At 35.0% G+C, this 57,671-nt stretch carries 58 protein-coding genes and 1 tRNA gene (2 of these 59 running past the window's edge); 26 read left to right on the forward strand and 33 right to left on the reverse strand.

The genetic code is table 11. The features are described from left to right. From BW932_RS04230 to BW932_RS04245, 4 genes are all read left to right on the forward strand, one after another. Nucleotides 1-1,082, forward strand: the 3' portion of a protein-coding gene (locus BW932_RS04230; protein ID WP_076385696.1) for an ATP-dependent DNA ligase. 499 nt of this gene lie to the left of the window's left edge; only the last 1,082 of its 1,581 coding nucleotides appear in the window; the start codon falls outside the window, past its left edge; the stop codon is at nucleotides 1,080-1,082. 142 nt (nucleotides 1,083-1,224) lie between these two features. Then, the gene (locus BW932_RS04235; protein WP_262493347.1) at nucleotides 1,225-3,699 is read left to right on the forward strand and encodes a ligase-associated DNA damage response DEXH box helicase; all 2,475 of its coding nucleotides are present in this window, start codon (nucleotides 1,225-1,227) and stop codon (nucleotides 3,697-3,699) included. A 37-nt stretch (nucleotides 3,700-3,736) separates the two neighbouring features. Beyond that, nucleotides 3,737-4,375, forward strand: a complete 639-nt coding sequence (gene pdeM / locus BW932_RS04240) for a ligase-associated DNA damage response endonuclease PdeM (RefSeq protein ID WP_076385698.1) — start codon at nucleotides 3,737-3,739, stop codon at nucleotides 4,373-4,375. 18 nt (nucleotides 4,376-4,393) lie between these two features. Next, complete coding sequence (locus BW932_RS04245; protein WP_076385700.1) at nucleotides 4,394-4,933, forward strand: lipocalin family protein; 540 nt, start codon at nucleotides 4,394-4,396, stop codon at nucleotides 4,931-4,933. Between the two features lie 74 nt (nucleotides 4,934-5,007). On the opposite strand, the gene BW932_RS04250 is transcribed toward BW932_RS04245, so the two are convergent. The 5 genes from BW932_RS04250 to BW932_RS04270 form a co-directional block, all read right to left on the reverse strand. Next, a complete protein-coding gene (locus BW932_RS04250) occupies nucleotides 5,008-7,395 on the reverse strand; it encodes a TonB-dependent receptor (protein ID WP_076385702.1) in 2,388 nt (795 codons plus the stop codon). A 231-nt stretch (nucleotides 7,396-7,626) separates the two neighbouring features. Beyond that, nucleotides 7,627-8,583, reverse strand: a complete 957-nt coding sequence (locus tag BW932_RS04255) for a fasciclin domain-containing protein (protein WP_076385703.1) — start codon at nucleotides 8,581-8,583, stop codon at nucleotides 7,627-7,629. 165 nt (nucleotides 8,584-8,748) lie between these two features. Further along, nucleotides 8,749-9,855, reverse strand: coding sequence for a DNA topoisomerase IB (locus BW932_RS04260; protein ID WP_076385705.1), 1,107 nt, complete (start codon nucleotides 9,853-9,855; stop codon nucleotides 8,749-8,751). Nucleotides 9,856-10,031: 176 nt separating this feature from the next. Beyond that, complete coding sequence (locus BW932_RS04265) at nucleotides 10,032-10,196, reverse strand: phosphatidate cytidylyltransferase (protein ID WP_076385707.1); 165 nt, start codon at nucleotides 10,194-10,196, stop codon at nucleotides 10,032-10,034. A gap of 46 nt (nucleotides 10,197-10,242) precedes the next feature. After that, a complete protein-coding gene (locus BW932_RS04270; RefSeq protein ID WP_076385709.1) occupies nucleotides 10,243-10,680 on the reverse strand; it encodes a DUF6526 family protein in 438 nt (145 codons plus the stop codon). Between the two features lie 363 nt (nucleotides 10,681-11,043). Here BW932_RS04270 and BW932_RS04275 point away from each other — a divergent pair, with 363 nt between their 5' ends. From BW932_RS04275 to BW932_RS04315, 9 genes are all read left to right on the forward strand, one after another. Continuing rightward, nucleotides 11,044-11,430, forward strand: a complete 387-nt coding sequence (locus BW932_RS04275) for a hypothetical protein (RefSeq protein ID WP_076385711.1) — start codon at nucleotides 11,044-11,046, stop codon at nucleotides 11,428-11,430. A 29-nt stretch (nucleotides 11,431-11,459) separates the two neighbouring features. Then, nucleotides 11,460-11,972, forward strand: a complete 513-nt coding sequence (locus BW932_RS04280; protein WP_143745499.1) for a DUF2147 domain-containing protein — start codon at nucleotides 11,460-11,462, stop codon at nucleotides 11,970-11,972. Between the two features lie 2 nt (nucleotides 11,973-11,974). Continuing rightward, complete coding sequence (locus tag BW932_RS04285) at nucleotides 11,975-12,319, forward strand: phage holin family protein (RefSeq protein ID WP_076385715.1); 345 nt, start codon at nucleotides 11,975-11,977, stop codon at nucleotides 12,317-12,319. Between the two features lie 119 nt (nucleotides 12,320-12,438). Next, nucleotides 12,439-12,918, forward strand: coding sequence for a PH domain-containing protein (locus BW932_RS04290; RefSeq protein WP_076385717.1), 480 nt, complete (start codon nucleotides 12,439-12,441; stop codon nucleotides 12,916-12,918). 62 nt (nucleotides 12,919-12,980) lie between these two features. Continuing rightward, nucleotides 12,981-14,978: a S9 family peptidase gene (locus BW932_RS04295; RefSeq protein ID WP_076385719.1), complete on the forward strand. Its 1,998-nt coding sequence runs from the start codon at nucleotides 12,981-12,983 to the stop codon at nucleotides 14,976-14,978. 10 nt (nucleotides 14,979-14,988) lie between these two features. After that, nucleotides 14,989-15,363: a hypothetical protein gene (locus BW932_RS04300; RefSeq protein WP_076385721.1), complete on the forward strand. Its 375-nt coding sequence runs from the start codon at nucleotides 14,989-14,991 to the stop codon at nucleotides 15,361-15,363. A gap of 137 nt (nucleotides 15,364-15,500) precedes the next feature. After that, the gene (locus BW932_RS04305; protein ID WP_076385723.1) at nucleotides 15,501-16,226 is read left to right on the forward strand and encodes a DUF6090 family protein; all 726 of its coding nucleotides are present in this window, start codon (nucleotides 15,501-15,503) and stop codon (nucleotides 16,224-16,226) included. A 39-nt stretch (nucleotides 16,227-16,265) separates the two neighbouring features. Then, nucleotides 16,266-16,754: a DNA-deoxyinosine glycosylase gene (locus BW932_RS04310; RefSeq protein ID WP_076385725.1), complete on the forward strand. Its 489-nt coding sequence runs from the start codon at nucleotides 16,266-16,268 to the stop codon at nucleotides 16,752-16,754. A 162-nt stretch (nucleotides 16,755-16,916) separates the two neighbouring features. Further along, on the forward strand, nucleotides 16,917-17,441 hold the full coding sequence (locus BW932_RS04315; protein WP_143745500.1) for a hypothetical protein: 525 nt from the start codon (nucleotides 16,917-16,919) through the stop codon (nucleotides 17,439-17,441). An 18-nt stretch (nucleotides 17,442-17,459) separates the two neighbouring features. Here the strand turns inward: BW932_RS04315 and BW932_RS04320 are convergent, their stop codons facing one another. After that, complete coding sequence (locus BW932_RS04320; protein WP_076385729.1) at nucleotides 17,460-18,008, reverse strand: hypothetical protein; 549 nt, start codon at nucleotides 18,006-18,008, stop codon at nucleotides 17,460-17,462. A 167-nt stretch (nucleotides 18,009-18,175) separates the two neighbouring features. Here BW932_RS04320 and queA point away from each other — a divergent pair, with 167 nt between their 5' ends. The 5 genes from queA to BW932_RS04350 all read left to right on the forward strand — a co-directional run bounded on the left by queA (nucleotide 18,176) and on the right by BW932_RS04350 (nucleotide 23,377). Beyond that, nucleotides 18,176-19,225 carry a tRNA preQ1(34) S-adenosylmethionine ribosyltransferase-isomerase QueA gene (gene queA / locus BW932_RS04325; protein ID WP_076385731.1) on the forward strand — a complete coding sequence of 350 codons (1,050 nt, stop codon included), beginning with the start codon at nucleotides 18,176-18,178 and terminating at the stop codon, nucleotides 19,223-19,225. Nucleotides 19,226-19,678: 453 nt separating this feature from the next. Beyond that, nucleotides 19,679-20,713: a 23S rRNA (adenine(2503)-C(2))-methyltransferase RlmN gene (gene rlmN / locus BW932_RS04335; RefSeq protein ID WP_076385735.1), complete on the forward strand. Its 1,035-nt coding sequence runs from the start codon at nucleotides 19,679-19,681 to the stop codon at nucleotides 20,711-20,713. Next, a complete protein-coding gene (locus BW932_RS04340) occupies nucleotides 20,713-21,429 on the forward strand; it encodes a YoaK family protein (protein WP_076385737.1) in 717 nt (238 codons plus the stop codon). Before rlmN ends, BW932_RS04340 begins: the two co-directional genes overlap by 1 nt. Next, entirely contained in the window at nucleotides 21,426-22,313 is an 888-nt protein-coding gene (locus BW932_RS04345) for a hypothetical protein (protein WP_317043734.1), read from the forward strand. The genes BW932_RS04340 and BW932_RS04345 overlap by 4 nt, the downstream gene beginning before the upstream one ends. Before the next feature lie 86 nt (nucleotides 22,314-22,399). After that, entirely contained in the window at nucleotides 22,400-23,377 is a 978-nt protein-coding gene (locus BW932_RS04350) for a polyprenyl synthetase family protein (RefSeq protein WP_076385739.1), read from the forward strand. 6 nt (nucleotides 23,378-23,383) lie between these two features. On the opposite strand, the gene BW932_RS04355 is transcribed toward BW932_RS04350, so the two are convergent. From BW932_RS04355 to BW932_RS04390, 8 genes are all read right to left on the reverse strand, one after another. Next, entirely contained in the window at nucleotides 23,384-24,109 is a 726-nt protein-coding gene (locus BW932_RS04355) for a DUF72 domain-containing protein (RefSeq protein WP_076385741.1), read from the reverse strand. Further along, complete coding sequence (locus BW932_RS04360; protein WP_076385743.1) at nucleotides 24,099-24,704, reverse strand: hypothetical protein; 606 nt, start codon at nucleotides 24,702-24,704, stop codon at nucleotides 24,099-24,101. Before BW932_RS04360 ends, BW932_RS04355 begins: the two co-directional genes overlap by 11 nt. 17 nt (nucleotides 24,705-24,721) lie before the next feature. Next, on the reverse strand, nucleotides 24,722-25,258 hold the full coding sequence (locus BW932_RS04365; RefSeq protein WP_076385745.1) for a type 1 glutamine amidotransferase domain-containing protein: 537 nt from the start codon (nucleotides 25,256-25,258) through the stop codon (nucleotides 24,722-24,724). Between the two features lie 132 nt (nucleotides 25,259-25,390). Further along, nucleotides 25,391-25,924 carry a ferritin-like domain-containing protein gene (locus BW932_RS04370; RefSeq protein WP_076386010.1) on the reverse strand — a complete coding sequence of 178 codons (534 nt, stop codon included), beginning with the start codon at nucleotides 25,922-25,924 and terminating at the stop codon, nucleotides 25,391-25,393. A gap of 91 nt (nucleotides 25,925-26,015) precedes the next feature. Further along, nucleotides 26,016-28,532, reverse strand: coding sequence for a copper-transporting P-type ATPase (locus BW932_RS04375; RefSeq protein WP_076385747.1), 2,517 nt, complete (start codon nucleotides 28,530-28,532; stop codon nucleotides 26,016-26,018). 198 nt (nucleotides 28,533-28,730) lie between these two features. Next, entirely contained in the window at nucleotides 28,731-29,138 is a 408-nt protein-coding gene (locus BW932_RS04380; protein ID WP_076385749.1) for an acyl-CoA thioesterase, read from the reverse strand. A 12-nt stretch (nucleotides 29,139-29,150) separates the two neighbouring features. Then, complete coding sequence (yaaA, locus tag BW932_RS04385; RefSeq protein ID WP_076385751.1) at nucleotides 29,151-29,909, reverse strand: peroxide stress protein YaaA; 759 nt, start codon at nucleotides 29,907-29,909, stop codon at nucleotides 29,151-29,153. A gap of 120 nt (nucleotides 29,910-30,029) precedes the next feature. Further along, the gene (locus BW932_RS04390) at nucleotides 30,030-30,641 is read right to left on the reverse strand and encodes an L-threonylcarbamoyladenylate synthase (RefSeq protein ID WP_076385753.1); all 612 of its coding nucleotides are present in this window, start codon (nucleotides 30,639-30,641) and stop codon (nucleotides 30,030-30,032) included. A gap of 88 nt (nucleotides 30,642-30,729) precedes the next feature. Here BW932_RS04390 and BW932_RS04395 point away from each other — a divergent pair. Both BW932_RS04395 and BW932_RS04400 read left to right on the forward strand, forming a co-directional pair. After that, a tRNA-Met gene (locus BW932_RS04395) sits at nucleotides 30,730-30,802 on the forward strand. A gap of 377 nt (nucleotides 30,803-31,179) precedes the next feature. After that, nucleotides 31,180-31,953 (forward strand): patatin-like phospholipase family protein, encoded by a 774-nt coding sequence (locus tag BW932_RS04400; RefSeq protein ID WP_076385755.1) that lies wholly within the window; start codon nucleotides 31,180-31,182, stop codon nucleotides 31,951-31,953. Here the strand turns inward: BW932_RS04400 and BW932_RS04405 are convergent. The 6 genes from BW932_RS04405 to BW932_RS04430 form a co-directional block, all read right to left on the reverse strand. Then, nucleotides 31,950-32,303 carry a diacylglycerol kinase gene (locus BW932_RS04405; protein WP_076385757.1) on the reverse strand — a complete coding sequence of 118 codons (354 nt, stop codon included), beginning with the start codon at nucleotides 32,301-32,303 and terminating at the stop codon, nucleotides 31,950-31,952. The two genes, BW932_RS04400 and BW932_RS04405, sit on opposite strands and share 4 nt — an antisense overlap. Continuing rightward, nucleotides 32,304-33,668, reverse strand: coding sequence for a M20/M25/M40 family metallo-hydrolase (locus BW932_RS04410; RefSeq protein WP_076385759.1), 1,365 nt, complete (start codon nucleotides 33,666-33,668; stop codon nucleotides 32,304-32,306). Between the two features lie 57 nt (nucleotides 33,669-33,725). Then, nucleotides 33,726-34,970, reverse strand: coding sequence for a DUF1015 domain-containing protein (locus BW932_RS04415; protein WP_076385761.1), 1,245 nt, complete (start codon nucleotides 34,968-34,970; stop codon nucleotides 33,726-33,728). A gap of 7 nt (nucleotides 34,971-34,977) precedes the next feature. After that, entirely contained in the window at nucleotides 34,978-35,937 is a 960-nt protein-coding gene (locus tag BW932_RS04420) for a D-2-hydroxyacid dehydrogenase (protein ID WP_076385763.1), read from the reverse strand. Nucleotides 35,938-35,979: 42 nt separating this feature from the next. After that, a complete protein-coding gene (serC, locus tag BW932_RS04425) occupies nucleotides 35,980-37,044 on the reverse strand; it encodes a 3-phosphoserine/phosphohydroxythreonine transaminase (RefSeq protein ID WP_076385765.1) in 1,065 nt (354 codons plus the stop codon). 98 nt (nucleotides 37,045-37,142) lie between these two features. After that, on the reverse strand, nucleotides 37,143-37,493 hold the full coding sequence (locus BW932_RS04430; RefSeq protein ID WP_076385767.1) for a 4Fe-4S binding protein: 351 nt from the start codon (nucleotides 37,491-37,493) through the stop codon (nucleotides 37,143-37,145). Nucleotides 37,494-37,552: 59 nt separating this feature from the next. On the opposite strand from BW932_RS04430, the gene BW932_RS04435 reads away from it, so the two are divergent. After that, nucleotides 37,553-38,587: an acyl-CoA reductase gene (locus BW932_RS04435; protein WP_076385769.1), complete on the forward strand. Its 1,035-nt coding sequence runs from the start codon at nucleotides 37,553-37,555 to the stop codon at nucleotides 38,585-38,587. Nucleotides 38,588-38,687: 100 nt separating this feature from the next. Here BW932_RS04435 and BW932_RS04440 read toward each other — a convergent pair whose 3' ends face one another. Beyond that, on the reverse strand, nucleotides 38,688-39,002 hold the full coding sequence (locus tag BW932_RS04440) for a DUF4286 family protein (RefSeq protein ID WP_076385771.1): 315 nt from the start codon (nucleotides 39,000-39,002) through the stop codon (nucleotides 38,688-38,690). A gap of 150 nt (nucleotides 39,003-39,152) precedes the next feature. Between BW932_RS04440 and gyrA the strand changes: the two genes are divergently transcribed. Continuing rightward, complete coding sequence (gene gyrA, locus BW932_RS04445; RefSeq protein ID WP_076385773.1) at nucleotides 39,153-41,750, forward strand: DNA gyrase subunit A; 2,598 nt, start codon at nucleotides 39,153-39,155, stop codon at nucleotides 41,748-41,750. A gap of 25 nt (nucleotides 41,751-41,775) precedes the next feature. Next, nucleotides 41,776-43,164, forward strand: a complete 1,389-nt coding sequence (locus BW932_RS04450; protein WP_076385775.1) for a tetratricopeptide repeat protein — start codon at nucleotides 41,776-41,778, stop codon at nucleotides 43,162-43,164. Between the two features lie 109 nt (nucleotides 43,165-43,273). On the opposite strand, the gene BW932_RS04455 is transcribed toward BW932_RS04450, so the two are convergent. Further along, nucleotides 43,274-44,473: a pyridoxal phosphate-dependent aminotransferase gene (locus BW932_RS04455; RefSeq protein WP_076385777.1), complete on the reverse strand. Its 1,200-nt coding sequence runs from the start codon at nucleotides 44,471-44,473 to the stop codon at nucleotides 43,274-43,276. A gap of 86 nt (nucleotides 44,474-44,559) precedes the next feature. On the opposite strand from BW932_RS04455, the gene rsmG reads away from it, so the two are divergent. From rsmG to BW932_RS04470, 3 genes are all read left to right on the forward strand, one after another. Beyond that, nucleotides 44,560-45,195 carry a 16S rRNA (guanine(527)-N(7))-methyltransferase RsmG gene (gene rsmG, locus BW932_RS04460; protein ID WP_076385779.1) on the forward strand — a complete coding sequence of 212 codons (636 nt, stop codon included), beginning with the start codon at nucleotides 44,560-44,562 and terminating at the stop codon, nucleotides 45,193-45,195. A gap of 53 nt (nucleotides 45,196-45,248) precedes the next feature. Next, on the forward strand, nucleotides 45,249-45,665 hold the full coding sequence (locus BW932_RS04465) for a hypothetical protein (protein WP_076385781.1): 417 nt from the start codon (nucleotides 45,249-45,251) through the stop codon (nucleotides 45,663-45,665). 94 nt (nucleotides 45,666-45,759) lie between these two features. After that, nucleotides 45,760-48,486, forward strand: a complete 2,727-nt coding sequence (locus BW932_RS04470; protein ID WP_076385783.1) for a PD-(D/E)XK nuclease family protein — start codon at nucleotides 45,760-45,762, stop codon at nucleotides 48,484-48,486. An 84-nt stretch (nucleotides 48,487-48,570) separates the two neighbouring features. Here BW932_RS04470 and BW932_RS04475 read toward each other — a convergent pair whose 3' ends face one another. The 11 genes from BW932_RS04475 to BW932_RS04525 form a co-directional block, all read right to left on the reverse strand. Continuing rightward, nucleotides 48,571-49,752: an acyl-CoA dehydrogenase family protein gene (locus BW932_RS04475; RefSeq protein ID WP_076385785.1), complete on the reverse strand. Its 1,182-nt coding sequence runs from the start codon at nucleotides 49,750-49,752 to the stop codon at nucleotides 48,571-48,573. A gap of 118 nt (nucleotides 49,753-49,870) precedes the next feature. Next, nucleotides 49,871-50,626 (reverse strand): NUDIX hydrolase, encoded by a 756-nt coding sequence (locus BW932_RS04480; RefSeq protein ID WP_076385787.1) that lies wholly within the window; start codon nucleotides 50,624-50,626, stop codon nucleotides 49,871-49,873. 134 nt (nucleotides 50,627-50,760) lie between these two features. Next, nucleotides 50,761-51,273 carry a hypothetical protein gene (locus tag BW932_RS04485; protein WP_076385789.1) on the reverse strand — a complete coding sequence of 171 codons (513 nt, stop codon included), beginning with the start codon at nucleotides 51,271-51,273 and terminating at the stop codon, nucleotides 50,761-50,763. Nucleotides 51,274-51,615: 342 nt separating this feature from the next. After that, nucleotides 51,616-52,044 carry a DoxX family protein gene (locus tag BW932_RS04490; RefSeq protein ID WP_076385791.1) on the reverse strand — a complete coding sequence of 143 codons (429 nt, stop codon included), beginning with the start codon at nucleotides 52,042-52,044 and terminating at the stop codon, nucleotides 51,616-51,618. Nucleotides 52,045-52,107: 63 nt separating this feature from the next. Further along, a complete protein-coding gene (era, locus tag BW932_RS04495) occupies nucleotides 52,108-52,983 on the reverse strand; it encodes a GTPase Era (RefSeq protein WP_076385793.1) in 876 nt (291 codons plus the stop codon). Between the two features lie 135 nt (nucleotides 52,984-53,118). Further along, complete coding sequence (locus BW932_RS04500) at nucleotides 53,119-53,892, reverse strand: SGNH/GDSL hydrolase family protein (protein ID WP_076385795.1); 774 nt, start codon at nucleotides 53,890-53,892, stop codon at nucleotides 53,119-53,121. A 5-nt stretch (nucleotides 53,893-53,897) separates the two neighbouring features. Then, nucleotides 53,898-54,665 (reverse strand): class I SAM-dependent methyltransferase, encoded by a 768-nt coding sequence (locus tag BW932_RS04505; RefSeq protein ID WP_076385797.1) that lies wholly within the window; start codon nucleotides 54,663-54,665, stop codon nucleotides 53,898-53,900. After that, nucleotides 54,665-55,474, reverse strand: coding sequence for a type I methionyl aminopeptidase (gene map / locus BW932_RS04510; protein WP_076385799.1), 810 nt, complete (start codon nucleotides 55,472-55,474; stop codon nucleotides 54,665-54,667). Before map ends, BW932_RS04505 begins: the two co-directional genes overlap by 1 nt. A 111-nt stretch (nucleotides 55,475-55,585) precedes the next feature. After that, the gene (locus BW932_RS04515; protein WP_076385801.1) at nucleotides 55,586-56,017 is read right to left on the reverse strand and encodes a BT0820 family HAD-type phosphatase; all 432 of its coding nucleotides are present in this window, start codon (nucleotides 56,015-56,017) and stop codon (nucleotides 55,586-55,588) included. A 93-nt stretch (nucleotides 56,018-56,110) separates the two neighbouring features. Next, entirely contained in the window at nucleotides 56,111-57,088 is a 978-nt protein-coding gene (locus tag BW932_RS04520) for an acyl-ACP desaturase (protein ID WP_076385803.1), read from the reverse strand. A 327-nt stretch (nucleotides 57,089-57,415) separates the two neighbouring features. Beyond that, a protein-coding gene (locus BW932_RS04525; protein ID WP_076385805.1) for a hypothetical protein crosses the window boundary here: on the reverse strand, nucleotides 57,416-57,671 show its final stretch. 1,652 nt of this gene lie beyond the right edge of the window; the window shows 256 of its 1,908 coding nt (coding positions 1,653-1,908); its start codon lies off the right edge, out of view — the gene reads right to left on this strand; its stop codon occupies nucleotides 57,416-57,418.

The raw sequence follows: 57,671 nt of genomic DNA on the forward strand, positions 1-57,671 counted from the left end.
CCAGTCAGCTTATGCATTCCATTATGGGAAAATGGAGTCTTGAAAATGCTGATTTTCAGGAATTAATTCAAGGAACAAATATCAACCCCGACAATTCAAAACCTTATCCTTTTTGCCTCGCTTATCCTTTAGAAAAAACGCCGGAAGAATTGGGCGATTTAGAAGAATGGCAAGCTGAGTATAAGTGGGATGGAATTCGCGGACAGTTTATTCGCCGGAATAATGAAGTTTTTATTTGGTCGCGTGGTGAAGAATTGGTGAATACGCAGTTTCCTGAATTGGTTTCTGCTTTAGAAAAAATGGAAGGAAATTTCGTTTTGGATGGAGAGATTTTAGCGGTAAAAGAGGAGGAAGTTTTGAATTTTAATGAATTGCAGAAACGCCTGAACCGAAAAACAATCTCTGCAAAAATGATGAAAGATATTCCCATCCAAGCTTTCTTTTATGATCTGTTAGAATTTGAAGGCGAAGATTTTCGAGGTAAACCTTTGATAGAAAGACGGTTGAAATTAGAAGAAGTTTTAGAAAATACGGAAGTTCAAAATTTCAAATTGCCAGAAATCATCATTGCAAAATCCTGGGAAGAATTAGCTGAAATCCGCTTGAAATCCCGCCATAATAACAGTGAAGGTTTAATGCTAAAACAGAAAAATTCGCTGTATCATTCCGGACGAAAAAAAGGAGATTGGTGGAAATGGAAAGTGGATGCTTTAACGATTGATGCAGTTTTAATTTATGCCCAAAAAGGAAGCGGAAGAAGAAGTGGATTCTACACCGATTACACTTTTGCCGTGAAAAAAGAAGATCAATTAGTCACTATTGCAAAGGCGTATTCTGGCTTAACAGACAAAGAAATCATGGAAGTCAGCCGTTTTGTAACGAAGAATTCTTTAGAAAAATTCGGACCAGTTCGTACCGTAAAAGCAGAACTCGTGTTTGAAATCGCTTTTGAAGGAATCGGTTTCAGCAATCGCCACAAAAGTGGAGTAGCTTTACGTTTTCCACGGATTGTAAGATGGAGACGGGATAAAACAGTAAAAGACATCGATGATATTGAAGAAGTAAAAAAATTGATTACTTAATTATCTAAATTTCAAGTATTTGTACTTATAATAATTCATTCATATAAAGCCGGTAACCATAAAAATATTTGCATCATTTGCATAAAAACTTTTCGCTATTGTCTGAAAAACACCATAAAAATCTTCAATACTTAAAATAAAATTGGATAATTTTCAAAATACAGAAGGTCTTAAAATCATCAAAAATTGGATGGCGCAGAAAGATTTCGCACCCTTCACTTTTCAGCTGGAAACTTGGGAAAAATTCTACAAAAACTACAGCGGAATGGTCGTCGCACCCACTGGTTTTGGAAAAACATATTCCGTTTTTCTCGCGGTCATCATCGATTTTCTGAACTTTCCAGAAAAATACGGAGATGGTTTAAAATTACTTTGGATCACACCGCTTCGAGCTTTAGCAAAAGATATCGCAAAAGCCATGAAAGAATCCATCGATGAAATTGGTCTCGATTGGTCGGTCGGAGTTCGAAATGGAGACACGCCGATTTCAGAAAGAACTTCTCAGACAAAAAAAATGCCCGACATTCTTTTGGTAACCCCAGAAAGTTTGCATTTGCTTTTGGCCCAAAAAAATAATCAGCGCTTTTTCAAACATTTAAAATGCATCGCTGTCGATGAATGGCATGAATTACTTGGTGGAAAACGCGGCGTCCTTACCGAATTGGCTTTGTCGCGCTTAACTTCCTATCAAAAGAAAATTCGCATTTGGGGAATCACTGCAACCATCGGGAATTTAGATGAAGCTTTGGAAGTTTTGCTTCCATACAAAACGAAGAAAATGAAGGTAGTCGCGAAGGAAAAAAAGAAGATCGATATCATCGCGGTTCTTCCGGATGAAGTGGAAATTTTACCTTGGGCAGGACATTTAGGAAATAAACTCGCAAACAAAGTCATTCCCATCATTTTGGAAAGCAAGACGACTTTGGTTTTTACCAATACCCGAAGTCAGGCGGAAATGTGGTATCAAATTTTGTTGCAGCAACATCCTGATTTTGCCGGACAAATTGCGATTCACCACAGTTCGATTGATAAAGATCTGCGAATTTGGATTGAAGAAAATCTAAGTTCGGGTTATCTGAAAGCGGTTGTTTCAACTTCTTCTCTGGATTTAGGAGTCGATTTCAAACCTGTTGATACCGTGATTCAAATTGGTTCTGCGAAAGGAGTTGCACGGTTTTTACAACGCGCCGGAAGAAGTGGTCATTCACCTTTTGAAACTTCTAAAATTTATTTTGTTCCGACTCATTCTTTAGAACTCATTGAAGTTGCAGCTTTAAAGGAAGCCGTGAAACAGAAAATTATTGAACCTCGTGTTCCGATGGTTATGACTTTCGATGTTTTGGTGCAATATCTCATTACTTTGGCGGTTGGTGAAGGTTTTAAAGCGGAAGAAACTTTCGAACAAATCAAAAACACGTATGCTTTCCAGGAAATCACGGCGGAAGAATGGACGTCGATTTTACAGTTTATCACCATTGGAGGCGGCGCTTTTAAAAACTATGAAGAGTTTCATAAAGTCGTCATTGAAGAGGGAATTTATAAAGTTACAAGTCGCAGAATTGCCATGCTTCACCGCATGAATATTGGTGTAATCGTAAGTGATGCGATGTTAAAAGTTAAAGTTTTGGGTGGAAGTTATGTCGGAATGATCGAAGAATATTTTATCACCCGCATGAAAAAAGAAGATAAGTTTATTCTCGCGGGAAGAGTTTTGGAAGTTGCCCACATCAAAGAAATGACGGTTTATGTCCGAAGCGCCAAAGGAAAAGCCATGGTTCCGAGTTATTTGGGCGGAAGATTGCCTTTGAGTTCTTACCTCGGACAATTTCTTCGAATGAAACTTTCAGAATCTTTGGATGCGAAATCTTCAGAGAAAGAGTTGAAATTTCTGCATCCACTTTTGGCAAGTCAGGAAGGGATTTCTCATATTCCCAAAGAAGATGAATTTTTGGTGGAAATCATCAAAACCCGCGATGGTTATCATCTCTTCATGTATCCGTTTGAAGGTCGCTTGATTCATGAAGTCATGTCTGCATTAATCGCGTTTCGGATTTCGAAAGTCACCCCGATTTCATTTTCGATGGCGATGAATGATTACGGTTTTGAATTGTTGAGTTCCCAGGAAATTCCGTTGACCGAAGAAAATTTAAAGCAGATTTTAAGTAAAGAAAATTTAATTAAAGATGTTTTAAGCAGCATTAATGCGACAGAAATGGCAAGAAGGAAATTTCGGGATATTGCCGTGATTTCGGGTTTGGTGATCCAAACTTATCCGGGACAGCATAAAAATAATAAAAGTTTACAATCTTCTGCAGGTTTAATTTTTAATGTTTTGGAAGATTACGATTCCCAAAATATCTTATTAAAACAAGCATATACCGAAGTTTTCAATCAGCAAATCGATGAAGCAAGATTGGTTGAAGCGTTCAACAGGATTGAAAATTCTAAAATAATTCTCAAATTTGCAAACTCATTTACGCCTTTAAGTTTCCCCATTAAAGTTGATAGTTTGCGGCAGTCTTTGAGCAGTGAAGATCTGGGTGAAAGAATCAAAAGGATGCAAGCTGAAGCGATGAAGAAAGGAAAAACAGTGATCCAAATGGCGCGAGGAAAGTAATTTCTGTCTTAGAATTCAATAAAATTTAAACCAATCAATGCTCGAAGTTTTACAGAAGAAAATTCAAAATACCCTTTTAACTTTCACCAATCAACGTGCTTTGTTTTGGGATGCAGAGAAGATTTTAATTTTAAGTGATCTGCATGTCGGGAAATCTGCTCATTTCAGAAAACATGGAATTGCAATTCCTTCCGAAGTTTTAATTGCTGATCTCAAAAGGCTAGAAGATTTAATGATCCATTTTCAGGCACAGAAAATCATCATTGTTGGCGATTTATTTCACGCCGGTTATAATTCTGATTTAGATCTTTTTAAATATTGGCGAAAACAATTCACGCAACAGTTTATTTTGATCAGGGGAAATCACGACCGTTTGAAACGTGAAATTTATGAAGATCTCGGAATTGAGTGTGAAGAGGAATTCCTGTTCATCGAACCTTTCACTTTCATTCATCATCCGGAAAAAATGGAGGATCGGTTTTATATTTCCGGACATATTCATCCAGGATTTGTTTTAAAAACAAAGAATGAAAGACTCCGATTGCCCTGTTTTGCAGTTTCCGAGCAACAAATTGTTCTTCCGGCGTTCAGCCTTTTTACAGGTTTAGACACGAAAACTTTACAAGGAAAATTTAAAAATATTATTTTCACCGAAGGCACTATTTTTGAGGTGTAAAGGTTAAATGATTATATAATGAAAAGTTTAAAAAAAATAGCAATTCCGTTGACCGTTGGAATTATTGGTGCATTATTTCTAAGTTCGTGTTCTGTCGCAATTCCCAAAGGAGCGACTGCAGTTCAGGATTTTAAAGCGGATAAATATTTAGGAAAATGGTATGAAATTGCAAGGTTTGATTTCCGTTTCGAAAAAGACATGGATCATACAACCGCAGAATATTCTAAAAACTCCAACGGAAATATTAATGTAAAGAATAGAGGTTACAATTATGTAAAAAAGGAATGGAAAGAATCCGTCGGTGAAGCAAAATTTGTAAATAGCCCAACTGAAGCGCGATTGAAAGTTTCTTTTTTTAAACCAATTTGGGCAGGTTACAATGTAATAGACCTCGATGATGATTACAAATATGCTTTGGTTGCAGGAAATAATCTGGATTACCTTTGGATTCTTTCCAGAGAAAAAACAATACCAGAAACTTTCAAACAAAGATTTCTAGAAAAGGCAAAAGCTTTAGGTTACAAAACAGAAAATTTAATCTGGGTAAAACAGGATTAATTTTAAATTTCATAAAAAAAACACCCGTTGCAAAATGCTTCGGGTGTTTTTTGATAACTGGATTTTCGGGAATATTAAAATTCAAAAATAAATCCGAAGTAGGGAATAGGCATGTTTTTATCCTGTTGACCAACTTCGAGGATGTAATTTTGATCAGAAGAAGGTGCATTTGGATTTTGAATGACTCCGTTTCCGTTGTCATCTCTTTGCAAATTCACAACCGGTAAATTGCTCGCTGTTTTTGAGCCGTAAACATTGATGATATCGAGATAGGCGGTAAATTGCCATTTCTTGAACACCCATTTTTTCTCGGTACGCAAATCGAGTTGATGCGCCACATTTCCACGCTGTGAATTTAATTTTGTAAAATCCTGGAGCGGTCCATTATTAATATTCCAAATCGGAACGGAAGAACTTCTCACCAAATCGTACGGTGTTTCCGGCAAACCAGACTGCATTCTAAATCTTGCACTTAAATTCCAGTTTCTTGGTAAAACTTTTCCGGCACTTACCGAAACAATATGTCTGGAATCCCAACTTGAAGGCAATAAATTTCCAGCACCATCACTGAATTTGGAATAGCCAAAAGTGTACGCAAGAATTCCGTAGAAGTTATTTAAGGTTCTTTTTTGTGCTAAAAATTCAATTCCGTATGTTTCGCCAAATCCGCGGGAATCTAAAGGTTCGCTTCCGACAACTCCGAAATCTGCACCGATATTGGCAAGAGAAATTTGGTTACGCAAAGAGAACGGATAATTTTTATATTTTTTGAAATATCCTTCCATCGTCAAACGAAGATTATCTTTCCCATTGTATTCTAAACCTGCGACGTAATGGATGTTTTGAATGTATTTTAATGTTTTTTGATTGACCAAATTATCATTTAACTTTAAACCCAAAGCTGTATAAGCGGGAAGTTGATGATAAATACCGGTGTTGAAATTAAAAGCCCATCGATCAGTAAATTTATAATTCAAAGAAAATCTTGGAGAAAATTGCTCGAATGGATTATTGGTCTGTTCCGAATAATTACTCGCATCGAAGCGGGTTCCCAAAGAAACTTGCAGCTTATTATCAAATAATTTTTTTGCACTTTGCACGTAAAATCCATATTGAAGAACTTTTAAATCCGAATTCACTTCATCGAAACTAATTCCGGATTGATTCACCGCTTTTATGGTAGAATTATTGGTGTATTTCGCATCATTAAAGTTGGTTCCGGCGCTGAAAACAAAATCTCCGAGCATGAAATTTCGATCAATTCTTATTTTGTTTTCACCTTCCTGAGAATTGTAATCGAAGAGCAAATTTCCGGGAGTTTCAATATTTCTATAATATTTGGTTGCTTGATTGTCTAACAAATTTCGACTTACAGTAAAAAGCCAGTTTCCGTTATCCACCAAATGTCGGTAACCTGCACCGAAAGTGTAATTCCATTGCGGCGCAACCGGCAAACGATCGATTAAAGTTAAATTGGCAAGTGTATTTTTGGCGTCGGTATTGAATTCAAATTTATCAATAGCTCCAAGTCCCACAAAATAGAGTTCATCGCCACTTTTAAATTTCTTTGAAACTTTGAAAGTGGCATCATAATAACTTGGCAAAAATGGCAAACCAATCGCCTTGAAAAGAAGTTGGAGATTGGATTTCCGTACAGAAAATAAACCGCTCCATGATTGGTCTTTTGATAGCGGACCATCGATCATCAATTGCAAATCATCTAAACCAACAATGGCTTTGTAACCTAGTTTATCTTTTCGGGCTTCCTTTAAATTAAATTCAAACAAAGAAGATAATGCACCATTTCTTTTGGCTGGAAAAGCTCCGCTGTAAAAATCAACATCTTTAATAAAATCGACGGTTATAATTCCACGCGGACCACCAGAAGCTCCCTGAGTTTGGAAGTGATTGATGATGGGAACTTCGATTCCGTCGATGTAAAATTTATTTTCGGCCGAACTTCCACCTCTGATAAAAAGGTCATTTCGGAACGTTGCAGTACTTCCAACGCCGGGAAAACTTAAAATTGCACGGGATATATCTCGATTGGAGCCTGCATTTTTTTGAATTTCTTCGCTTGTAATATTTCGCAGAGAAACCGGACTTTCAGCGGTTGTTTTATAGGCCTTTTTTTTAATTAGAACTTCCTGAATCGTTTTAATTGCAGACCTGCTTAAACCTACCGAAAACGTAAGATTTTGATTGGGAATAATATCGATATCATACAGATAAGAAATATCATAATTTTCTGCAGTAATTTCAAAAGTATAAGATCCTGATGGTAGATTACCGAGCTGAATACTGCCATTTCCGGTAATACTTTCTGCTCCGTTTTGAATTTTTACCGTAGCTTCAACAGGTTTTTTGCTGAACTCATCGACGACTGAAATGTTGATCGATCCTACTTGTGATTTTAAAAAAAACGAAGAAAGGAGAAGAAAAAATGTAAATAAATGTCTCATAATTGTTTTTTAGATGAAGAAGCAAAAATTTTAGATATAAGGAAGATATTGTTCGATTGAAGCACTCTGAAAATGGTGAAATAAACCGCTGCAAAAGTACCGTTTTATAAGCAAAATGCTCAAAACTGAAGTAAAAATCTAAGTCAGATACTCATTTTAGGAGGAGAGACTTAAAAAAGAATACACCTTTTAAAAAAAAGATGTATTCTCAACTATTAAAAACTATAAAAACTATGGTAATAAGACTTTATCGATGACGTGAATAATTCCATTGGAGCACTGAACATCAGTCGCAATAACATTCGATGTTCTCGCTTTTTGGTCGATGATTTTTACACCACCTGTAGTCGTTAATTTGAATGTTCCGCCTTGGAAAGTTGTTACGACCATATTATCTGTAATTCCAGTTGATGCGACATTTGCACCAGCAACTACGTGGTATTTAAGAACTTCTGTTAAAGTTGCTCCAGGAATTGCAGCTAAGTTGGGTAAATTTAATTCTGTTAATAAATTCGTGAATGCCGTATTTGTTGGCGCGAAAACAGTAAATGGTGAACTCGCCGTTCCGCCTAAAATAGAAACGAAATTGGGTTGATCAGCTCTGGTTAAAGCGGCAACTAAACTTGTGAAATTAGGATTTGCTGCAGCATGAGTAACAATTGTTGGCAATCCGATTACGACATCAACTTTGTGAATTACGCCGTTTGTTGCACCAATATCTGTTTTGGTAACATTTGCAACGCCATTGATTTTTACTCCAGAAGCAGTGTTGATAAACATGCTCAAATTTCTGGTTGCAGATGCACTTCCTTTCGCAAGTGTAGATACATAAGCAGTTGTAACTTGCGAAGCCATTACTTTAGAACCTAAAACATGGTTGAGCAATACTTCTTTCAATACTGCATTGGGAACGTCATTAAGACTTGCAAATCCGTTCGCAGTTAAAAATTGGGAAAATGCTGCATTAGATGGAGCAAAAACGGTGAAAGTTCCGGAACCACTCAAAGTTGCAGAAAGACCAGCTTTGTCTACTGCGGCTTTCAAACTTGATAAATCTGAATCTGCTGCTGCCAATTCGTAAATTGATTTTGGAGTTTCCATTGTGGTCTCATCTTCTTTACTCGCACAAGAATACGATAGGATACTTGCGCAGAATAGAACCGTGAAAGTTTTGATTAAATTTTTCATAATAGACCTATTTTTAATTACAAATCAAATATAGAACTATTTTGTTCTATTAGGTAATTAATAGTATAGATTTATACTATTAATGTTATTGATTGTATACCTTATTATTTTAAAAGGTAAAAATACCTACCAAAAACCAACTGTAAACATTCGTTGATTGAGGTTTTAACTCACTTTTTCATTTTCTAATATTTTCATCACGATATTTTCCTCTTTGGTGAGGCCCGATTTTCCGTCATCAATTTCAATTTCATCCAATTCATCCATGTATTTTTTGATGGAGTTATTTTCGTAAAGATTGATGACTAAAGGATGCACATAATATTTTCGACAAACATTTCCGGTATTTCCCAGATGAGATGCCACCATTTCTAAAGCTTCTTTTACTTTTGTTTTATATTCTTTGCTGCTTTCTGCCTCGCCAATTTCTTTAAAAGCAATCAGTGCATTTACAGTTCCCGACCAAGTTCTGAAATCTTTTGCCGTAAAATCTTCACCGCTGATCTCCTTAATATATTCATTCACCATTCCCGATTCGATTGCATGTCTTTTTCCCTCTTCATCATAAAACTGAAATAGTTCTTTCCCCGGAATATCTTTACAGTTCTGAACAGCTTTTGCAAGTTTGTTATTTTTCAAATCGATATCGTGATAAATGCCTTTTTTTCCCTTGAAGGAGAAATGTATTTTCTGACCTTTAATATCGACGTGTCTGTCTTTAAGCGTGGTTAAACCAAATGATCCGTATAATTTTTCATACACATTATTTCCAATTCTGATGTTGGTTCTCTCCATCAAACTCACCACTACCGCAAGAACTTTTCTTTTTTCGAGGGTCTTGAGCGATAGATCTTTTTCCAGCTGCAAACGAATTTGTGGTAAAGCATAGCCGAATTGCAGCATCCTATAAAATTTGGTGTGGTTTCGCAAAGCATTCCAAAGACTGTGATAGCGGTATTGTTTTCTATTTTTCGCATCGATACCAGTTGCCTGAAGATGACCATTTTCTAAAGAACAAATCCAGACATTTTCCCAAGCGGGCGGAATTGCCAATTTGTCAATGCGCTGAATTTCGTCTTGATCTTTAATTTTTTCATCTCCTATATAATACACATATTTTTTTCCGGATTTTTTCCGCGCAATGCCATCAAATTCTTGGTCAGAAGTATAAACCAGACGAACAGCTTTTGCAGATTTCACAGGATCCTTCATTATTTTCAAAATTTTTGAAGGAGTCAAGGAGGCGATGAGATTGGTTTCAGGATTTTTCATAGATAATTTAGGTTTGAGGGAATAAGATTGAGTCAAAAAAAATCGTAGAATATTTTTAAAATGAATTTGGATAAAAAAAAAAGAACAAGACATTTTTTGATCAACGCTGGTTCTTTCTTTATCATCTTTTCAAATACTAAAAACCTCGGTTTAAAGGAGATTTTCAAAGGATATCACTAATTTTTTCCGCGCGTAAAAAGCCATAATATTAAACCAATTACTGCTGCAATGAGGAAAAAAGCCCACCACATTCCTGCTTTAAAAATTGTTCCGATTGCTTCGCAACTTGTTAATGACATCATTGCAAATACGGCTAAACTGAGTAAGGTAAACTTTTTCATCGTGGTAAATTTTAAGGTTGATCTATATTTTTTTCTGTTTCACTTTTTAAACTCTGTTGAAATCTGGTTTCCATTTTGTAATAGATTTTTTAATTTCATCCCCAGAAATTTGATGAGAAAGCGCTTTTTCTAATAACATTTTAAATTCATCATCATACGCAAAACGCAATGCAGCAATCTGACCAAAATTTAATTGTTCTACGATTTGGTCTGAACTTTTACCGAAGAGTTCAAAATATCTTTGTTTGAATTCTAAACGGATAATTCGGTTTTGATTTCCTAAAGCATAATGTTGACGCAACATTATGGCCAAAAATAAAAGAAGTGCAATGACAACAGAAAATAAAATCCAAGTCAATTGATTGCTCTCATCTGTAAAAATTTTTCTAATTCCCAGAACTTCTAATATCATCAGAAGTGGTAAATAAATAAAATGATGCAGTGGATAAAATTTTCGGTGATTAGCGTAGTTTTGAGTTTTCATGGAGATTTTCTATCAAATATGTTACCAAATTAATTTAAGTATTTTACAAACAGAAAAAATAAAAGGATTGGGTCCTTTTTTACTTGAAGTTCGAAAAGATTGTACAAATTTTAACAGTCAGCGTTTTACCGATTAACGGCAGATTTTTTTTTCAAATAAAACACGCTATACTTTTTTTGACTATTTTTGAAAAGCGCACGAACGAAATAGACCGTTGAGAATGGATATTTTTATACTTTCGAAGGAAGTTTTGCCGTTGCTTAAAAAAAGGCTGCAGCTGATTATGAAGTTTGGGTTAGTAAAAATCGAGCGATCATTATGCGGTTTGATTGAAATTAAAAATTAAAAAAGAGAGAAAGAAAAATGAATGAAAAGAATTTACAGAAAATAATAGATACGCAACCTTCCGTTTCGGGAAGTACATTTTTGGTTTCCACCCTTTTTATAATCTCCTGGCTTTTAATGGTTGGGCTTTTTGTTTTATCGATTGGGTTGTTTCTAGAAAGTTATCTTCACTACAAAATCTTCCTAGATTGGGTTTCGCGACAGTTAAATTTTGGTCTGAATGAGGAACAACGCTGGAAAATAGCGGTTAGCTTTGGACTTTTTTCCTTATTTTTGAGCATCATTTTTTTGGGCGTTATCTTTCTTTGCAAAATGGTTTTGCGTCGAAATCATTTTATTATCCAAATCGAAGACTGGATTTTCGCAAATATGAAAGAGCTTAAAAAGCCCAAAATTACAAAGTAAAAAAGATCATTAATTTTAAAAGAAAAACATTGAAAATATCAAAACATTGGCAACAGTATTGTATTGTCAGTTCTATGTTAAGAAAAACCTTCATTCTTATTTTTTATTTTTTTATTTTTTGGTTCGATGCACAAGTGAGAGCGGACGATATTTTAGGAACGTGGATGACTGTTGAAAACACCGCATCGGTAAAGGTTTATCGTTCCAATAACGAATTTAGGGCAAAAGTGGTATGGTTTGATGAAAGACTTGGAAGCGGAAAACCAATGAATTCGCGGCTCGATACGCAAAATGTAGATCCTGAACTTCGGAAAAGAAAAGTAATCGGAATGGAAATTTTAGAAGGTCTCACCTTCAATCCTGCAACTTCATCTTGGGAAAACGGAACCATTTATGACGGTTCTTCTGGCAGATATTGGGATTCATCAGTCACTTTAAATAAAGACGGAACCTTGAAAGTTCGCGGGTATTGGAAAGTGAAATGGATCGGTAAAAGCCTGAATTTTAAAAGAGTAAATCCTGGAACATTTAAAAAATTATAATTATGAGAATTTTATTAAACCTATTAATTACTGCAATTGTTGCTTATGCCTTAACTTATATTCTGTCAGGAATTCATTTTGATGGTTTCAGTGGAGCTATTATTTTTGCCATTGTTTTGGGAGTTTTAAATCTGATTGTAACACCGATTTTGAAAATCTTGGGATTGCCACTTACGATCATTACTTTGGGACTTTTCTCTTTGGTGATCAATGCTTTGGTTATTTTACTCGCAGCAAAGTTTGTCTCTGGAATGTCGATCGACGGATTTTTAACAGCCTTTATTTTCAGTATTTTGTTGTCAATAATTACTTCTTTACTCAGCGGAATTTTTACTTCCAAAGATTAAAAAGACGAGATTTACGTAAAATAAATAAACAAAAAAATCCAATTTTAGAATTTCTGAAGTTGGATTTTTCTCGATGGTACGCCAAATGGTCATACAAATACGCTTTAAAAATTTGTAAAATGAAAGAATTTCAAACCGCAAAAATGGATTCTTCTACCAAAATTTTCACTTTTATTTTTGGGGGAATTGGTGTGGGAGCAATTTTCATGCTTCTATTTTTTCGAAAACCTGAACAGCATTTTTTATGGATCACCCTTGTAATTTTAGTTGCTGCATTGGTTTCCGCTTATTTGCTGATTCCTAAAATTTCGGTTGATGAAAAAATGATTTGCATTAAAAATATGTTTGTCAATATTAAAATCCCCGTTGAAAATATCGAAAAAATTGAACGATTCGAAAAGATCGGTTTCAACTTTAGAACTTTTGGAGTCGGCGGTTTGTTTGGGTATTTTGGATATTTTAATGGCAATGATGTTTGGTACGTTACCAACATCAAAAAGAAAGTGAAAATTACCATGAAATCTGGAAAAATTTATATGATTTCGCCCGAAAATCCTGATGATTTTTTAACACCATTTCGCAAAGAAGCAATTCTCTAGTTAAAGAAGTCTTTCTTTAAATTTCTATATTTGTATTGCACTTAATTTTAAATTAAATTTTAATGAAAATAAAACATACTTTAATCGCAGTTGCGGCTCCTTTTCTTATGAATGCACAAAATGTGATGACACCCGAAACACTTTGGACACTCAACAAAATAGGGGTTTCCGCAGTTTCACCAGATCAGAGTTCCCTTATTTACAGTTTGGGCAAAACCGATTTGAAAACCGAAAAAAACAACAAGAAAAATTATTTCTTTTCTGTTAAAAATGGGAACGCAACAAGTTTGGATCTCGGCAAGAAATCATTAATTCAATGGGATAAAAACGGGATTTACGCACAAGAAGGCGACAAAATTTACGTATCAAAAGATGCCGGAAAAACCTGGACTGATTTTTATACTTTAGGTGAAGTTGATAACGTAATCATTTCTCCGGATGGTAAAAAAATCGCTTTTAGTAAAGAAGTTTTGGTTGAAAAACTGATGGGAAAAGAGAAATATTCCGACGTTCCAAAATCTACTGCACATATTTATAACGATTTGAATCACCGTCATTGGGATCGTTTTAATGAAGGAAAATACAACCACGTTTTTGTTGTAAATGTTTCTGAAACTGCCGACAAAGCCAAAGATTTACTAGAAGGAAAACCTTGGGATTCGCCGCAAAGACCTTCTGGTGGAAGCGAAGACTTTCTTTGGAACCCAGATTCTACGCAACTTTTGTATGTTACAAAACCTTTGAGCGGAGCAGAATATGCGCAATCTACGAATACCGATATTTTTGCTTATGATTTGAAATCTGGAACGGTAAAAAATCTCACAGAAAGCAATAAAGGCTACGATGTGAATCCGAAATTTTCCCCAGATGGCAAATATTTATCCTGGCAATCGATGGAAAGAAACGGTTTCGAAGCCGATAAAAACGATGTGAAAATTTTAGATTTAAAATCGGGAATCACCACTAATTTGACCAAAGCTTGGGACGAAAGTGTGGTAGGTTCTGTTTTCTGGTCGCAAGATTCTAAAAACATTTATTTCACAACTGCGTGGAAAGGAACAATGCAACTTTTCTCTTTGAATCCTAAAACTTCAAAAATTCAACAGGTTACAAAAGGTGATTTTGATGTTTCAGATATTTATGCAGAAAATAGCAATTCCCTTTTAGTTTCCAGAACCGACATGAATCACAATGCAGATTTGTTTTCTGTTGATGTAAAAAACGGTGCAATGAAGCAGTTAACAGAAGTTAATAAAGATACTTACGCCAAAATCACCCCTTCGAAAACAGAACTGAAAATGGTGAAAACCACAGATGGAAAAGAAATGGGAGTGTGGTTCATTTATCCGCCGAATTTTGATCCAGCTAAAAAATATCCAACTTTATTGTATTGTCAAGGTGGTCCACAATCAGCATTAACACAATTTTTTAGTGTAAGATGGAACTTCGCTTTGATGGCTGCAAATGATTATATCGTTGTCGCTCCAAACCGTCGCGGAATGCCGGGATGGGGAACAAAATGGAACGAAGAAATTTCTAACGATTGGGGCGGTCAACCTATGCGTGATTATTTAGCTGCTGCAGATTTTGCAAAAACTTTGCCTTATGTTGATAGCGACCGAATGGGCGCAGTTGGCGCTAGTTACGGTGGTTATAGCGTATTTATGTTGGCAGGAATTCATGAAAACCGTTTTAAAACATTTATCGCGCATGATGGACTTTTCGATATGAAATCTTGGTTTTTGACTACTGAAGAATTATGGTTTGCGAAATGGGATTTGGGTGGTTCTCCTTATGACAATCCAACGCCGAAATCGTACACCGAATTTAATCCATCAAATTATGTGAATAAATGGAATAAACCCATGATGGTCATCCAAGGTGGAATTGATTACAGAGTTCCTTATGAGCAAGGTCAGGAAGCATTTCAGGCAGCAAAACTGCAAGGTTTGAAAACAAAATTTCTTTATTTCCCCAACGAAAATCACTGGGTTTTGCACCCACAAAACGGTTTGGTTTGGCAAAGAGAATTTTTTGAATGGTTGAAGGAAACATTATAATTACAATCTGATGTTGAAAAATTTAAAAATAATATCATTTCTTTTAATTTTGGGTTTTGTATTTTCATGCAGTTCAAGAGGAGATGAAGCTGGCGATTTTGTTCCTCCAGTTTCCGGACAATTTCATGAAATTTCACCGGTAAATGGAAGAGCAAGAGTAGATTTTATTGATGGTAATAAAGTGGTATTGTACCCTAAATCCAGCGGATTTGGAACTCAATTTGTGTTTCAAATTAATTCAAATACGAATACAATTATTTTAGATGATGATCTTTCGATTCCAAACAAGCATTTCGAATACTATTTCAAAATAATCAATAGTAATAAATTTGAAATGACAAATTTCATTAATCAAGAAGAAGCGATAATGACTTTTGAAAAATAAAGTTGAGCTAAAAGATAAATTATTGTAAAGTATTTTCAATAAAAAGAAAAAAATGATTTCCGATTAATTTTGGAAATCATTTTTTTTCGTGTCTAAATTTCTGTTAAAAAGTTTAAATTTGTTTTAAAATCATCACCATGGCCGAGTTAGAAGTAGCAAAATCAACTAAAAAAATTATTGAATCCGCAAAAAATAAAGAAATTAGTTTTTGGCATAAAGTAAAAGAAATGGCCTTGGAAATAGCTGTTATTATTTTTGCTGTTTCCCTTTCTATTGCTTTTCACAGCTGGAGCGAAACGCGGCATGAGCAACATGAGGTTGAATCTTTCTTGAAAGGAGTTCGTATCGATTTAGCAAAGGACAGAGCGGAAATGAGTGCAGATATAAAAGCATACAAAAATCAGAAAAAAGCATTTCGGTATTTGGGGAGTCTTACAAAAGGTCAGCTTGCTAGTAACGACAGCCTGCAACATTACGCGCCGTACTTCTATAATTTTACTGGTTATGGCGGAAACACCGGCCGTTATGAAGGATTTAAATCGTCCGGAAAAATAGGTTTTATCGAAAATGATGCTCTTCAAAACAGTATTTTAGATTTGTATGAAGAGAAAATCCCGAGATTAAGTATTTCTACGGATTTCTACAAAATGCAGAAACTAAAATTTGCTGATTACATTACCGACCACACTACAGATTACCCGAACGGAAATTTAACCAAGGTGATGGCTTCGGATCCTATAAAAACGCGGAGTCAAATTTATTTGTCCGCAGTAAATCAAATTATTTCCAATTATGAAGCTTGTATCGCTCAAATGGAGGAAATTATAAAAAATATCGATTCTGAATATCCGCCAAAGAAGTAGCCATTTTATAAGGTACGATTAACAAAGCGTTTTGTAAAGATGAATGTTCGAATATCTTCTTTTTCGCCTCTAATTTGGGAAGATTCCAAAGTTTTAATTCTGGGTTCAGTTCCGGGAGTTAAATCTTTAGAAAAGCAGGAGTACTATGCGAATCCACAAAATAAATTCTGGCGAATATTGTTTGATTTGTTTCAGGAGGATTTTTCAACCGATTATTCTGAAAAATTAAAATTTTTAGAGAAAAACCATCTTGCACTTTGGGACGTTATTGATAGTTGCGAAAGAAATGGGAGTTTAGATTCTAAAATTATCAATGAAGAGAGCAACGATATTCAAAAACTTTTAACCGATTTTCCAAACATTAAAACCATTTTCTGCAATGGGCAGAAATCCTTTAAAAACCTGCAGAAAATATTGAACAAAGATCACAAGATCCCAAGATTTGCATTACCTTCAACCAGTCCCGCTTATACCATTTCTTACGAAAATAAATTAATGGAATGGTCTATTTTAAAGTCTCAACTATGATTAAATTTTCTATATTTTTTTATCGCAGTTTCAGCGTTTGCAAACAGTCAGATTTATAATTTCGATTTTTTAACAAAATACAACACGCACAATTCGAAAAACGGTGCCGATTTTGACACGGTGAGCTATTTCAATTCCGATGACTTTTCTTATTATTTAAAATTGAGTAAAAGTGAGAAAAAATTTGCTGCATTTCTTACAGATGAAAAAAAGAAATTGGTTCACTGTTTTAAAGTTCTTGAATCTAATGTAAAAGGTGAAGTTCAGTTCCAATTCTCGTATGAATATTCTCGCAACTATATTCCAGAGAATTCTTCTGAAAATTATTATTTCGAGTTTTCACCCGTTTCAGAAACGGCTCCAAAAGAGGTTATTCTAAAGGTATTTAAATACAAAAAATCCAAAAAACCCATTTTTGAGCAAAATTTAACGCTTTTACCAGCCAACAAAAATCTTTTTGCAATGTATAAAAAAAGCATTCTGAGGTATCTTCATACTTCCGAAGAAAATAGTTTTCGGGGAAATTACATGGTAAAAAAGGTGGTAGAAAAACACAAAGATTTCACTTGTGAAATCAACTTGGAAGAATACAAAAACATTGATTTAGAGCTTAAACTTCCGGAAAAATTAATTATTGATAATTCCTTTAAAAATGGAGTTACCTCTTTTAAAGTGATTCAATTTTAGCGTATTTTTTCTCTTTTGTTACAATTGAACTTTAATTTTAAAGCCAGAAACTACATTCATTTTTATCTGATCTACAGTCACATTATTCGCCTGAATTTCTAAAACCAAATAGTTTTGCGTGGTGCGGAAATATTCTAAAATCTCTTCATCTGGTATTGAAAAAGTAATAGTATTTGGATTCGTATTGTTATACGCTGTCGCAATCAATCGGTCTGTTTGATTGGGTGCTTTTACGTAAATTCTTGCGTTTTTAATGATATCTAATTTGTTTCCCAACTGCGAACTTACATAGTTTAATGTCAAAGAATTGAGTTTAACCGATTTGAGATTATTAATAGAAAAATTAGGATTATTTTCTTTGATCTTCGCATCTAAGTCAATATTCATAGGCAAATCCGGAGTTTTGGTGTAACCAGTTGTACTCACACTTGCAAAAGGTACATCGAGTGTGGTATTGAAGGGCACATCAAAGGGAGGAAGCGCATCTAATACAGAATTTACTATATCGCGACAGCTTGATACAAAAAGCAGCATTAGTATTCCGGCAATTACGGGTAGCTTTTTCATATTTTACGTTTTATTTTTTTAAACAAAAGCATTTATCGTTCCACTTTGGATCGCATGTAAAATGGCTTGAAAATATTTGCTATTGACAAAGGCATTTCTATGTTGTATATTTGCACGCCGAAAATCATTCGTTTTCGGTCTTAATTTTTAAACCGTAATTTAAAAAAATGAAAACATCAGATTTTAATTTCCACTTGCCGGATGAACTTTTAGCTGAACATCCAAGTGAACACAGAGACGAAGCAAAGTTGATGGTTCTAAACCGAGCAACCCAAACAATAGAGCATAAAAAATTCAAAGATGTTGTTGATTATTTCAATGAGCATGATCTCTTTATTTTTAACGATACCAAAGTTTTCCCTGCACGATTATTTGGTAATAAAGAAAAAACAGGTGCGAAAATCGAAGTTTTTCTTTTGAGAGAATTAGATAAAGAAACCCGTGTTTGGGACGTTTTGGTAGATCCAGCAAGAAAAATAAGAATTGGAAATAAGCTATTCTTTACCGAAGATGAAGGTTTGGTTGCGGAAGTAATCGACAATACCACTTCAAGAGGAAGAACACTTCGATTTTTGTACGATGGTTCTTACGAAGAATTCCGTGCGAAACTGAAAGAACTAGGGCAAACTCCACTTCCTAAATACATCAAAAGAGAGGTTGAACCAGAAGATGCAGAACGTTATCAAACGATTTATGCAAAACATGAAGGTGCTGTTGCAGCTCCAACTGCAGGTTTACATTTCTCTAAACATTTGATGAAGAAATTAGAAATCAAAGGAATTGATTTTGCTGAAATTACCCTTCATGTTGGTTTAGGAACTTTTAATCCTATCGAAGTAGAAGATCTTTCTAAACATAAAATGGAGTCGGAAGAAGCGATTATCACGCAAAAAAACGCAGACATTATCAACAAAGCGGTAACTGAACAGCGAAGAGTTTGTGCAGTTGGAACCACGACGATGAGAGCGATTGAAACATCGGTTTCTTCCAACAAAAAAATCGGACCATACCACGGTTGGACGAATAAATTTATTTTCCCACCACATGATTTTGGTGTTGCAAACGCGATGATTACCAATTTTCATACTCCAAAATCTACATTAATGATGATGGTTGCAGCATTTGCAGGAAAAGATTTCTTAATGCAAGCGTATGAAGAAGCCGTGAAGAATGAATATAAATTCTATTCTTACGGAGACGCAATGCTTATTATTTAAGAGAATAGTAAAAAGTTAAAGTACTTCGCGAAATTCTTAGTGTAATTAACTATTAAAGTTAACTTTAGTAGATCAAAAGTTTTTAATCCTAAAAAAAAATGATCTACTAAAGCGAACTTTTTCATTTGGAGGTTTTTGTCTTGAATTTTTAAGAAATTTTTCCAATGAAACTTCATCCTGATTTTCACTTCATCCATTGGGAAATCGCCGAAAAATCTTTGTCAATTTTTTCTAATGCAGACTTTTATAATTAAGTCAAAATTTCTTTTTGAGAAACTTGCGAATCTAAATTTTGGCTAAGAATCATTAAAGCAATCAAAAAAAATAACGACGAGGAACTGGAAAATTTAGTAACAGAAAGTCCAAAACTAAAAAATATAACAGGATCGATCGTAAATAAAACTCAGGTTTCAAACTTGGTTTTTTTTACCTTTTACTTGGCTCTTTAAAAAAATGAAAGACATCCGAACTTTATCACTCGAGCAACTCACCGATTATTTTCTTTCTTTGGGCGAAAAATCTTTTCGTGCAAAACAAGTTTATGATTGGTTGTGGAGCAAAAATATGCATTCCATCGAGGACATGACGAATCTTTCGAAAGAGCTGAGAGAAAAGATTTCTGAAGAATATATCATTAATCCGATTTCAGTTGACGAACTGCAGAAATCAAAAGATGGAACCATCAAAAATGGCGTGAAACTTCATGATGGACTTTTGGTCGAATCCGTCTTGATTCCTACAGAAACGCGAACTACAGCTTGTGTTTCGTCGCAAGTGGGTTGTTCCCTCAATTGTGAGTTTTGTGCAACCGCACGCTTGAAAAGAATGCGTAATCTTGAAGTTGCAGAAATTGTAGATCAAGTTGCTCTTATCGATCGACAAAGCAGGCTCTATTTTGATCGGCCCCTTTCCAATATTGTTTTTATGGGAATGGGAGAACCGATGATGAACTATAAAAATGTAGTAGAATCGATTCGAAAAATTACCAAACCTGAAGGTTTAGGAATGTCGCCACGAAGAATCACGGTCTCCACTTCTGGGATTCCAAAGATGATTAAAATGTTGGCTGATGAAAATCTTAAAGTAAAGTTGGCGCTTTCCTTACATTCTGCGATTGAAAAAAAGCGCAACGAAATCATGCCTTTTTCGGATAAATTTCAATTGACCGATATCATGGATTCTTTGAAATATTGGTATGAAAAAACCGGAAATATCATCACTTTTGAATATTGTGTTTGGAAAGGAATTAATGATACAGATGAAGACATCAGAGCTTTGATTCAATATTGCAAGCAGATTCCAAGCAAAGTGAATTTAATTCAATACAATGCAATCGGCGACGGAAAATACGACCAATGTAATAAAGATGCCGAAGAAAATTACGTGCGACAACTAGAAAAAGCCGGAATTACGGTACTGATCAGAAGAAGTCGCGGTGGAGATATCGACGCAGCTTGTGGACAACTTGCTAACAAAAGTAGCGAGTAATGTTTTCGCACCTTGGTAAAACCAGAACTCCCAAACATAATCTCGGTATTGCGTCGCTTCTTTCCTTTGTTGCGGGATTGGTGAATGTTGTAGGTTTTTTCGCAGTTCAGAAGTTAACCACCAATGTCACCGGACATTTCGCTTTTTTTGTAGATGAAGTTTTTAAACTCAAGTTTGAAAATGCCCTTCACGTCGCGCTTTTTGTTATTTTCTTTCTTTTTGGGTCTTTTTTTGCGAATTTTATGGTAGAGGTTTATTCGAGAATTCGCGAAAATCAAATCTATGTTCTTCCGATTTGTACGGAAGCTTTCATTCTTACAATCATCGCTTTCCAGGGAAATGATTTCATTAAAGAAAGTCCAGATTTGATCGCCTATTGCTTACTTTTTGCGATGGGAATGCAAAATTCACTCGTAACCAGAATTTCGAAATCAGTCGTACGAACAACCCATTTAACAGGACTTTTTACTGATCTTGGAATCGAGATTTCTCAATTGTTTTTTTATAAAGATGAAATTCATAAATTCAAATTAATCAGATCGATTAAATTGCGGCTAACAATTATTTTTATGTTTTTTTCGGGTGGAATTACCGGCGGGATTTTGTTTTCCTTTTTCGGAATCAAATCCCTAATTTTAGGATCGGTAATTTTATTGAGTGGCCTGTTTTATGACTTTGTTAAAATCAGATTATTACTCCATAAACGATATCGATGATGACAAAACTCCATTTATTTTTCGGACTTCTTATTTCTTTGAGTTTTTCTGCTCAAAAGGAAAATCAATGGTTAAAATTAAACCGATTTGAAGTAGCGGTTTTAAGTGATTCTTTAAAAGAAAATTCGGGTTTAAAATTCTATAATCACCGTCTTTTAACGATCAATGACAGCGGAAATAGCTCAGAAATTTTTGAAATTGATACCACTTCCGGCAAGATCAAAGACATTTTTAAAACCCAACTTAAAAATGGAGACTGGGAAGCGATAACAAGTGATTCTGCTTCTGTTTTTGTAGGTGATTTTGGAAATAATGCAGGAACAAGAAAAGATTTGAAAATACATAAAATCCTTTTCAGCAGTTTACAGAAACCGTCAAATTCAATAAGTACACAAGAAATTCCATTCTACTATCCGGAACAAACGGAATTTACGTCAAAGAATTTAAGCAACAATTTCGATGCAGAAGCGATGGTTTTTTTGAACGGAAAAATTCATATTTTCACGAAAGAATGGGAATCGAAATCCACCACGCATTATATTGTAGATCCAAACGTTTCAGGAAATCAAGGTGCTAAAAAATCAGAGACCTTTCATACCGGTTTTGTGGTGACAGATGCTTCTTATTTCGAAAAAAAACTTTATTTAATCGGTTATACCAAAAATGCCGAAGTTTTTCTCTCCATTTTTGAGGAGACCGATTCTGGAATATTCTTTAGTCAAAAACCACGAAAATATTTTTTGGGAAGTGCATTTTCAATCGGTCAAATTGAAGGAATTGCAGTGGATGAAGACGGTGTTTATATCTCAGGAGAAGTTTTTACATCACCACTTGGAAGGTCAAAACAACGCCTATATTTTATTCCCTCCTTAAAATTGAAATAAATCCTATCGGTTGACGAGTTTTTGCCAAAAATCTGTTTTTAATAATTATCTTTGCCCTTATTAGTATTTTAATAATTCCTTTAGTTTTGGCGAATATCGTAGAAGAAATCAAAAAGCCCATCAAAGAAGAAATGAAACTTTTCGAGCAAAAGTTTTACGAATCGATGCAGAGTAATGTTCCGCTTTTGGATAAAGTTACCCGTTTTATTGTGACTACAAAAGGGAAGCAGATGCGGCCAATGTTTGTTTTTCTTTGCGCGAAGCTTTTAGGCGAAGTCAACGAAAAATCTTTCCGAGGTGCTTCAATGATCGAGTTGATTCACACCGCAACGTTGGTTCATGACGATGTAGTAGATGAAAGTTTTAAAAGAAGAAATTTCTTCTCTATCAACGCTTTATGGAAAAATAAAATTGCGGTTTTGGTAGGAGATTACCTTTTATCAAAGGCTGTTTTACTTTCGACGGACAACAAAGATTTCGATTTACTGGCTGTAATTTCTACCACGATTCGCGAAATGTCTGAAGGGGAATTGCTACAGTTAGAAAAAGCCCGAAAATTAGACATTACAGAAAACGTTTACTTTGAAATTATCCGTCAGAAAACGGCAACTTTAATTGCTGCTTGCTGCGAAATTGGAGTGCTTTCGAATAATGCTGATGAAAATACTGCACGGAAAATGCGGGAATTCGGAACTTTAACCGGAATGGCTTTTCAGATTAAAGATGATTTGTTTGATTTTCTAACCTCAAATATCATTGGAAAACCTGTTGGGATCGATATTAAGGAAAAAAAGATGACTTTGCCCTTGATTTATTCCTTGAAAATGGCGAATGAAAAGGACAGAAAATATTATTTCAATACCATCAAACGGTACAATAATGATACGAAAAGGGTCAAAGAACTCATTCAATTTGTAAAAACTTCGGGTGGTTTAGATTACGCAATTGGCGTAATGAAAGACTATCAAGAAAAAGCAAAATTATTATTGGCTGATTTCCCGGATAGTGAAGCAAAACACTCACTCCATCTGATGTTGGATTACGTCATTGAACGGAAAAATTAGCTCCGTTTATTTAAGCAATTTCTGCATTTGCAAAGCATTTTTAATTCCCGCAGTTCCCCAAGTATTGTTAAAAAAGACGAAGGAAGTGCCGCTAAATTTCGATATTTTCTTTGCAATCACTTCCAGTTCATTCTCTGAATACTCCGATTTAAATAGAACTGGAACTCCATGAAAGCGGTAATACAAAAATTCATTGTTATTAATCATCACTTCATCAATGAGATTTTTCGAGAAACTGACGCCGCAGAAAACGATTTTTTTTTGCTTCAATTTTTGCAAAACTTCCACATTCCACCAACTTTCGTGTCGGAACTCTACCACATTTAAATATTTTGGTTCAACAGCTTCCAGCAGAAGAAGCAGATTTCCTTCTGTACAATGGAAAGAGGGCGGAAGTTGATATAAGAATCCGGCTAATTTTTCTTTCAACCCCGAAGAAATATGGGTGCAAAAATCTGCTGCTAAAGCTTTTACATTTTGCAATTTTTGAAGATGAGTGAAAGTTTTAGGAATTTTAATAAAAAATTTAAAATGTGGTCCCGTTCCGTTATACCATCTTTCTAAAGTTTTGAAAGTAGGTCGATGGTAGAATGTAGAATTTATTTCCACTGCAGAAATTTTAGTGGAGTAGAACGGAAGATAATCCCGCGACGGTAAATCTTCAGGGTAGAAGATGCCTTTCCAATAACTTTGTGCGAAACCGGAACATCCGACGTATTTTTTATTTTTCATCTTTTTTTATCAATCCTTCAATCAAAGATTTCCACTGAATATTGCTGCCAATAATTTTTGCTCCAGCGGAAACAATAGCGTTTCTCACTTTTTCAAATCCGGTAACATCTTCAATATTTGCCTTCTCATTTCGACCATGAATTTCGACTGTCACTATTTTTGAAGTTCTGTTAATGATAAAATTGCACGTGGCTTTATCTTTAAAAAAATGTGAAGTTGTGGGATGATTATTTTGTGGACTTTCCGCCGGACGAGCTCTGATATAAATACTTTCAGAAGTTTCCGTCTTTTCAGTTTCAAACTTTTCTATTTGTACCCAATCATACTGGTCTTCCGACAAGTTAGGTAAAGTCGGAACTTTTATTCTAATGTAACAATGAACTTGTGGAAGATCAAAAAAGAGATTTCCATTTTTATCGCACAAGGAGAATTCACCGAAGCCCTTTCCGGCAAGAAGTTCCCAGGAATTGATATCCAAAAATCTTTTCTTTACAGTTTCAAAATGCAAAATAGCTTCAGCGACGGTCTCCAATTCTATTTTTGAAACATTGTCGCTGAAGCCACCTTCTCTTTGTGTTGGAATTTTGTCGATCATGTGACGAAGTTTAAATCCTATTTCGCAAATTCTTCTACAATTCTTTTATTAAAAGCCGGTAAATCGTCTGGATTTCTGCTGGTTGTCAGGTTTCCATCTGTAATTACTTCTTTATCTTTCCATATTGCGCCGGCATTTTTTAAATCAATAGAAATCGATGGAAAAGAAGTCATCGTTTTACCTTTTACAACATCCGCGCTGATTAATGTTTGCGGACCGTGGCAAATCGCTGCTACTGGTTTGTCCTTTTCAAAAAAAGATTGCACAAATTTCACGGCGTCCTCGTCGCCACGCAGTGTATCGGGATTAATTACACCACCAGGTAAAAGTAGAGCATCATAATCATTTTCCATGGCTTCAGAAATTGTTTTGTCCACTTTAACTGGATCACTCCATTTGTGGTCTTTCATGCTTTTAATTTCTCCCGATTTTAAAGAAACAATTTCTACAGTTGCGCCCGCATTTTTTAATGCTTTTACTGGACTTTCTAGTTCCGACTGTTCATATCCGTCTGTTGCTAAAACAGCAATTTTTTTATTTTCTAAAGTGCTCATAAATATTTTATTTAAAAAGTAAAAACAGAAATTATGCCTTAAATCATCATTTAAGATTTAATTAATAAAAATTTGTCACTTCTTAACGAAAAGAGGTTGAAATAGAAAAAGCGGTTAAAAAACCGCTTTCTGTTATTTTGCTTTGAAATTGATTTCAGATTTAGCGAGCTTCGTAAGATCTTTATCGCAATTTTTTTCTTCTTTTAAAGTTTCTAGAAGCAGATTTAAAACTTCTTTTTCACCCAAAAGTTTCGCATAAGTTGCTAATGTTCCGTACGAGGCAATTTCATAATGTTCAACCTTTTGCGATGCAGCGATAATGGCAGCGTCGCGAACTGCTCCCGGTTCTGTTTCTTCCATAATTCCTTCGGCTTCTTTTAAAAGACCATCCATCGCATCACATTTAACCGCTTCCGGTTTCAATTTTAAAGCTTTGAAAGCTCCTTCCAAACGTTTTACCTGTTCTTTCGTTTCAGCTAAATGCGTATTTAGTGCATCTATCAATTTTTTTGAAGTGGCATTTTTAGCCATTTTCGGAAGATTTTTCACAAGTGCTTTTTCAGCCCAATATAAATCTTTCAGTCCATCGACCATAAAATCTTTCAGTTGATCCGCAGCGTCTGCTTTCGGAGCAATTTTACCTGTTTTCGTTTGTTTCTTTGCCATAATTTTGCTTTTATTCAAAATTGTAATCCAAAAATATGCCAACGAAGGAAGTGTTGCGCCTAAAAATTTCTGCGAAAACTGACTTCAATTCTCAAACTTCAATTTTTAAATTGGCCTTATTTAGCCTTAAAGAATTCAGGATAACGGATACAGAACTGAAACTCATCGCCGCAGCTGCAATCATGGGACTCAATAGAATTCCAAAAAAAGGGTAGAGCAAACCTGCTGCAACGGGGATTCCGACTGTGTTATAAATGAAGGCGAAAAAGAGATTTTCCTTAATGTTTTTGAGGAGTTTTTCACTTAAAATTTTAGCTTTTGCAACCCCTAAAATATCTCCTTTTAAAAGGGTGATTTCTGCGCTTTCGATCGCGACATCGGTTCCGGTACTCATTGCGATTCCAACGTTTGATTGTGCTAAAGCCGGTGCATCATTGATTCCATCGCCGGTCATGGCTACAATTTTTCCTTCCGCTTGAAGCCTTTTGATTTCGGCTAATTTATCTTGAGGAAGACAGTTTGCAAAATATTTTTTAATTCCTAATTCTTTGGCAACGGCTTTCGCAGTGTGTTCGTTATCGCCGGTCATCATTATAACTTCCACCTTATTCATTTGAAGAAATTGAATCGCTTTTTTTGAACTTTCCTTGATATTATCGGAAAAAATGAGCATTCCTAAAACCCGCGTTCCATTTGCCAAGAAAGAAATGGTTTTCGCGTGGTCTTCATTTTCTTTTATTTTCTGCTTTAATGAATCGGGAATTGAAATATTATACTGTTGCAAAAGTGCCATGTTTCCTAATAAAACAATTTCATGATCGATCGTTCCTATGATTCCTTTCCCAGAAATGTTTTCGAAGTTTTCAACTTTTTCAAAAGTCTCATTTTCTTTTTTAAATTCATTTAAAAGTGCACTGGAAAGTGGATGTTCAGAATTTTGGTTCAAGGAAGCTGCCCATTTTAAAACCAAATGTGAATCGATATTTTCTGTTGGGATCACTTCATCCAGTTTTGGTTTTCCTTCTGTCAAAGTTCCTGTTTTATCGGTAATTAAAACATTCACTTGATGCATGAGTTCAAGTGCTTCTGCATTTTTAATGAGGATTCCATTTTTTGCGCCTTTCGCGATTCCAACCGTTAAAGACATCGGAGTTGCCAATCCAAGTGCGCACGGACAGGCTACAATTAAAACCGCAACTGCATTAACCAAGGCGTAAATCAGTGCATTTTCACCACCAAAAATTTTCCATGCAATGAATGTTAAAATTGATATTGCAATGACGATTGGAACAAATATTTTTGAAATTTTATCGGCTAATTTTTGAATGGGCGCTTTGCTGCGACTTGCGTCGTTGACCATTTTTATGATTTGTGAAAGCAATGTTTCATCGCCTACTTTTTCGGCCATCATTAGAAAAGACCCATTTCCGTTGATGGTTCCTGCAGTTACTTTCATCCCGAAACTTTTCTCAATGGGAATGGGTTCACCTGTAATCATGCTTTCGTCTACATTTGAGTTTCCTTCGGTAATTTTTCCGTCAACCGGAATTTTTTCGCCTGGTTTAACCCTTAATAGATCGCCAAGTTTAACATCAGAAAGCGGAACTTTCTTTTCCACATTATCAATGATTACATTTGCTTGATCGGGAGTCAGATTCATCAACTCCTGAATTGCTTTTCCGGTTTTTTGATGCGCTCTCGCTTCTAACATTTGACCCATGATCACCAAAGTTAAAATAACATCTACCGATTCAAAATAGAGCGGAGTTTTTCCACCATGAGAAATTTCGTGCGGCAAAATTCCGGAAAAAAACAGAGCCAATAAGCTAAAGAGGAAAGCTGCAGCAGAACCTAATGCGATCAGAGAAAACATATTAAGATTCCAGGTTTTAAAAGAAATGAAACCCCTTTTTAGGAGAAACCAGCCCGCATAAAAAATAACCGGAACAGATAGTATCAATTCAATTATGCCCTGAATTTTATTAGAAAAGGGTATTTCGAACCACATTCCACCCATTGACAATAGGAAAACTGGAATGGTGAAGACTAAGGCAATTAAAAATTTATTTCTTAAACGTTTGTAGGTTTCATCATCATCCGTATTTTCGCCAATCACCGGAATTTTAACCAGATCCATTCCGCAAACGGGGCAACCAACATTAGAGTCATAAACTTTATCGCCTTCGCAAAACATGGGACAGTAATATTTTCCTGCATTATTATCGTGGTTGATGACCGTATTCTTTGCAGGTTTTTGTGGTGAATGGTGTGTTGATGCATTCACCAAATTCTGAGTAATCTCCTCTAAATGCATGTGACAAACGGGACAACCGACATCTGTAGGGTACGTTTTATCGCTTTCACAAAACATGGGACAAAAATACTCGCCTATTTTATGTTCGAAACTTTCGGGTAAATTGGTTTTAGAAAAAGCCTGTTTTTTGTTTTGATAATCAGCTCTTTCTTCAATGGGAACAAGAAACATGTTGCAAACTGGGCAACGTTTTCCGGGAGTAAAGTATACTTTTTCACCTTCACATTCCATCGGACAGTAATAAACGGAACTTGGAGAAATTCTTTCAGATGCAGGTAATTGGGTAGGTTTCATGCGGTAGATTTAAGTCCAACTTTCGAGCTTTTTCGTTGGACGATATTAATAAGAGAAGGAAGTTTGTTATAAAATTTAGAATCAGGTTGATTTCGACATAATATCTTTAAAATTAATAATGATCGAGAGCGATGTGGTTTTAATTTTTCAATTCTAAAGTGTTCATTGCAACAATACAACGATCACAAACCCTTATTATTAATGGAGATCGTCATCTAAATTTTTTAATCGATCGGTTATAAATTCAATTTGTGTTTTGCCATGTTCGGTGGGTTTACCATCATGATCTACGCCAACAAAAACAATTTTATCAATCGTGATGATCGTTTGCCGAGTCATCATGTTCCGCACATTGCACGCTAATGTAATCGAAGTTCTACCAAAAGCAATCGCTTCAATTCCAATTTCGATGATGTCTCCTTGTCTTGCAGAACTTACAAAATTGATTTCTGAAATAAATTTAGTCACACATCGCGGCGTTTCTAACTGAATAATTGCGTAAAGAGCTGACTCTTCGTCGATCCATTGCAGTAATTTGCCTCCAAAAAGGGTTTGGTTGGGATTTAAATCTTCAGGTTTGATCCATTTTCGGGTATGATAATTCATTTCAATTGTAATTTATCTTGTAAAAACAAGTTTTGTTTGGGTTGATAATTCTTCGTCTATTAAATAGTTTTCCAGATTAAATCCTTTTACTTCATTAAGTGTTTTAACTTGGTTTTGAGCACAATATCGAGCAACTAAACCTCGTGCATGTTTGGAATAAACAACGATGGTCTTCAATTTTCCTTCTTTATAATTAAAGAATTCAAAATCGATCACTGGAACTTTAATTTTAGTTTTGTCAATGACTTTGAAATATTCCTTACTTGCCAAATTGAGAACGACATCTTTTGCACTTAATTCACTGTTGAGCTGCTCTGTAATCTTATCGGTCCAGAAATCGTAAAGGTTTTTATAATCATCAAATTGAAATTTGCGTCCCATTTCTAATCGGTAAAGCATGATTCGGTCTGAAGGTTTCAACAATCCATATAATCCGGAAAGCATTCGGTAATTTTTCTGCAGATATTTGATTGATTTTTCATCTAATGATTTTGCATCTAACGCTCGGTAAACTTCGCCACTAAAAGCCATTAAAGCCGGTGCAGATTCGTTTGACTTAGGATTTGCTTTCCAATTTTGATTTCTTTCCCAATTTTCATCGGCCAGCTTCGGAGAAATTTCCATGAGTTCTGACAAATATTTCGACGATTTTGTTTTTAGCGAATTCTGAATCATTTCTGCCTGCTCAATAAAATGGGGGACCGTTGTTTTCAGAAAAGCATTGGATTGCTCAATATTCATAAGTTTTGCAGGAGAAGTAAGTATTTTCATTTGAAGAAGACTGTTGCGTTTGTTGTAAATTGGTCGTATTTCAGAAGCTATAATTTTATTTCGACGGGAAATAAATTCTTGTTTGTGTATCCGATTAAGGTTGAAATAAAGCGAATAATTTTAAATTTCCCCTTTACCCTGACGTAGAATTTCGGGTTCACCACTGGTGAGATCTACAATCGTAGAGGGTACATTGTCGCCATAGCCGCAATCGATAACGATATCGACTAAATTATTGTATTTCTCCGCAATTAATTCGGGATCGGTAGAGTATTCGATCACGTCATCATCATCTTTGATGGAGGTAGATGCGATTGGATGACCTAATTTTTCGACAATAAGTTGTGGGATATGATGATCAGGAACACGAATTCCGACGGTTTTTTTACCTTTATAAGCGAGCGGTAAACTTTTACTGGCTTCCAAAATAAAAGTAAACGGACCAGGAATATTATTTTTCAAAAGTCGAAAAATACTGGTGTCAATTGGTTTTGTAAATTGTGATAGATGGCTTAAATCATTGCAGATAATTGAAAAATGGGCTTTTTCTAACTTCACTTTTTTTATTTGCGCTAACTTTTCCATCGCCCGAATGTCAAAAATATTACAACCTAACGCATAAACGGTGTCGGAAGGATAAATAATAATGCCGCCATTTTTAAGGGTGCGAACTACCTCATCTAGAAGGTTTTCCTGCGGATTATCGGGATAAATTTTCAGAATTTTTGCCATATACAAATTTAGTAAAAATAGATTTATAAATTATTTTCGAATAAAATTTGGAAGTTTACATAATAGTTGTATATTTGCACCACAATAACGCGGGGTAGAGCAGTAGGTAGCTCGTCGGGCTCATAACCCGGAGGTCGCACGTTCGAGTCGTGTCTCCGCTACTAAGTAAAGAGAATCATTAATTTGGTTCTCTTTTTTTGTGGGGTAATTTCTTGTGTTGGTGAGGGTTTTTGGGGGATTTTCTAAGATTCTCTTATTTTTAAATTATTTCTCTATCATCTCTACAACTAGCAAAAAAAGGCATACAATTAGGTAACCCATTTATTCATTTGGTAACCCATTCTAAACCCTACAAAAATGAAAATTCTATTCTCTCTCTTTAAACCAGACATTTAAAATTTGCTTAAATTTTATACTCTTTTAAAAATGGTGGTTTTTTGTTTTGAAATAATTTTTATCCAGCAAGATGCTAAGAGTGGCATTTTAATATTTTCCGAAATATCACCGTAGTTTCTTACTTTTGGCTAACATTTTTATTATGGAAAAATATAATTTAGGATTGGTTCTTTCTGGTGGTGGTACAAAAGGCGTTGCTCATGCAGGTGTATTGACTTTTTTAGCCGAGAAAAACATCAAAGCAGATGTATTGGCTTGCTGCAGCGCCGGTTCAATTGTAGGTGCTTTGTATGGCGTTGGAAAGTCTGGAGAAGATATTTTAGATTTTTTTAAATCGGTCTATTTCTTTAACTGGAGGCATTTCGCTTTCAATAAACCGGGATTGGTTTCCTCTACGATTTTTTCCAATTATCTGTATCCTATTTTTAATGATATGACGATCGGTGAACTTGATATTAATTTGAAAATTATTGCTACAGAACTGGTTTCCGGCGAGCAAAAAATATTTGAAGGAAAAGACAAAATAGTAGATGCGGTGATTGCTTCCTGTTCGATCCCAGGAATTACGGTTCCTTATATTGTTGGTAATGAAATGTATAGTGATGGCGGTGTTCTCAATAATTTTCCTGCAGATATTATTTATAAGGATTGTAAAAAACTAATTGGAGTCTATGTTTCGCCCCCACAAGATGTTGAACTTGTAGATCTGAACACTATAAAATCAGTGACCACAAGAGCTTATGAATTAATGTCTCATCGAACAGAAATTTACAAATTTTCTTACTGCGACTGGGTCATTACTTCTAAAAAATTAGCGAATTATGGCACTTTCGAAAGAAAAGCCAACCGACTCGAAGAAATCTTCGACATCGGTTATAATGCTGCAAAAGATTCTTACGAAAGATTTGCGCGTTAAAAAATATATTTCCAGTACACTAAAATTCCGGTGCAGATTGCCGCGAAAGCCATTAAAACAACTGCTCCTGCTGCAATGTCTTTAATGATTTTGATGCGTTCGTCAAACTCAGGTTGTATAACATCGCATATTTTTTCAACTGCGGTATTTAAAATTTCAGAACTTAAAACTGCAAAACTGACGATTAAAATTAAAGCGGTATCTGTTGGATTTAATTTCAAAAAAACGATCAAGAAAAGATTCGCGATCAGTCCCAAAATTTCCAACTGAAAATTTCTTTCAGATTTCAACATCCAAAAAACACCATTAACTGAGTTTAAAAAGCTTTTGTAGAACGGAGGTTTTCTCATTTACCAGCTTTTATCGATCATGTAAAGTAATTGTCCCATCGTCACTGCGCCCAAAAGTAATTCCCGGCGATTCACTTTTTCAAAGGTATCCTCATCGGAATGATGAATATCAAAATAGCGTTGTGAATCTGGAACGAGTTCTGCCACTGGAACATCTAAATCATGCAGTGGTTCAACATCGGTTCCGGCATATTGCATCTCAAAATTGTAAACGCCATAAGGTAAAAATAGATTTTTCCAGGATTGAATTTGGGCTCTTTTTTCAGCACTCATCACAAAAGCAACTCCACGTGGTGTAAATCCACCTCCATCACTTTCGATGGCAAATAAGTGTTTTTCGTTGTTTTTCTTCACGTTTTCGGCGTATTGATTTCCCCCTTTTACGCCATTCTCTTCATTGGCAAAACAAATTACACGAATGGTGTGGTTGTTTTTCAAACCCATTTTTTTGAAAGCTCTCAAAATTTCGATACTTTGCACGATTCCTGCACCGTCATCTTGCGCACCTTCGCCAACATCCCAGGAATCTAAATGACCGCCAACTGCGATAACGCTATTATCAATCTTACCGGTGATCTCACCAATCACAGAATGGGACCGTTTTTCGCCTTTCATCGCACAATTGGAATTCAGTTTTGCAAATACTTTTTGGGATTTCAAAGCTTTCTCCAATTCATCGGCACTTTTAGGCCCAATCGCAACTGCCGCGATTTTGAAAGTGTCATCGGTATCATATTTCATCATTCCAGTGTGCGGAACATCGTCTAACGCGGAAGAAAGTGAACGGATAATCACGGCTTTTGCACCTCTTTTTCCAGCCCAGGAAGCTGCATTTCTTCTGTATTTTCCGGCATCGCCATAAGCTTGTCCAGTGTTGATAAATTTTTGGTTAAAAGCGTAATTGAAGAATACAATCTTTCCTTTTATCTCTTCATCCGAGAGTTTATCGAAATCTTCTTTACTTTTTGCAAATATAATTTCTGCTTCTACATTTTTCCCTTTCGTCCCTTCAGAATTACCGAGAGAAAGCATTCGTATTGATTTCCATTTTCCGGATTGATCTTTAATCTGAAGTGATTCTTTTCCGCGTTCCCAAACCGGAACCATCACTTCCTCCATCCAGACTTTATCTGCACCGGCTTCTTTTAATTTTAAAACTGCCCAATTTGTAGCTTTTTCATAAGCTGCAGAACCACTTAATCGGTGACCAATGTTTTTGGTTAAATCATGCAAATTTTTATAAGCAGTTCCATTCACCAATATTTCATCGGCGATATTTCTGAATTGTAAGGAATCTTGTTTGCTTTGGGAAAATAAAATTCCGCCCAAAAAGAGCGGAAGTATTTTTATTGTAGAATATTTCATAGGGTATCAATATTGAGAGACCCAAATTTAAAAAAAAATTATTTACAAAAAATTAAATTATTGCTTCATATCGTACATAATTAAAGCGGTTACCAGTTTTGGTTCAATATAAGTGCATTTTGGTGGCATCACTATTTTATGGTCGGAAACTTTTAATAAATCATTAAAACTTACGGGAAAAATTCCAAATCCTACTTTATATTTTCCGGAATCTACTTTTTCTTTTAAGCTTTGAATTCCTTCGACAGTAGAATTTCCTTTGCAGTACGTAATTTTATCGGTTGTTTTAGGATCTGCAATACCCAAAATATCTTTGATAACAAACTCTTCCAAAAGGGAATGATCCAGATCATTCACATTGCTTTGTTTGTTTCGCAATTCATGTTTCACGTGAAGGGAGTAAAATTTTCCACCCAAATACATCGAAATGTGGAATTTTTGACTAGGGTAATACGGAATTTCTCCTTTTTCATGAACCAAGAAGTTTTGTTCTATTTTCTTTAAAAACTCCTCGTCTGTAAGACCATTCAAATCCTCTAAAAGTCTGTTGTAATCGTGAATTTTGATGGACTGATTCGACACGATAAAGCTGAACACATAATTGTAGTGTTCTGTTCCATTGTGTTTTTTGTTTTTATCCTGAAGGTTTTTTGCATTCAAAGCGGTAGAACCGATTCGGTGATGCCCATCTGCAATGTAAAATGAATCAATCTGCTCGATGACATCTTTTAATTCTTTCATTTTCAAACGATTATCAATTCTCCAAATTTTGTGGCGAGTTCCTTGATCATCTAAATAATTAAGAATGGGAACATTTTTCTCCTCATGATTCATGAGCAATTCCACCTTCGGATTTGCGATATAAGTGAGCAAGACAGGTTCTGCCTGAATGTTTACTTTTTCTAAATAGTAGGCGAGCTTTTCTTTTTTATGAGTAAGGGTAGATTCATGTTTTTTTATCTTATCATTTCGGAAATCATCAACACTTACCAAGCCTAAAAGTCCACGAAATACGGATTTATTGGGTAAAAACTGCTCATACAAATAATAAGCGGAAGAATCCTGCACGATTACTTTATCATGAAGCAATTCTTCAAAATTGGTTCTAATTTTCCGAAGATTTCGATCTACATCTTTCGATTTACTCACTACATATGGTTTTATCATCTGAATGTATGATGATTCCATTTGGGCTTTTTTATTGATCTCTTCTTGAGAAAAATTATCTAAAGGATGAGTGGGAAAAGTTTCAACAAAGTCTTCACTTGGTCGAACTCCCCGAAAAGGTTTGAAAATAGGCATGTTCTTTCTATAATTTCGTTTTGATTGCAATAATTTGGTTGGCCAGTTCGGTACCGATTTTTTCCTGAGCATCTAATGTATTTCCCCCTAAATGCGGAGAAAGCGATAGATTTGGATTCATTAGAAGAGGAAGTTCGGGACTAGGTTCATTTTCAAAAACATCTAATGCAGCACCCGCTACTTTGCCAGATTCAATCGCCTTTAAAAGTTCAACTTCATTGAGAACGCCACCTCTTGCTGTATTTACAATAAATATACCGTCTTGCATCTTTTCAAATTGGGGTGCATCTATGATATATTCTGTGGTTTTTGGCGTGTTGATGCTAATAAATTGGGTGTCCTTCAAAAATTCGTCCCAATCTTGTGTAGACGTTATGTCAAAATTGATGGATTGCCCGTCGAAAAAGTTTACTGAGATTTTCTCAGTTTTCGGTTTTCTGGTCAAAACTTTAACCTTCATTCCTAAAGAAATACCTATTTTGATGACTTCTTTTCCAATTTCACCAAAACCGATTACTCCCAGATTTTTACCTTCCAGTTCATGCGCTTTGGAAAAAGATTTTTTCATCGCGGAGAAATGAGTGTCGCCTTCTAATGGCATTAATCTGTTGGATTCATGCAGAAATCTTGCTAAAGAGAAAAAGTGCGCAAAAACCATTTCGGCTACTGATCTTGATGATGCGTTTGGTGTATTGATTACATAAAGACCTTTTTCGATGGCGTATTCAACATCAATGTTATCCATTCCAACGCCGCCTCGTCCAATAATTTTTAAGCTTGAACAAGCATCGATGATATCTTTTCTAACTTTGGTAGCGCTTCTTACTAATAGAACATCAATTTTATTCTCGTTAATGAAATCGATAAGCTGCTCCTGTGAAACTTTGGCTTCTACAAATTCGATTCCCGCTTCTAATAAAGCATTTTTCCCTGATTCTGAAATTCCGTCGTTTGCTAAAACTTTCATATTTTCTAATTAATCGCCTTTAAAAATAATTTTTTAAATCGGTTAGTTAATACTTTTCATTACGTCAACCAAAACCTGCACACTTTCGATCGGCAATGCATTGTACATACTCGCTCTGTAACCGCCTAAACTTCTGTGTCCATTAAGACCATTGATTCCGGCTTCTTTCCAAGCGATATCGAAAGCTTCTTTTTTAGATTCATCTGTTAATTTAAAAGATACGTTCATCAATGAGCGATCTTCTTTCCGGCAGAAAGTTTCGAATAAAGGATTATTATCAATCTCGTCGTAAAGCAATTTTGCTTTGGCTTCATTTCTTAATTCTGCAGCTTCAATTCCGCCATTATTTTCTAAATGTTGCAAAGTAAGAAGGGTTGCATAAACTGGAAAAACTGGTGGCGTATTGTACATAGAATCTTTTGCGATGTGCAAAGAATAGTCAAGGTAAGAAGGAATATCTCTTCCTGTTTTTCCCAAAACGCTTTTCTTCACCACCACCATCGTCACTCCTGCAGGTCCCATATTTTTTTGTGCTCCAGCGTAAATAATATCAAATTTTGAAAAATCGATGACGCGGGAAAAGATATCAGAACTCATATCGCAAACCATTACTGTGTCAACTTCCGGGAAAGTTTTCATCTGCGTTCCATAAATGGTGTTGTTTGAAGTGCAGTGGAAATAATCATATTCACTTCCTACTTTATAATCTTTTGGAATAAAGGAGTAATTTTCTTCTTTAGAAGAACCTACAACATCTACTGTTCCTAGTTTTTTGGCTTCTTTAATGGCACCTGCTGCCCAAGTTCCTGTATCTAAATAAGCGGCTTTTCCATTGTCCTTTTTCATCAAATTAAAAGGAACCATCAAAAACTGTAAACTTGCACCACCTCCGACGTAGATTACCTCGTAATCATCGCCCAATTTCATCAACCTTTTTACGATTGCTCTGGCTTCATCCATTACAGGAACAAAATCTTTGCTGCGGTGAGAAATTTCGAGCAGCGATAGACCAATTCCATTAAAGTCTAAGATTGCAGCAGCAGATTTTTCGAAAACCTCTTGTGGTAAAATACAAGGTCCAGCGCTGAAGTTGTGTTTTTTGCTCATTTTTTTAGTTTTATAAATTCAATAATTTAGATGATTAACGGACAGTAAAATAGTAAATATGGTATAAAAAAAATGCCCACAATAAGTGAGCAGAAGTTTTATTCTCCGTGCAAAAACGCTTTTTTCTGCAGTAAACTCTCCTCAGATTCCACATGATCTTCATCTGGGATACAGCAATCTACAGGGCAAACTGCAGCACATTGTGGTTCCTCATGGAAACCTATACACTCTGTACATTTATCCGTGACAATGAAATAAACATCGTCGCTTACCGGTTCCTGTGGTGCATCTGCATCGATTGTGAGGCCCGATTTCATTACGACTTTTCCTTTCAGCGCAGTACCATCGGAAGCTTTCCAATCTACTGCACCTTCATAAATCGCATTATTAGGACATTCTGGTTCACAAGCACCACAATTTATACATTCGTCTGTTATTCTGATAGCCATTGCTACTTTATTTTTTAAATTTGCACAAAATTACTAAAATTCCGCCAAATTTCCATACAATGAATAGAGAAAAACAAATTTCAGGACTTGCTCAACTGGGTTTTTATATAAATAAATTTTTAGAAGTAAAACCTGAAAATTATAATGAAATTGACGAGAAATTTGCTGCATTATTGCGAAAATCAGAAATCGAAAATTCCTGGTTCACGCAGGAAAGTCAAAGATTTGCGTTAAAACAATGGGCGGATTTACTGACAGAAGAAAATTTAAATCACTGGCTTTCAAAATATAAACCATCCCATGACTCCAAAAAAGTAGGATTGATTTTAGCGGGAAATATACCGATGGTTGGTTTTCATGATGTGATTTCAGTAATTTTAAGTCAGCACATTGCCTTGATTAAACTTTCTTCTAAAGACCGCACCATATTGCCTTTTTTGCTGAATAAATGGCAGGAGTTTTCGGAAGCAGAACTTCAATATGAATTCGTAGAAAAACTTCAGGATTTCGATGCGGTAATCGCTACAGGAAGTAATAATACAGCTAGATATCTAGAATATTACTTTAAAAATCATTTAAGCATTATTCGTAAAAACAGAACTTCAATTGCAGTTTTGAAGGGAGACGAAACACCAGAAGAGCTCCAACTTTTAGCAGAAGATATTTTCCGGTATTATGGTTTGGGTTGTAGAAATGTTACGCGGCTTTTCATTCCGCAGGATTTTGTAATTGATGGATTATTTGAGAATTTTTTAAATTTTAAAGAAATCATTAATCACAACAAATACGCGAACAATTACGAATATAACCGTGCGATTTATTTGCTGAATCAAGAGCGATTTTGGGATAATAATTTCGTGATGCTGAAGGAGGATGAAGCTTTATTTTCGCCACTTTCGGTGATTAATTTTACGCGCTATAAAAACATAGACGAGGTGAAAAGTTTCATTAATGAAAACGAGGAAAACATTCAGGCAATTGTGGCAAAACCAGAACTTGGTTTGGATTCAATTGCATTAGGAGAGGCGCAGAATCCTGATTTGGAAACTTATGCGGATCATGTAGATACCATGCAATTTTTAGAGGTCATTTAATTTTTTTTTGATCAATTGAAACCCAGAATGAATTTCTGGGTTTTTTGTGCTTCAATCCTTTCAATTAAATTGAAGAATACTCTCAAAAATTAAGCATTTGTTAAAACCTCGAATTTTTTGGATTCAGAAGGGTTTGAAAAATCATCACATTTTCGCCGAATGTACTTTCAATTCGGTCAGTTATATTGATAAGTTCAATTTCGATAAAATCCTGTCTTTTTTCGTCGTTATCAAAAATCAGAAGCAAATTGGTGTTTTTTCCTTCGCTGATCATTTCGCTTTGCACATCAGAGAGGATGTATTTTTCAACATCAATTAAATTTTCAATCATTTCGAGAAGGTTATTCTCCATGTAGAGATTCCAATCATTGCTGATGTTTTCAGTAGAATGAAAAGTAAGGCTCAAAACACTCATTATTTTTAACTTTTTTTATGATTTAGTGGTAGACTTGAGGGGCAAAATTCGGTAAATTTTTCGTAAATTAGCACGTTATTAAAATCAGAAATTCATGAATAGTCAAGACAATTTATAAGTGCTTGATTTTCATTTTATTAAAAAAGATATATGCAAACAGAAGGAGAAAGGTTAATTCCTATCAACATTGTTGATGAAATGAAATCCTCTTATATCGATTATTCGATGTCGGTAATTGTTTCCAGAGCGTTACCCGATGTAAGAGATGGCTTGAAGCCGGTGCACAGAAGAGTTCTTTACGGGATGTACGGACTCAACGTATTTTCAAATAGAAAACATTTAAAGTCGGCCAGAATTGTTGGGGATGTTCTAGGTAAATATCACCCACACGGCGATTTGTCCGTTTATGATGCAATGGTGAGAATGGCGCAACCGTGGAGTTTGCGTTATCCATTAGTTGACGGGCAAGGTAACTTTGGTTCCATGGATGGTGATCCACCTGCAGCAATGCGTTATACTGAAGCGCGATTGAAAAAGATTTCTGATGAAATTTTAGCAGATCTTGATAAAGATACCGTTGATTTTCAGAATAACTTTGATGATTCAATGACAGAACCAAGCGTGATGCCAACGAAAATTCCAAATCTTTTGGTTAATGGAACTTCGGGGATTGCAGTGGGAATGGCGACCAATATGGCACCGCATAATCTAACAGAATCTATAAATGCGATTTGTGCTTATATCGATGATCGAGAAATCACGATCGATGAGTTAATGAAACACATCATCGCGCCGGATTTCCCAACTGGTGGGATTATTTATGGTTATGATGGAGTTCGTGATGCTTTACACACCGGTCGCGGAAGAATTGTGTTGCGTGCAAAAGTAGGTTTCGAAGAAGTTGGAAACAGAAATGCAATTATCGTTACCGAAATTCCTTACCAAGTGAATAAAGCGGAAATGATTGCTCGTACTGCAGAATTGGTGAAAGATGAAAAAATCACCGGTATTTTCGAAATTCGCGACGAATCAGACAGACAGGGAATGCGTATTGTTTACGAACTTAAAAATGATGCGATACCAAATGTAGTGTTGAATATGCTTTATAAATATACAGCATTGCAAACCTCGTTTAGTGTTAATAATATTGCGTTGGTTAAAGGTCGTCCGGTTCAATTAAATGTAAAGGATTTGATTCTTCATTTTGTTGAACACAGACATGAAGTAATTGTTCGTAGAACCCAATATGATTTAAGAAAAGCAAAAGAAAGAGCACATATTCTTGAAGGGTTCATGAAGGTGATCGGAACGCAGGATGCTTTAGATAAAGCCATTGCAATCATCCGTCACAGTTCAAATCCTGCCGAAGCGAAAGAAGGTTTGATGACAGAATTCGACCTTTCAGAAATTCAGGCACAAGCGATTCTAGATCTTCGTTTGGCGAGATTAACCGGAATGGAACTCGACAAAATTCGCGCAGAATATGACGAGATCATGGCTTTGATTAATGATTTGGAAGATATTTTGGCCAATGAGCCGAGAAGATACCAAATTATCAAAGAGGAACTTTTAGATATGAGAGAAAAGTACGGCGACGAAAGAAGAACGGAAATCGATTATTCAGGCGGTGAAATGTCGATTGAAGATTTAATTCCAGACGAAAAAGTAGTACTTACCATTTCTCACGCAGGTTATATAAAAAGGACTTCACTATCAGAATACAAAGTACAAAGTAGAGGTGGAGTTGGGAACCGAGCTGCAACCACAAGAGATGAAGATTTCTTGGAATATATTGTAGCAGCAACCAACCATCAATATATGCTCTTCTTTACCGAAAAAGGAAAATGTTTCTGGTTAAGAGTATTTGAAATTCCGGAAGGATCGAAAATCTCCAAAGGTAGAGCAGTTCAGAATCTAATCAATATTGAACCTGATGATAAAATCAAAGCTTACATCAGAACCAATGATTTGAAAGATCAGGAATACATCAATAAAATGAATGTAGTGATGATTACGAAAAACGGAACCATCAAGAAAACTTCATTAGAAGCCTATTCTAGACCAAGAACAAACGGAGTAAACGCCATTGAAATCAGAGATAATGACCAACTTTTAGGTGCAAGATTAACCGATGGAAATTCCGAGATTATGATCGCCACAAAAGATGGTAAATGTATCCGATTCCCAGAAGAAAAAGCAAGAGCTGTTGGACGTGGTTCCATCGGTGTTCGTGGAATTACTTTATCGGAAGGCGACGAAGTTATTGGTATGATTGTTGTCAACGATGTGCAAAATGAAACCGTATTGGTAGTTTCTGAGCGTGGTTACGGTAAAAGAACAGCAGTAGAAGATTACAGAATTACCAACCGTGGCGGAAAAGGAGTGATTACCTTAAACATTACCGAAAAAACTGGAAATCTGATCGCAATTCAAATGGTAACGGATGATGATGGTTTAATGATCATCAATAAATCTGGAGTTGCCATCAGAATGGGAATGGATGAAATGCGTGTAATGGGTAGAAATACGCAAGGTGTTAAAGTTATTAACCTTAAAAAGAACGATGAAATTGCAGCCATCGCCAAAGTGGAAATGGATAAAGAAGTCATCATCGAAGAAGGCGAGATAATCGAAGGCGCAGAAGATCAGGAAAAGGGAGCTCCAATCATTGAAGCTGGTTCTGATACGGATAATGAAATCATCCAAACAGAAGAAAATAAAGATTCAGAAGACGAGTCTGAAGAATAATAAATCAAATTTTAATTAAAATATAATGAAAAAAATATTTTTAAGCATCGCTTTAGTTTCTATGACTTTCGCATTTGCACAGAAAAAAGAAATCGCAGCTGCTGTTAAAGCAATTGATGCAGGAGATGCTGCAACTACAAATGCTCAGATTTCTGCGGCCGAAGCTGCAATGGGCGGTAAAACAACTTCTTTGGAACCTTCAGTTTTAGAGCAGTATTATTACGCAAAAGGATTGGCTCTTTTGAAATCTGGTAAAAATGCAGAAGGTGCATCTTATCTGGCTAAAATGACTGAATTGGGTAAATCCAAAATTTATTCCGGTAAAGACAGCTCGAAAAACAGAGTGTATTTCGTAGGAAAAGAAGAGGCAGATAAATCTGGTATTCAAGGATTAAAAGAAGAATCGTATACCAATACTTTGACTGGGAAAATTGCAAATACTATTAATCCTTTGCTCGAAAGTGCCAACAAATCCGCAATGGAATCTTATAATGCAAAAAATTATACCGTTGCAGCTCCGAAATTTAAAGAAGTATATGACCTTCTAAAAGCAGGTGGAGAAGATAACATGCAGTTCCTGTATTATTCAGGATTAAATTACGCTCTTGGCGGAAACAAAGAAGATGCAATTAATGTGTATAATGAATTAATCAATTCAGGTTACACAGGAGTTCGAACAACTTATAATGCAAAAAATAAGAAATCAGGTGAAGTAGAACCATTAGATAAAACTTCTTGGGATCTTTACAAAAAAATGGGAGCTACTTCCGAATACAGCGATTTCAAAATCGAAACTTCTAAAAGTATTGAGAATGAACTCTATGAAACCAACGCTGCGTTACTGATCGAAGCCAACAGATACGATGAAGCTTTAGCGCTGATCAAAAAAGGGCTAGAGAAATTTCCAACCAGTTCGAAGCTTACAGAATTGCAGGGAACTGCGTATTTCAAATCTGGGAAAATGGACGATTTTATCGGAAATATAAAAACCCAAATTGCTAAAAACCCGAATGATGCAAATGCATGGTATAATCTTGGTGTTTTAGAGAGCAAAAACCCTGCAACCGAAGCTGATGCAATCGCTTCTTACAAAAAAGCAGTAGCTTTAAAACCCGATATGGTTCAAGCTTGGCAAAATCTAACCTATGTAACAATGGGTGATGACGGAAAAGCAATTGATGAATACAATGCAGCAAAAAAAGCGGGAAAAGCAGAAGCTGCCAACAAAATTATCGAAGCAAGAAGAGCTAGATTAGCTGCAACTTTACCTTACGCCGAAAAATGGTATCAAAACGATACAAATAACATCGATGTAGTTAAATTGCTGAAAGGTCTTTACTTGTCTGGTAAAAATGAAGCAAAATTCCAAGAGTTCAAAAAGAAAGAAGCAGAAATGGCTGCAACTCAGAAATAGAATTGAAGTGATAAAAACGATATCGGATTCAATTGCGATATCCTTTCTACCTTTAAGATTAAAAAAAACCGGTTCGAAATTTTCGAACCGGTTTTTTGATGATTGTATTTTAATTGATCTCGCACTTTTCTAAAACATCTTTTATTCTTTTCATGGCTTCTTTCAACTCCTTTTCCGAAGCTGCATAAGAGAATCTCACACAGTTTGAATTTCCAAATGAAACACCACCAACAGTTCCAACATGAGCATGATCTAATAAAAACATCGCAAAATCATCTGCATCATTGATCGTACTTCCGTTTAAGGATTTACCGATATAATAGGAAATGTCTGGAAAAAAATAGAAAGCTGATTCAGGGTAATTTACTTTAAATCCAGGAATTTCTTTCATTAAATCATACACAATATCGCGTCTTTTTTTGAATTCTTCGATCATGTATCTGTACTCCGAATAATCAGTTTTCAAAGCAGTTACCGAAGCTTTTTGTGCCATTGAGTTTGCACCACTGGTCATTTGTCCCTGTATTTTTTCGCACCCAATTGCCAACCATTTCGGACAAGCCGAATAACCAATTCTCCATCCCGTCATTGCAAACGCTTTCGACATTCCATTGATTACCGCCGTTTGTTCATAAACCTGCGGAAATTCTGCAATAGAAGTATGTTTCCCATCGTAATTGATATATTCGTAAATCTCGTCGGAAATAATGGTAATCTGTGGATATTTCGCAATCACATTTGCAATTTGCTCAAGTTCTTCATATTTATAAAAACTTCCAGAAGGATTACAAGGCGAACTGTATAGCAACGCTTTTGTTTTAGGAGTTATCGCTTTCTCCAGTTGTTCAGCAGTCATTTTAAAATCCGTTTCGATTGAAGTTTCAATAAATACAGATTTTCCGCCCACCATTTTTACCATTTCATCATAACTTACCCAAAATGGCGCAGGTAAAATAACTTCATCACCTTCATTAATGATCGAGCATAATACATTTAAAATCGACTGTTTTGCTCCGTTTGAAACACAGATTTGGGAAGGCAAGTAATCGATATGATTATCTTTTTTTAATTTCTCGCAAATCGCTTCTCTTAAATCCAGAAATCCGGGGACAGGAGAGTAGTGACTGAAATTGGTATTAATTGCATCGAATGCTGCTTCTTTAATATTTTTTGGAACATCAAAATCGGGTTCACCTAGGGTTAAACTGATTACATCAATTCCTTTCGCTTTCATTTCCCGCACTTTATTGCTCATCACAAAAGTTTGAGAAAAACTCATCCGGTTAAGTCTTTCTGAGTAATTATCCATAGTTAGTTTTAAGTTTTTCAAAGATAATTTTTTTCTGCAAAGTTTTAAACATGTTTCTTTAAATTTGTAGAAATTATAATTAAAAAATGTCAGTCGAATTAATACAAAAATACTTCCCAGATCTTTCCGAACTTCAAATCGATCAGTTTTCTAAACTGGATGAGCTTTATAAGGAATGGAATGAAAAAATAAATGTGATTTCGCGAAAAGATATGGATTCGCTTTATGAAAAGCATGTCTTGCACTCACTCGGAATTGCTAAAGTAATGCAGTTTTCACCCCAAACAAAGGTTTTGGATATTGGTACTGGTGGAGGTTTCCCGGGAATTCCACTTGCTATTTTATTTCCTGAAGTTCATTTCACATTGGTAGATTCTATCGGAAAGAAAATTACTGTTGTTAAAGAAGTTTCAGAGGGAATTGGCTTAAAAAATATAACCCCGATTCACGGAAGAGCCGAAGATGTAAAAGGTCAGTTTCATTTTATTGTAAGCAGAGCCGTGACACAAATGCCTATTTTTCTGCGGTGGTTAAGAGGAAAATTCGAAAAAGAACAGTTTAATTCGAAACACAATGGCATCCTATATTTGAAAGGTGGTGATTTAACTGAAGAATTAGCAGGAATGAAAACAGAGATTTTTGACCTGCACAATTATTTCGAAAGCGAATTTTTCGAAACTAAAAAAGTGGTATATTTATCTAAGGGTAATTTTAATTCATAATTCATTATAATAAATGAATTATGTTCGTCGTTTTAATAAATATTAGAAGAATTATGAAAAAAGCAATACTATTTTGTATGACCATCGGTTTGATTTTCAGCGCAATAAGTTGCAACGATCGGTTTGAAGGAGATGAACTTGTAAACATTGAACCACTCAAAATCGATAGTGTGAAAATTCCACAAGACACCATGGATGTTCGTACTACCCAAACCATCAAAACCTATTCAAATTACACCTCAAAATGTGAAGGTTTTTACGGGTACGACTATCTGCATACTGCCGATTTTGAAAGAAAAGTGATTTCCTATAAATTTAAAAGCAGCGCAGCTTGCGGAGATTTGGTGACCAAAGCATCACAGATTAATTTTAATCCCCAAAAAACCGGACTTTACCTTTTTAGATTTTACAATGGCCAAGATTCTGCAGGTCAAAGTACTTATCTTGAAAAAGAGATCGTCGTGCAATAAACGAGAAAGCATAAAAGAATAAAACCTCGGGAAAATCTTATTTTTCTGAGGTTTTTTGTTTTAATTTTCTTATTTTTCATTTTTACCTTTTGATATGAAATTTCTCCAAAAAATAATTACCGAACTCATCAATCAAAACGCTGATTTATCAGGATTTAATATCGTGCTTCCCGGCAAAAGACCCATTGTATTCATCAAACAAATATTGCGGGAAAAAGAGTATTCAGGTTTTCTGCCGAACTTTTTTACCGTAGAAGATTTAATTTCAGATTTATCTGGAAAACAGCCTGTTCAGGGAATTTCTTTATGGCTTTTTGCTTTTCAGATTTATCAGGAACTTCATCCAGCCGAAGATTTTTCGAATTTTCTGAAATGGTTTCCCACTTTACTGAAAGATTGGGACGATATTTTGAAATTTTCAGAAAGCGACAAAGCGGTTTTGGAATACATGTTCGATGAGGAAAGGATTAAAAACTGGTCAGAAAACTTAGGAGATTCCGAAGATATTCCACGCCGAAAGTTTTTAAATTTCTGGCAGAAGATGAATGTTTTTCTTCCCATTTTAAAACAAAAACTTACCGAAAAAAACTGGGCAACTTCGGGCATGATTCATGAAGCTGCAAAAAATAAAATTGAAGATTTCGCGATAAAAACCGAACAGAAATTTGTTTTTTGTGGTTTTAATGCATTTACTCCGGTCGAAGAAAAATTGATAAAAAGTCTTTTGCAGTGGGACAAAGCACAATGTTTTTTTCAGGCAGACTCTTATTATTTCGATGATGAAAAACAAGAAGCCGGAAAATTTCTGCGCAGTCATAAAACCTGGAAAGAGTTTACCGAGAAAAGACCTTTTCATTGGATTGAAAATGATTTCGCACAGCCGAAAAAAATTAAAGTATATGAAGTTTCCGGCAATATTACTCAAACAAAAGTTTTACCGGAAATTTTCAAAGAAATCAATGACCACAATCTTTCAAAAACGGCAGTCGTTTTACTTGACGAAAATTTGCTTCCTGCAAGTTTAGATGCGATGAATGCAGTGCAATATCTCAACATTACGATGGGATTTCCGCTGAAAAATTTGGCTTTCAGTAATGCGATGAAGCAGCTTTTTTATCTTCAAAAACAACTGGAGAAAAAAGACTCTTCGTATTATTACAATGATGTATTGTCGGTTTTAGAGGAACTTCCAAATTCCGACATTGATCAGCAAATTATTGCCAATTTTAAATTGAATATTGAAGAAAGAAACATCGTTTATATTTCGAAAAAGCAGTTTACAGAATTTCTTTCGGAACTTTCTTATTTTGATATTTTTAAGAAAGCAACTTCCATTAATGATTTTTTAAATTTGTTGATTAAATTTTGTTATGAATTGAAATTCAGAGAATTAGATGATATTTTATTTGAAAACATCACGCACTTCGAACAAAGTTTTAAAATCATTAAAAATCAAATTTCCCCCTATTCCTTTGAAATTAAAATGGAAACACTGGAAGTTTTGATCAATCAGCTTGTAAATTCAGAATCAATTGATTTTCAAGGAGAACCATTGCAAGGTTTGCAAGTAATGGGACTTTTGGAAACCCGTCTTTTAAACTTTGAAAACATCATCTTGCTTTCTACCAATGAAGGTAAATTACCACTCGGAAATTCGCAAAATACGTATCTTCCTTTTGATGTTCGCCAACATTTTGAATTGCACACTTTCTTGGAAAACGATAGTATTTATGCTTATCATTTTTACCGCTTAATTCAGGATTCATCCAATGTTCACTTGCTTTTTAATGCTTTAAATTCGGGGGTAAATACCGGTGAAAAAAGTCGTTTTATTACGCAAATGGAAATTGAAGATTCATACCATCAGATTGAAAATATCATTATTGAAAATACCTCAGATCCTATTCAACAGGAACTCATTCAAATTCAAAAAACACCAAAAGTCCTGGAGAAATTAGAAGCGTGGAAAAGCAGGGTTTCAGCGTCTCATTTGACTTCTTATCTCTACAATCCGATTGATTTTTACCTCACCAAAATTTTAAATACGCGCGAAACAAGTGAAATTGAAGAAGAACTTTCCCAAAGAAGTTATGGAAATTTAGTGCATTATGCGCTTCAAAATATTTACGAAAAATTCATCGGTAAAAAATTGACTGCTAAAGATTTAGATCTTTCAAATGAAGAAGTTCTTGAAGCCATCAATGGAGCGATTGAACAGTTGAAACATCAAGTTGAATTCTATGCAAAAGGAATGAATTTTATCCATAAATCAATTGCAGAAAGGGTAGTGCGCAATGTTTTGGAGTATGATAAGAATTTGGTGGAAAATGGAAATTCTCTTGAAATTTTAAGTGTAGAAGGAAATTTTGAAGGGATTGATTTTTATCTGGACGAAGCGAAGGTAGACAAAGTTTCTTTTTATGGATTTATTGACCGAGTTGATCGGCTGAACGGAAATTTAAGAATTATTGATTTTAAAACTGCTAAAACCAAAAATCTTGCGATTTCTGCTCCAAAAAAACCGGAAGATTTGGAAAAATTAGAGCAGCTTTTTTTCCGCGATGACTATAAACAGGCGATGCAGTTGTGTATTTATGCTTATTCAGTTCTAAAAGAAAATACAATTCCCGCCAATTTTGTTGAATGCGGAATCTGGAGTTTTGCGGAAGTGAACAAAGGAGTTCAAAATCTACAGATTTTTGCAGATCAGGAAATATCGCTGAACCTTTTAGAAACTCCTATGAAATCTATAAAAAATTTAATTCTGGAAATTTTAGATCCCGATAAAGATTTTGCAGAAGAAGAGCGCGCGACTTGGTAATTACCACTGATTTCAATTTTATTTAGACCAAAAAAACCTTCAAATTTTTGAAGGTTTTCTTTTTATTTTGACTGGTTTTTTAAATTATCCGAAAGCATTAATTCCGGTAATATCCATTCCTGTGATCAACAAATGAACATCATGCGTTCCTTCGTAAGTGATGACAGATTCTAGATTTGCAGCGTGGCGCATCATCGGGAATTCTCCCATGATTCCCATTCCACCAAGAATTTGACGGGATTCTCTTGCAATGTCTATCGCCATTTTAACGTTATTTCTTTTCGCCATCGAAATTTGTGCAGGCGTTGCTTTATGGTCATTTTTCAACCTTCCTAATTGAAGACACAGTAATTGTGCTTTTGTAATTTCAGTTAAAAATTCTGCTAATTTTTTCTGTTGCAACTGGAATCCTCCAATAGGTTTTCCAAATTGTTTTCTTTCTTTGGAATATTGTAATGCTGTACAGTAGCAATCTACTGCAGCGCCGATTACACCCCAAGAAATTCCATAACGTGCAGAATTTAAGCAAGATAATGGTCCTTTAAGACCGGTAACATTGGGTAACAAATTTTCTTTCGGAACCTTTACGTTATTGAAAACCAATTCCCCGGTTTTGGAAGCACGAAGACTCCATTTATTGTGTGTTTCGGGAGTCGTAAAACCTTCGAAAGCTCTTTCTACAATTAATCCTTGAATTTTTCCTTCTTCATTTTTACCCCAAACAACGGCAATATCACAAAGAGGAGCATTTGTAATCCACATTTTTGCACCATTCAACAAATAGTGATCGCCTTTGTCTTCGAAATGCGTTTCCATAGAACCTGGATCTGAACCATGATTAGGTTCAGTTAAGCCAAATGCGCCAATCATTTCACCGGAAGCTAATTGAGGAAGAAATTTTCTTTTTTGTTCCTCAGAACCGAACTCATTGATAGGAAACATAACCAAGGAACTTTGTACAGAAGCTGCGGAACGAACTGCAGAATCTCCACGTTCAAGTTCTTGCATAATGAGTCCGTATGAGATTTGATCTAAACCAGAACCTCCATATTCTTCGGGAATATAAGGACCTAAAGCTCCAATTTTCCCTAATTCTTTCATCAGGTTTGGAATATCGGTATGATTTTGTGCTGCATCATCTATTTTTGGCATCACAAAACTTTCTACCCAATCTCTTACCGATTGACGAATAAGTTTGTGTTCATCGGTTAAAAGTTCATCCATTAAAAAATAATCGGGTAGGGTTGTAAGCGGATAATAAGACATATTTAAGATTTTGCTAAATTTAAGATTTTTCAGAAAGCTGAGGAAATTTTTGGGCTATTTCCTTAGAAATTTAATTACAATAATGACTGAGAAAAATTCTATGAAATGAAACCAATATTTAGATATCATTCAATTTTTTATCTGCAAATTTATACAAGTAAGGAGCTTTGTTTGCGGAACCATCGAATAATTTTTCTAATCTTTCAAGGGAATTTAAGGCTAAAATTTTGCGCTGAAAATTATTTCTTCTAAATTTTTCGCCGAGTACGATTTCGTAAACGGTTTGTAACTCTTTCATGGTAAACTTTTCCGGCAATAAACTGCTCGCGACAATTTGCGTATCAATATTTCTACGGATAAATTCTAATCCTTGCTTTATAATTTCCTCGTGGTCAAAAGCCATTTTTGGTAAATCATTTACTTCAAACCATTTGCATTCTTCAATAATAGTATTGGGAAAGCTTCCTACCAAAGAAAAATCAATGAGGCTGCAATAGCCAACTGTAATGAACCTTTGAAAAGTCCAGTGATCTTTTGGTACTTCAATATGTTTACTGGCAAGTAAAACCCGATGTGCATTATTTTCAGTTCTGTTTCGATCTCCAAAGGCTTGAAACTGTTTCAAAAAAATATTTGAAAGGTGCGTTCGCTCGTACAAAACACGAACCGCCGCGTCATGTAAATCTTCATCATTAAAAACAAATCCACCAGGTAAAGAGCACAAATCGAGATCATGATATTTAAGGAGCAAAACTTTCATAATCCCTTTATGGAAACCAAATATGACACAATCTACAGAGATGTGCGGTACGAAATCTCTGGTATCCAAGAGTTCCTGCAAGTTTTGTTTATTTTTAGAATCGTCGAACTTCATGCGGAGGAATTATTAAAACTTTTAAAAAATTGATGAGTCTAAAGTAGTGAAAGTTATCAATATTTAATGCAATTAATCATTAAAATTGCTTTAATTTAGAAAATATTTAAGAGCATTATCGAATACAGTTATTTTTACTTTTCCTGGAAATTTTTCTCAAAATCTTTACAATCCACTTGTTTTAAAATGGAACCATCAAATTTGAGTTTTGCAGAATTTTCGTATAAATCTTTGTTGCCTTCCATTTTGTGATTGCCAATTCCTTCAGTTAAGTGATTTTTTTTCTTCAGGAAGAAAATTTCGCGCTCGGAGTTCATTCCTTCGGATTGAAATGAATAGTTTAATTTTAATGTATCACCATTTTGAGTTCCTACAATATCACCAAATGAACTGTCTTTTTCAGAATTTTTATAACGCATTTTTCCGGTGATGGTACCCAAATTATCATCGAGTGAAACATAAACAGAATCTTTTCCTGTAACACCAAAATAGCAGGTTTGTTGGGTTGAAGATTCGATAGGTTCAGCATTTTCTGGAACAACTACGACGGAATCATTTTGATTTTTTGTAAGCGTATTCTCTGCAATTTTTTTTTCGCAACTGTGCATAAAAAATAATGCGACAATTGGTAATAGGTATTTTTTCATAGGGTTTAGATTTTTGATTGTTGTAAATTTAAGAATATTTCGGCGAAAATATGTTTTGATGTTTGGGTATTATTTTCAAATCGGATTACTGATCATCACTGGAATACAGGAATTGAACACTTTGTCAGAAAGCGTATTGAGCAGACAAAGGATACGATTTTTAGTTAAGTTTACGTATTATAAAAAAGTCCTATAATTTATATTATGTTAAATTGAATATGTTTTACAAACCTGTTAATCTCAATATTACTTATCAGAAACTATTTTTAAAGAACATGGATATTTTTCAAAAAAAATACAGCTCCATTTAGAACTGCATTTTTTTTTTTTTTCTATTTAAATTTACCAGCGAGATTCTCGTCTTTTGCTGATCATTTGATCTACTGAAAATTTTCCTGGTCCCAAAGAAATTATTAACAAGTATACACTTAGATATAGCAAACTTGCTTCTCGTTTTGAAAAAGGATCTGCACCATGAACGAATAATCCTGCAACGGCCATTGTTACTATCAAAAAGAATACTGCAATTCTTGTAAAAAGTCCTAATATTAAAAATATTGAACATACAAATTCTGCAAAAACAACTAATGCCAAAGTAATTTTTGGTCCTAAAGAAAGAAAATCAAAAAACTGAATTTCTTCACCTGAAATCAATTGCTGAAGTTTTGGGAATCCGTGAGAAAGCATTGCAAAACCTATAAAAATCCTAACTACAAGAAGAAAAAAATCAGTAATTACAGGATTGCTTTTCGTGGAAGTAAAATAATTCATGAAAAAAATTTAACCAAATTTAATAAAAATCCTAGTCATAATCGAATTTAGCAATAATTTAATTTAACTATATCCGAAATTTTTTAAATCTCTGTCATTTTTCCGCCAATCTTTTTTCACTTTTACGAATAAGTTTAAGTGGATTTTTTTCGAGAAAAATTTTTCTAAATCTATTCTCGCCTCTGTTCCTACTTTTTTTATCGCATCTCCTTTATGACCGATAATAATCCCTTTTTGAGTATCTCGCTCTACATAAATGACCGAATCGATAAAAATAATTCCTTCTTTTTCATTGAAAACTTCGGTAACAACTTCTACGGAATAAGGAACTTCTTTTTCGTAGTTTAATAAAATTTTCTCTCTAATCGCTTCGTTTACAAAAAACCTTTCTGGTTTGTCGGTGTATTGATCTTTGTCGTAGTATGGCGGATTTTCGGGTAATAAAGATTTCAATTTGGGTAAAATAACATCAGTATTAAATCCTTTCAATGCTGAAATGGGTAGAATTTCCGCTTTCGGAATTCTTTCGTGCCACAACTCCATCGTTTTTTCTAAATCTTGCTGATTCGACTCGTCGATTTTATTGACTAAAATTAACACTGGTACAGGGATTTTATTCAGTTTATCAACCAAATATTCAAATGGTTCTGTACGATCTAAAATATCAACAATGAAAAGGAAAACATCTGCATCTTGCAAAGAATCTTTCACATAATCCATCATTTTTTCCTGTAATCCATATTTCGGATCCAAAACTCCGGGAGTATCAGAAAAAACGATCTGTAAATCTTCTTCATTATAGATCCCGAAAATTCGGTGTCTGGTTGTCTGTGCTTTTTGGGTAACAATTGCTAACTTCTCTCCCATCAGTTGATTAAGGAGTGTTGATTTTCCGGCGTTTGGTTTGCCTACTATATTTACAAAACCTGCTTTGTGCATTCTTTTTTATTGAAGTAATTAAAAATTAAGAGACTTCGAATATTCGAAATCGCTACAAAGGTAGTAAAACATTGTTTGACCACTAAAACTAAAATTATATTAAGGGGGAAATTTTTACAATGGCAAAATAATGCTTTAAGTAAAATGTATTTTTGACTGATTTAAAAAGGTGACACTATCTTTTGCCCACAATTCATAACAAAATTCTGACGGATGAATACCATCGCTGAAAAACTCTGAAACGGTTTGTCCTTCTTCGAGTTTTCCGAGCCATTCTTTAACATTTATTTTTTCAGTCGGAAAATAGACATTTTCATTATTCAAAACTTGTTTTTTAAGGTGTTGAGCTAAAATATCTTTGTGATTTCCTAAAACAAATTTCATTTCTTTTGGAAAGGCAGGAAATGCTTCAATGGTCGGTAATTGCGCAAATAATATTGGTGTTTCAGGAAATTTTTTCCGTAAATCATCAATAAGAAGTTGAATACTTTGGCGCCATTTTTTAGGTTGATTCAATTCAAACGTATCATTCCCACCGATTCCTATCACTAAAAGATCGCATGTTGTTTCAATGATTAAAGGAATTATTCTTTTTTGAATTTTGTGAACATTATAACCCGTTTTCGCATAAACTTTCCAATTGATATTGTGATTTAATTGTTCGCTCAATACCGTTGAAAAATGCCCCGCAAAACTATTTTTGTGCTGTTCTACGCCAACTCCGGCAAAAGAACTTTCACCAATAAATAAAATTTTCAAATTTTTATCGGAATTGATATCGATGAATCCTTCGGGATTCTTTGCTTCTGGCAAAATTTGAATTTCTCTTTTGATTCTTTTTCCTTGGAAATAAATAAAAGGCAATAATGGAATTGATTTGAATAAATGGAGAACATAATTGGTGGTCATTTCATTTATTTTTTAAAAACAACAGGTAAAATCTCGTTTTCCATTAAGGCAAATTTTTTCCGCAAATCACTTGAGAATTTTCTTGAATAAAAATTGATATCTATATCAAAACCAACGCTTTGTAATCTTTCGAAATAGTCCATTCCGTACCAACGAACGTGGTCGTATTGCCCGAAATGTTTTTGTTTTTCTTTTGGATCTGTGATGGTAAAATCTTCGTATGTTTTTTCTAAAGAATTTTTCATAGGAACTTGCAGAATTCCCCAACCGCCTTTTTTCATGACCCGAAAAAGTTCGCTCATCGCTTTTTTGTCATCTACAATATGTTCTAAAACATGATTGCAGAAAACGATATCGAAACTTTCGTCTTCAAAAGGTAAATCTAAAATATCTGCTTTTACATCAACAATTGGTGAATATAAATCGGCAGAAATATAGTCGAGATTTTTCATCTTTTTGAATTTTCTGAGAAATTCCTGTTCGGGAGCAATGTGAAGAACTTTGTGTTTATTCGTAAAAAAATCGGTTTCATTTTGTAAGTACAGCCACATTTGTCGGTGCCGTTCAAGACTCAATGTTCCCGGAGATAAGGCGTTTTCGCGCTGTTTTCCATAACCATACGGAAGAAATTTCCGGTATGATTTCCCATCGATGGGATCTGTAAACCGAGTGCCTTTAAAAAAAAGTACAATTAATGGACGCGCCAAAATGCTGACTTTGATGAGTAAAGGTCTTGGTATTTTATTTAAAAGGAATTTGGTGAGGGTTTTCATTAAAAATCCAGCGTAAATGGTTTTTCTTCATCACTCACAATTCCTAAAGCTTCATAAATATATTGGTAAGTAGAAAGCAAAACAGGTTTTCCATTGATGATACAAACATCGTGTTCGAAGTGTGCAGAAGGCGAATTATCGAGCGAAGTCACCGTCCAACCATCATCATGAAATTTCACTTTTTCAGTTCCCAAATTTACCATAGGTTCGATGGCGAGAACGATGCCGTCTTTTAAAACCTTTCCGCTTCCTTTTCTTCCGTAATTGGGAACTTGAGGATCTTCGTGCATTTTACGACCTAAACCGTGACCTACCAATTCTCGAACGACGCCATAACCGTGTTTTTCACAATATTCTTGAATCGCATTCGAGATATCTCCTACTCTTTTTCCACGCACACATTGTTCGATTCCTTTGTATAAAGATTCTTTCGTGATTTGCAATAATTTTTTGGTTTCTGGAGCTACTTCTCCAACTTCAAATGAATAGGCATGATCGCCATAAAAACCATTCATATAAACACCGCAATCAACGGAAAGTATATCGCCTTCTTTTAAAGGTTTATCGTTGGGAATGCCGTGTACAACTTCGGAATTTGGAGAAATACATAGGTTTTTAGGGAAACCATACATTCCAAGGAAAGCAGGTTCTCCACCGTGATCACGAATAAATTCGCCCCCTAAATTATCTAAATGTAATGTGGTTACTCCTGGTTTTATTTCTTTCGCAATCATTCCCAAAGTTTTAGAAACTAATTGGGCACTTTCGCGCATTAACCGAAGTTCTTCTAATGTTTTTAAATGTATCAATTTCTATACTATTGTATAAAGTACAATGTACAATGTACACTGTGTGTTATTATAATTAAATATTATTCCTTTTTTAATAAAGTACGTTGTGCATTGTACAATTATACTTTTCTACCAAAAAAGTCCTTTCTTTTTATCTTTTTTCATTTTAGAATAGGCCAAAACTTCTTTGCCTTCTACGCGAAATTCTATTTTGTCATTGATGATATTATAGATTTCTCCCCATCCAGGAAAACCTCCTAAATTTCGATCATCAATAAACAAATCTGCATCAATTTTTCGGGAAGCTTCTGCATGATCAAAAATTTCACCTTCAAAACTTGAATTGACGGCATAAAATTCTACCCCGTTTTTTTTGCAAAATTCTATTGCTTCATCTAATGCTTTACCATGACGATAGGTCCAAAGAATTAATCGATAACCTTCTGATTGAAGTTTTTTTAAAGTCTCGAAAGCGAACGTTTTTGGTTTGCCGATTCCTGGATAGGCATCATCTACAACAGTCCCATCAAAATCAATGGCTAATTTTTTATTGCTTTTCATCTAAGTGATTTTTGGTTTTTGCAAAGATAAGAAAATAAAAGAGTGGGTGAAAACATCAACCACTCTGAAATTATTATTTAAACTTATTTAAAATTAAGATTTAATCCATTTAAATTGATGATCTAAATCAGGAGTTGCAATTCGGTCTGTAATTTTCTGTAATCTACCTGGAAGTTTCATTAAATATTCTTGAGCTTTTTCGGCTTTTTCGTTTAAACCTGAAATATGTTCAATTTTCCAGTCGCTAAGAAGTTCACTTAAAATGTTGATATAATCGTGACCTGTGTAAACCATCGCTCTTTGAGCTGCATCTGAAAAATGTGCCCAAATTTCACCTGCTTTTTGGCCAGATTCCCGCATTAAATGTGCAGGCATAACAATTTTTTTACGCATCATATCTTCGAAAGCGATCATCATTTCTGAGGGATCTACTTCAAAAATTCTGGTAACGAAATGTTTGTATGCTTTTGCGTGACGGGCTTCGTCTGCAGCAATCACTCCACACATTTTGGCTAATTTCACGTTTCCGCTTTGTTTGGCCAAAGTTCCCACTCTTCTATGGGAAACATTGGTGGCGGTTTCCTGAAAACTCGTGTATATAAAATTTCGATACGGATCCATTGTTGTACCGATATCCAAACCGTCTTGAATTAAATACTGGGTTGTAATTTCTACTTCTCGCATATTAACTCTACCGCAGAGATAGAGATATTTGTTGAGTAAATCACCATGTCTGTTTTCTTCGGCGGTCCAATTTCTAATCCATTTTGCCCATCCTGAACTTTCTTCCTGGTTTACGCCGTCGATTCCCATTAACCAAGATTCATAAGTAGGCAATGCTTCTTCTGTGATACAGTCCCCAATTAAGGTTACAAAGAGATCATAATCCATTTCTCTTGCAAAAGTCTGAAGTTCTTCTACTTCATACTTAAATTCGGAGGAAGCTGAATCAGGCAGGAAATCTGTTGGTTGCCATATTTTTTCTACTGGAGTAAGGTAGGATGAAATGAAATCATTTACTTCTTTTCCCAGATTTCGCATCACTTCTAATCTTACTAATTTATTGTACATGTTCTTTTCTTTTTATGAGAACAAATATAATCAAATTATTATTCGGTGCATAAAAGGAAAAAAAATCATCAGGAAAAGTTTTCCCGATGAATTTTTGCTCCATCATTTGTTTTAGAATCGATAATTTTTTTGTGTATTAGTGATCATTAAAAAAAAGTTTTTAGAATTACATTGCTCCGCCATTCATAATAATCTGGAAAGCATATTTAAAAACTGAAATCATTCTTTTAATGGTAGAATTGAACACGATTACATAAAAACCACACCCGAAAAATCATGATAAACTCATTCTAGATCGAGTGCGGAAATCACATTTTTTTGTAAAGATTATTGATTGAGGTCTATTCTGGAAATCAATACCCGATCACCTTTTGGAGTTTCGCTGAAGAAATAGGTGTAATCGCCCAGTTGAATTCGGTTGTATTTTTCATAGAGGTAATATTTTTTCTTTTCCAGATCGCCCAAAGTTCTAAATTCTGAAGAAATACCCGATTGTAAATCCAGTTTTCCATATTCGATGCTGTAGAAAGGCGCATAACTGGTTGTAGTTGTATTAGTTGTAGTGCCATTGAAATTCATCATG

Origin of the sequence: Kaistella chaponensis (assembly GCF_900156725.1) — a bacterium.
Lineage (GTDB): Bacteria > Bacteroidota > Bacteroidia > Flavobacteriales > Weeksellaceae > Kaistella > Kaistella chaponensis.

Coding starts and splice junctions, on each gene's coding strand:
- BW932_RS04255 (WP_076385703.1), bottom strand. CDS start 8,583: ATGAAAAATTTAATCAAAACTTTCACGGTTCTATTCTGCGCAAGTATC.
- BW932_RS04470 (WP_076385783.1), top strand. CDS start 45,760: ATGAAATTTCTCCAAAAAATAATTACCGAACTCATCAATCAAAACGCT.
- BW932_RS04435 (WP_076385769.1), top strand. CDS start 37,553: ATGAATAGAGAAAAACAAATTTCAGGACTTGCTCAACTGGGTTTTTAT.
- BW932_RS04265 (WP_076385707.1), bottom strand. CDS start 10,196: ATGAAAAAGTTTACCTTACTCAGTTTAGCCGTATTTGCAATGATGTCA.
- BW932_RS04515 (WP_076385801.1), bottom strand. CDS start 56,017: ATGAAAAGCAATAAAAAATTAGCCATTGATTTTGATGGGACTGTTGTA.
- BW932_RS04400 (WP_076385755.1), top strand. CDS start 31,180: ATGGAAAAATATAATTTAGGATTGGTTCTTTCTGGTGGTGGTACAAAA.
- BW932_RS04475 (WP_076385785.1), bottom strand. CDS start 49,752: ATGTCTTATTATCCGCTTACAACCCTACCCGATTATTTTTTAATGGAT.
- BW932_RS04295 (WP_076385719.1), top strand. CDS start 12,981: ATGAAAATAAAACATACTTTAATCGCAGTTGCGGCTCCTTTTCTTATG.
- BW932_RS04290 (WP_076385717.1), top strand. CDS start 12,439: ATGAAAGAATTTCAAACCGCAAAAATGGATTCTTCTACCAAAATTTTC.
- BW932_RS04490 (WP_076385791.1), bottom strand. CDS start 52,044: ATGAATTATTTTACTTCCACGAAAAGCAATCCTGTAATTACTGATTTT.
- rsmG (WP_076385779.1), top strand. CDS start 44,560: ATGTCAGTCGAATTAATACAAAAATACTTCCCAGATCTTTCCGAACTT.
- pdeM (WP_076385698.1), top strand. CDS start 3,737: ATGCTCGAAGTTTTACAGAAGAAAATTCAAAATACCCTTTTAACTTTC.
- BW932_RS04505 (WP_076385797.1), bottom strand. CDS start 54,665: ATGAAAACCCTCACCAAATTCCTTTTAAATAAAATACCAAGACCTTTA.
- BW932_RS04270 (WP_076385709.1), bottom strand. CDS start 10,680: ATGAAAACTCAAAACTACGCTAATCACCGAAAATTTTATCCACTGCAT.
- BW932_RS04320 (WP_076385729.1), bottom strand. CDS start 18,008: ATGAAAAAGCTACCCGTAATTGCCGGAATACTAATGCTGCTTTTTGTA.
- BW932_RS04285 (WP_076385715.1), top strand. CDS start 11,975: ATGAGAATTTTATTAAACCTATTAATTACTGCAATTGTTGCTTATGCC.
- BW932_RS04405 (WP_076385757.1), bottom strand. CDS start 32,303: ATGAGAAAACCTCCGTTCTACAAAAGCTTTTTAAACTCAGTTAATGGT.
- BW932_RS04410 (WP_076385759.1), bottom strand. CDS start 33,668: ATGAAATATTCTACAATAAAAATACTTCCGCTCTTTTTGGGCGGAATT.
- BW932_RS04520 (WP_076385803.1), bottom strand. CDS start 57,088: ATGTACAATAAATTAGTAAGATTAGAAGTGATGCGAAATCTGGGAAAA.
- BW932_RS04500 (WP_076385795.1), bottom strand. CDS start 53,892: ATGACCACCAATTATGTTCTCCATTTATTCAAATCAATTCCATTATTG.
- BW932_RS04245 (WP_076385700.1), top strand. CDS start 4,394: ATGAAAAGTTTAAAAAAAATAGCAATTCCGTTGACCGTTGGAATTATT.
- BW932_RS04415 (WP_076385761.1), bottom strand. CDS start 34,970: ATGCCTATTTTCAAACCTTTTCGGGGAGTTCGACCAAGTGAAGACTTT.
- BW932_RS04370 (WP_076386010.1), bottom strand. CDS start 25,924: ATGGCAAAGAAACAAACGAAAACAGGTAAAATTGCTCCGAAAGCAGAC.
- BW932_RS04375 (WP_076385747.1), bottom strand. CDS start 28,532: ATGAAACCTACCCAATTACCTGCATCTGAAAGAATTTCTCCAAGTTCC.
- BW932_RS04430 (WP_076385767.1), bottom strand. CDS start 37,493: ATGGCTATCAGAATAACAGACGAATGTATAAATTGTGGTGCTTGTGAA.
- rlmN (WP_076385735.1), top strand. CDS start 19,679: ATGAAAGACATCCGAACTTTATCACTCGAGCAACTCACCGATTATTTT.
- BW932_RS04485 (WP_076385789.1), bottom strand. CDS start 51,273: ATGAAAAAATACCTATTACCAATTGTCGCATTATTTTTTATGCACAGT.
- BW932_RS04250 (WP_076385702.1), bottom strand. CDS start 7,395: ATGAGACATTTATTTACATTTTTTCTTCTCCTTTCTTCGTTTTTTTTA.
- era (WP_076385793.1), bottom strand. CDS start 52,983: ATGCACAAAGCAGGTTTTGTAAATATAGTAGGCAAACCAAACGCCGGA.
- BW932_RS04465 (WP_076385781.1), top strand. CDS start 45,249: ATGAAAAAAGCAATACTATTTTGTATGACCATCGGTTTGATTTTCAGC.
- BW932_RS04310 (WP_076385725.1), top strand. CDS start 16,266: ATGAATGTTCGAATATCTTCTTTTTCGCCTCTAATTTGGGAAGATTCC.
- BW932_RS04420 (WP_076385763.1), bottom strand. CDS start 35,937: ATGAAAGTTTTAGCAAACGACGGAATTTCAGAATCAGGGAAAAATGCT.
- BW932_RS04260 (WP_076385705.1), bottom strand. CDS start 9,855: ATGAAAAATCCTGAAACCAATCTCATCGCCTCCTTGACTCCTTCAAAA.
- BW932_RS04305 (WP_076385723.1), top strand. CDS start 15,501: ATGGCCGAGTTAGAAGTAGCAAAATCAACTAAAAAAATTATTGAATCC.
- BW932_RS04360 (WP_076385743.1), bottom strand. CDS start 24,704: ATGATCGACAAAATTCCAACACAAAGAGAAGGTGGCTTCAGCGACAAT.
- BW932_RS04455 (WP_076385777.1), bottom strand. CDS start 44,473: ATGGATAATTACTCAGAAAGACTTAACCGGATGAGTTTTTCTCAAACT.
- BW932_RS04355 (WP_076385741.1), bottom strand. CDS start 24,109: ATGAAAAATAAAAAATACGTCGGATGTTCCGGTTTCGCACAAAGTTAT.
- BW932_RS04365 (WP_076385745.1), bottom strand. CDS start 25,258: ATGAGCACTTTAGAAAATAAAAAAATTGCTGTTTTAGCAACAGACGGA.
- BW932_RS04440 (WP_076385771.1), bottom strand. CDS start 39,002: ATGAGTGTTTTGAGCCTTACTTTTCATTCTACTGAAAACATCAGCAAT.
- serC (WP_076385765.1), bottom strand. CDS start 37,044: ATGAGCAAAAAACACAACTTCAGCGCTGGACCTTGTATTTTACCACAA.
- BW932_RS04345 (WP_317043734.1), top strand. CDS start 21,426: ATGATGACAAAACTCCATTTATTTTTCGGACTTCTTATTTCTTTGAGT.
- BW932_RS04450 (WP_076385775.1), top strand. CDS start 41,776: ATGAAAAAAATATTTTTAAGCATCGCTTTAGTTTCTATGACTTTCGCA.
- BW932_RS04340 (WP_076385737.1), top strand. CDS start 20,713: ATGTTTTCGCACCTTGGTAAAACCAGAACTCCCAAACATAATCTCGGT.
- yaaA (WP_076385751.1), bottom strand. CDS start 29,909: ATGAAAATACTTACTTCTCCTGCAAAACTTATGAATATTGAGCAATCC.
- BW932_RS04275 (WP_076385711.1), top strand. CDS start 11,044: ATGAATGAAAAGAATTTACAGAAAATAATAGATACGCAACCTTCCGTT.
- BW932_RS04390 (WP_076385753.1), bottom strand. CDS start 30,641: ATGGCAAAAATTCTGAAAATTTATCCCGATAATCCGCAGGAAAACCTT.
- queA (WP_076385731.1), top strand. CDS start 18,176: ATGAAAACATCAGATTTTAATTTCCACTTGCCGGATGAACTTTTAGCT.
- gyrA (WP_076385773.1), top strand. CDS start 39,153: ATGCAAACAGAAGGAGAAAGGTTAATTCCTATCAACATTGTTGATGAA.
- BW932_RS04380 (WP_076385749.1), bottom strand. CDS start 29,138: ATGAATTATCATACCCGAAAATGGATCAAACCTGAAGATTTAAATCCC.
- BW932_RS04300 (WP_076385721.1), top strand. CDS start 14,989: ATGTTGAAAAATTTAAAAATAATATCATTTCTTTTAATTTTGGGTTTT.
- BW932_RS04480 (WP_076385787.1), bottom strand. CDS start 50,626: ATGAAGTTCGACGATTCTAAAAATAAACAAAACTTGCAGGAACTCTTG.